Origin of the sequence: Paenibacillus oryziterrae (assembly GCF_042610485.1) — a bacterium.
Classification (GTDB): Bacteria; Bacillota; Bacilli; order Paenibacillales; family Paenibacillaceae; genus Paenibacillus_AQ.
In genome coordinates, this window is the sequence record NZ_JBGJZO010000027.1 from 1 (window position 1) to 55,864 (window position 55,864).

Below are 55,864 nucleotides of genomic sequence, written 5' to 3' on the forward strand. Positions count from 1 at the left end.
CTGGCATAAAAAATGCACCCCTTGGAATTACATCGGATTTACCCAGGGGTTTTTCCAATGTCTATTCTAAGGGGTGCACTTCAAACATCATATGATCGCTCTCTTTAATCGTATATAAGTTGCCGGACGATTTCAGGCTTTCAGTAAGACCCAGTACAGCTTGGAGCGATTTTTGATATACATCATCATATGCCGCCTTGCTTCCGTACATGGAGATCGCAATATCCTGATCGAATTGGTAACACTCGGGTGCCAAGCGGGGTGAATTAATCAGTGCCGGCCTCAACGAATTGTTCTTTAACCCATTCGGTGAACATCGTGTAGTCCTTCTCTACCTGATTGGCATACGCGGAGGCCCACTCGGACAGGTAACGGGCAAAAGCCTCCGGGTCGGTTCCCATGGCCTTGGTAATCTCCTGCTCACTATGGTAGGGAAGGAGTCCACGGTCCACGTCGGCATCCGCGCGGGCATGCATTTTCGCGGTTAAGCGGCCCATTACCTCAAGTACGCGGGTCATGTCTTCCATGGTATCGATGTCTGTTAACTTCAGTCTTTTCTTATAGGGAGAACGTTCCCGCACATAGAAGTTTCTGTCCTCTATAGTGAGGAAGCCCAGATAAGGGTCTGCTTGGTGGTGCATGGCCTGTTGTGTAGCTGCCACACGTTTGCCCTGATGCCCGAAAACTTGCCAAAAAGATTCGGAATAGGGAAGGAAATAAGCTGGAACCGGAACACGGACTTCTTTGGCCTCAAGTACCGTATCATCAGTATCTTCCTCCGCATGACCACCTTCAATGAGGATATAATAGCGGTCGAGCCCGATCGATGCGGTTCCTGATCCGTGTTTGATAGCCATATCCTTAATCCGGTAGTGATCCTCGTTAAAAGTGTGGGTAACCACGGTCTGAGTATAGAAGCTCCATGCCTTCTCCAAGAGGGCTTGTTCGGCTTCCCCGGGAACGGCCAGTTCTGAATTCTCCAGAAATACTCTGCCGGTCTGCATTTGAGACGTTACTTTTTCCAGAAAATGTGCCTGTTTGCGTTTCTCGAGCTTGCGCAGAAGCTTTCTCACCGGTCCTTTGGCTGAGTCTTCATCCACATGGAATGTTTCGGGGTTGTCCTTGCCGTCACTGAAACGGTGAATCTGCCTGGAGTAGGAATGGATATAGTTCTCAATTAAGCGCTGCTGCGCGGACGATTCATACCCCAGCTGTCTAGTCACAAGGGCGATGCTGCATGACATTCGCAGGAGATCGTATAGATAAGAGCCTACATATCCTTCATCAAAATCATTGACATCATAGACAATATCACCGTCACTGCTACGGATCGCGCCGAAATTCTCAAAGTGCAGATCTCCCTGAATCCAGGTGGGCCGGTCTCCCGGGGTGTGATAGGGAAAGTATTGTCTGGTGGCATCAAAGTAGAACAAATACGCACTACCCCGGAAGAAGGAGAAAGGGCTCTGCGACATTTTCGCGTATTTCTCCGCTCGCTTCTCAGCACTCAACCCCATAATGCCACTGTCGAATTCATCAAATATGGAGATCAGCAGATCCTTGCGGAGCTTGGTGCGTGTGCGAATAACACCTTCTGTAATGGACTTGTCGATCATGAGCGTAGCCCCTTTGCTAGAGATTACAATGCATAGCCGTTAAAAAGAGTATACATATACCTTCGTCCGCAGTGAATCCCCGCAGGTTATTGTACGGATCGGTGTTTTGCCGGGCAGGGCGAAGCACACGCTGATCACTGCAGCGCCGGGAGGTAACTCCTGCTTGAACTTATCCGTTAGCCGCGCCATTGCACCAGGGAACAAGTAGCAAAGGACGATGTCGGCATGTTCATAAGAGTTGCGGTAAATATCTCCCCGCTGAAAGTGAATTCTATTGCGTAGAATATCCCGGTGGTCGGCAGTGGAAGGGAAGCGGGCAGCTAAACGCACAAGCAGCCGGGATGACCATAAAGGAATGCTTGAATTCTCAATGCCCGTCAAACGTTTGCCGGGACAATGGCGGATTACAGCAAGCCCCAGTGTTCCCCAGCCTGAGCCTGCCTCCACGATATTGGCATACCCCGGAATACGGTTCACTTCTGCGGCCACAGCCTTTCGGACAGGCTCTGATGCAGGCATAGGGGATATTCCGTTCTTCCAGCTCTTCAGCACGATCGAAAGTACGGATATCAGGACGGCAAGAAAGAGAAGCCATGAGATGATTTCTACGATCGGCATTTGTTCCGGGAGCACCTCAATATAGAAGATATTTTGTAATAAATTATAGTATAGAAGCATCTTGAGAATAAAGGTATTACGTGGGACATGGCATGTGCTAACAGCAGGGCCGGGCAGGATAGCGCAACAAATGGTTTCATTCTTCGTATCTATCTGAAAGGTGAAAAATTGAAAAAATTGGTGGATGGAGTGATAGTGGTGGAGAAAGAGGGATCATTGTTGAAAATAGTGAAGCAGATCATTCGGGTTATTGGGCTTAGTGTTATTATAGTTGGCTTAATTCAGTCCAGTCCATCGGGTGTATCAGCCGCTTCTGGTACAGCGCAGTCCTCTACAACACCTGTTATTCGGATCTATCTTAACAACTCGCAGATTACCTCTTCATCCGGGGCTCCTTCCTTGCTGAATGGAACTGTCATGCTCCCGCTGGATGGCCTGTATATCCCTGGCGGAACCGTTGATTTCAATGAAACTACGAAAGTAATCTCCATAACCAATATGTTCACGAAGGGGAGGTTAAAGGTCGGGAGCCGGATAGGAGCAGTCAATGGCAAGACCGTCGTCTATTCCGCGGGCCCTCAGCAGATCCATAAGCATCTCTATGTACCTTTGCGTTTTGTGAATGATGCCATTGGAGGCTCATTGAAATGGAATGCTGAAAGCCGTGAGGCCGTAATTAGCTTTCCTGAATTTGTTGGTGACGGCAAGATAACGAATAATGCGTATTTTATAAACGGTGTGAACGGCACTTTATATAAGCGTGATACAGCAGGAATTGTTCACTCGTTGGGAATATCCCCGGCTAAACTCGAACCAGGGTATATAGGGAATACAAGGATTACTAACGTAGAGATTAGCGAAGATACGGACCTTGTGACGATTGAAAATTCCAGCGGAGAGCCTTCCATAAACCTGACTGTGATTAACCTGTTTGTGAAAAAGGGTGCCATACTGCGCCAATCCAATGCGCACTATTGGCAGTTCTCTCCTGAAAATCTGAAGACCTACAAAGGTAACGCAGTGATGAACGATGGCCATACTATTCGATTAATTGCACCTGATGCTTCCGTAATAGAATCTTGGAATATCTCTAAGTTAGCCGGAACACCAGAGGATAGCTACGCTGTTGAAGCCATAGGCGAGAATTACTTAATCGTTCGTTCCTCGAAAGAAGGACTACTGACGTTAATCGATACAGAAGCTAATCAAGCGGTTCTTCTCTATAAGGAGTTCGGTATTAATCCGCTTGAAATGCCAGGGTTCAAAGACGATGGTCTTCAATTTATTGCTGAAGGGGAGAGCAAGTCAGAGCTACAATTTGAATTCGTCAATAAATACAAAATGAGGACGGTCTTCACCTATCCAATGGATGCTCAATAATAGCGGGATGAAATGCTACACCTCCGGGCATGTTACGTGAAAGGACAACAAGGGAGGGTACATGATGGCAAGAAGAAGCAGAAAATATGCTGTGCCGGGGGTAGGAGAGGGCATGCAGATGTTCAAAGCAGAGGTTATGAAGCAAGAAGGATATAACGTTGATCTGAACCATCCGGATGACATCAAATACGAAGTAGCCAGGGAGCTGGGTGTATCCCTGAAGCCGGGCGGGAATGATGGCCTGACTACGGAATCGGTAGGGCAAGTCGGCGGCAAAATCGGCGGTTCGATGGTTCGCGAGATGGTCCGGCTGGCCCAGGAGCAATTAGCGAATAAAGAGCAATCCTAAAGTATATCAGTCAACTGTTTATACATGTTAATAGACACTTTGATTATCCGCGTGTACACGGGAATCAAAGTGTCTTATTTTTTGATGAAAGAACCTGCCTTATTCGGTCGATACGGCTAAATAGATATCCAAGCACCCTGACAGTTGGTGCATAAAATATAAAGAACGTACCTCAAAGACTTCCGGAGATTTCAGATTATAAGAGTAGGAGGTGTGGTTATGAAAGGATTAATCTTGTGCGCCGGCCGCGGAACAAGACTGCAGCCCTCGACTTATACCAAACCGAAGTGCATGTTACCCGTTAACGGTGAATATATTCTGGTCTCCATTATTAAGAAGCTGGTTGCTGCCGGAATTAGCGATATTGGAATCGTAGTGAACCCTTCACAAGGGGAGATCAAGGAGACCATTGGGGATGGGGAACGTTGGAATGCCTCTTTAACGTATCTGTTACAGAAAGAAGCGAAAGGACTGGCAGATGCGGTCAAGAGCGCGCGATCTTTTGTGGCTGCTTCCCCCTTTCTGTTGATGCTCGGTGATAACTTGTATGAGGGTGAGTTAGAACCATTGATTGCATCACTGAACGCGGATAAATACGCTGCGTCGATACTGCTTCAACGGGTCAAGGATCCGGGGCAATTTGGTGTTGCCGAAATTCAGGATGAGCAGATTGTCAGTCTCGAAGAGAAACCCCGTCATCCCAAATCGAATTTGGCTATTGTTGGCGTGTATGCGATAACCGCAGCCATCTGGCCGGCCATTGCGAAGCTTGCGCCTTCCCCGCGTGGTGAATATGAGTTAACGGATGCCATCCAAATGTTGATTTCAGAAGGCAGACCTGTTGCTTATAGCATAACAACGGCACCCTTTTTTGATATCGGGACCCATGACCGCTGGCTTGCGGCTAACCAGTATCAGATGGATCATGATCCTAAGAACCTCGTGTCTCCTCCCGGCAATCACGTCCTAGTTCAGTGGATCCCCCCGGTTAAGGTTGATCCCACCGCGCGCGTAATGAACAGTGTTATTGGACCTCACGTGTATATTGGTCCGGACAGCGTTGTGAAGGATAGCATTCTAACCAATAGCATTTTGACTGATCAGGTTACCCTGTCCCATATTCATGCGGAGGGAAGTGTGTTTGGATCACATGTTTCTTTGGCTGAACAAGAGACTTTGGCCCGGCCCGCCCGATATATCCTGGGAGACCGTGCAACGGTTACAAGAATCCATCCGGATCTGTAGAATGATTCACATTCGCCTTTAATTACTGGGGAATAGTCCAATCCATACCACAGGGTAGACACATACCTTAGAGTAGTCTAGTGCATCAGGCGACTGTGCATAACAACCTTTAGGGGCAGGTGATACTTGAAAATGATTGAGTTGGTGTTGTCGATTAACGATAAGGACGGGAGCTATACGGAACATGCGGGCGTTGTGCTTGCATCCGTCTTTGCCAATACCCAGCAGACGATCAATGTCCACATTGTGCATGACGATACCCTAAGTGAGGAGAATAAATTAAGGCTCACCCAGTTGGTGAATAATTTTCATCACAACATCTTTTTCTACCATGTAACAGTTCCGGGGGATATGTATGAAGCTTCGGCCGGAGTGAATCAAATCGACTATTGGACCATTGCCAGCATGTACCGTTTGCTGCTCCCGCTTTTTATTCAGGTAGAACGGGTGATCTACTTAGACTGCGATATTATGGTCAATATGGATATTAACGAATTGTGGAGTATCGATCTGGGGGACCGGTATTTGGGTGCTGTACAGGATCAGGGTGTAAATATGGAAGAGTATTTCACTTCATTGGGTCTTGGTGCGGAGCAGTACTTTAACTCAGGTGTGATACTGTTTCATCTGAATAACATCCGTAATAAAACAACATGGTATGAAGACATCCTCCATTTCCTGCGTAGTCATCCTGCGATGATCATGCCCGATCAGGATGTTCTGAATGCCGTGTATGGCTCGAATTATGTGCAAATGGATCTGCGCTTTAATACGTTCGCTCAAGCTGATCTCGATATTGCCAATAAAATAATTCACTTCGCCGGGGACAGTAAATGGTGGGATGTTAATTCACCCGCAGCACAGCTATACACTAATTATCTTGCCATGACCCCGTGGAACAGAGAACTTAATCAGGGGCCTGCTTCCGTGCCGCCAGCAATGCTGCCGCAGGGAAACCTTCCGTCAGCGCCCTCTGACCCGTCAACTCCAACTCCAGCTCCGGTGAATCATGCCGTGAAGCCGCGTAGACGGAGATATCGCAGATCGTTGCGTTACCGGCTGCGGTTAAGACTCAGATTGAGAAGGAAATTAAGACTAAGAAGAAAAAGAATGATCTCAGTCCAATATCGTTCCATAAAGCGGGTCAATCTTAAGAAAAGAAGCCAGCTTACTATAAACAAGGTCTTGCCGAAAGTAAGGAAGTCTCCTACAAATCGTCCGTGGAAACGGACTGTGTAGCTTATCACAAGGCCAAAAGGACATGGAACAAGGTGATTACCTTGTCCATGTCCTTTTTTGGGTAGACTAATGTTTTATTTTGGTGACCGGTGTTCTAACGCTTGCTGTTTATCCCGATAAACCCCCGGTATAATAATGCAACTCGGAGACGATTTCAAAGCCGGCGTCGAGATATAGATTTAAGGCCCGTTTATTCTCCGTAACGACTCCAAGACGAATCTGGGTATACTGTTTGTTTAACAAGAGTTCAACAGCAGACTTGAGAACTTTCGTTCCTAGCCCCTTCCCTTGGTTGGATGGCCAAATGCAGAAATCATGAATAAATACCGTAGACTCATTAATGGAATTGAACCGGATCAGCCCCACCCGTATATGATCCAGCCAGGCGATGTTGGTTGTGCGGCTGGGTTCGTTCGTGCGGGTGAAATATTCTCTGGTCCAAGCCTCTGAGTCGCCGAAGGCCTGTGACGAGCAAGCGACCATAAATTCAAAATCCTGAGGTTCGGCAGGGCAAAGACGCAGGTCCGAATCCCGGGGAGGTTTGAGTTCAGAATGGGCATAGGTCATCGAATATTCCGACCTGTTGAAGACAGCTCCCAGAGACTGAGCGGCTGTGAAACCGGCTTCTGATCCTTGGGGAATCCGGTAGCTAAGCCGCTGAATGCCCAGTGGCTGCATATCTGCTTTTGCACGCTGCAATAAACTGCGGAACACGCCTTGACGCCGAAAGTCCGGATGCACCATGGCATTGATTGTGGCTATCACACCGTCGACGGTATACCAGCTTAGAAGACCCGCCAGCTGATCATCGCGATAACAGAGCAGGGCGCGGTCCCCATTTTCTTTTGCTAGATGCTCAATGCCTGCATGAATAGTGATGGACTCCAGCTGGTTACATTGCTCTTCTAACCTGAGGATGGCTGCGATGTGTTCTTGAGAATGATAAATCATGGGAATTATAATAATGATCTCCTCCAAACCAGATCCATTGGGATATAACAGGATACTCACATTATATAACAATTCGGATCTCCTTTTTAGCTGCAAGGAGTCTGTGTACTGGAGAGTACCTGCTGGACAATGGTATAATTTCTATTTAGTAGAACAGTTATTGCACTGGGAGGCAAAAATGATGAGTGAGGATCTTTTGGCACAGCTGGATGAATGGCATGAAGAGGATGAATATCAGGAAATTGTAGATGCAATTATGGAGATTCCCGCAGAGGACAGAGACTATGTATTGACCGGCCATTTGGGCAGAGCGATGATTAATCTCGGTCAGTATGAAGAGGCCATAGAGCAGCTGATGACCATCAGCGAAGAGGGTAAGGAGGACGCGCTTTGGCACTACCGCATGGGGGTGTCCCATTACTATTTGGAGCAATATGATCTGGCCTTGAAGGATTTCAAAAAGGCGGATAAATTGGAGCCTGACGATGAGGATACGCTGGAGTTCCTGGACTGGGTTCGCACGAAACGGGCGGAACAACCCGCCAAGAAACCGGTTAAACAAGCGGCTAAGGCACCTGCAACTGATTTCGACTTCACAAACTTCTGGGACGACAGCGAATACGCTCTGGATCAATACGTGTCCGGACCACCAACTGACGAGCTGATTGAATCCGTGCAAGATGAGCTGGTCTTCAAGCTGCCTGCTTTCTATGTTGCGATGATGAAGCTACATAATGGGGGCATTCCCCGCAACACTTGTTATCCTACAGGGGAAGCAACCTCCTGGGCTAAAGATCATATTGCGATTTCTGGGATTTACGGCATTGGGCGGGACAAGAGCCATTCGCTGTGCGGGGATTCCGGCAGCCGGTTTATGATTGAAGAATGGGATTATCCTGAGATCGGTGTAGTCATTTGTGATTGCCCTTCCGCAGGCCACGATGTGGTGATGCTGGATTACCGGGCAGGCGGCAACGACGGCGAGCCGGAGGTTGTCCATGTGGATCAGGAGAATGGATACAAGATTACGTATTTGGCACCAAACTTTGAGACCTTTATCCGCGGACTGGTGAATGAGAAGGTTTTTGCCAGCGAGTAATATAAGCAATGTTGATGAGTAATTCACGGCGTATGATTGTGCCTCCTGGTGGAGAGGGCTTCATTCATTTGGCTTCAGAGGTTTATGGGTATAGTAATAGCGAGGAACCTGAATATCGGAGCATCTAAGCCATAGGAGGAAATCAAATATGCTAAGGACGAAAATCATCTGTACGATCGGACCCGCATCTGAGAATCTGCTTACGCTTAAGGAAATGATCCAAGCCGGAATGACGGTAGCACGGCTGAACATGGCGCATGGGGAGCTTGAGGAGCATTCGGCCCGTATCCGCAGTGTCCGTCAGGCAGCAAGTGAACTAGGCACCCGTATTCCCATTATGATGGATATTAAGGGACCCGAAGTGCGGATTGGGAAGCTGAAGGAAGAATTCTGCGTGTTGATCCCCGGCGAGCAGTTAACGCTGACTACGGAACAGATTCTCGGCGATGCGCAGCGAATTTCGGTTAACTATCCGGACATGCCTGCTGTTGTGAAGCCGGGTGACCGCATTCTGATAGACGATGGCCTAATTGACCTGACCGTGGAAAATGTAGCTGGCAGCGAGATGTTATGTCGCATTGTAAGCGGCGGAAACTTGAAACCCCGCAAAGGTGTCAACCTTCCCGGCATCGTTACCACACTTCCCGGGGTGACTGAACGCGATATCCGGCATATCCATTTCGGGCTGTCCGAGAACATCGAGATGATTGCTGTTTCTTTTGTGCGCAGCGGCGATGACATCCGGCAAATCCGCAGCATTCTGGAGAACAGCGGATCAGGACATGTGCAGATTATCTCCAAAATCGAGAACAGCCAGGGCATGGATAACTTAGCTGATATTATCCAAGCCTCAGATGGTATTATGGTCGCCAGAGGCGATTTGGGTGTCGAGGTGCCAATTGAAGATGTGCCGATGCTGCAGCGGCAGATGATTGAGGCGTGCAATCATGCCGGCAAGCCGGTCATCGTCGCCACACATATGCTGGAGTCGATGCAGGTCAATCCGCGCCCGACGCGCTCAGAGGTAAGTGATGTGGCAAATGCGGTGCTTCAGGGAGCGGATGTCGTAATGCTGTCAGGAGAGTCGGCGGCGGGCAAGTATCCGGTCCAGTCGGTGCGGATGATGGCAGCCGTAGCCCGCAAAGCAGAGCTGATGATTGATTACCAGAGTGCGTTCAACAGCAAAGCAGGCTGGCGGCGGGACTCGGTAACGGAAGTGGTCAGTCAGAGTGCAGTCAACGTCTCGCTAATCCTGGGAGCGGAAGCGATAATCGCCGCTACTGAGAGCGGTTTTACCGCTCGGATGATTTCCAAGCAGCGTCCGGCGGCGCCGATTATCGCCGTAACCCCGAAAGAGGTGGTGCTGGCCCGGATCTGTCTGCTCTCCGGCGTTATTCCGGTCCTTGGCGAACGGGTTCACAGCACGGATGAAATGTTCGAATCGGCTACCCGCCATGCGCTTAGTACCGGAATGATCCATGAAGGCCACACGGTTGTTCTCTGTGCAGGTATTCCAATCTGGCAGGCGGGAACCACCAATTTAATTAAAGTCGTACAAGTTTAGAATAAAGCATATAAGAAGACCGCTATAGCATGCTATAGCGGTCTTTGGCATACGTAATTATATTCATCTGGAACCGACTAATCCCGGCTGACAAACTTTCGTATACTCCCCGTCCATAGCACCTGTACCCCGCTTTTTAAGAGCTGTTTGTAGCTGACGATTCAGGTATGGCCCCTGGAGTTCTGTCTGCGGATCGCGAGGAAGTTGTAAGGACTGCCGGAGTAGATCTTGAAGCCTTTAGTCAGGCAGTCTGAACAAAATTTAACACATTCCCCCCGGTTCTGATCAGGAAACCAGACGCGGCTGAACACATATCTTTTAGCGAGGAGAGTTGCTCCTTGAACGATACTAACGTATTGATCCGCCTTGTTATAGTAACGGAGCAAGAGCAGTTTTTTGCCATTTAGGTACATGTAATGAGCGCGTTTGCCTACAATATCGGCGCCTGTCTGCGACATCACCCGCATGCTGTCCGTTAAATAACCCGTGGCGTAATAATCATCATCATCGAATTTGGCAATAAAGCTGTATTTGGTCTTCTTGACCGCGTAGTTTAAGCAAGCCCCGAGGGTGAGATGACCCGGAAGCCGCATGATTTGTATGTTGCTGTGCTTGTTCGCTAAGCGTTGATAAGGTGCAAGAGGTATTGCATCATTGTTCACAATGATCACGAGCTCTTTTTTAGCGTGGCGTTGTCTGGCGTAATTGCTGAACAGGTTCCTTAGATAGCTCTGGCGGTTTGTGCAGGTAATAATGGAAACTCCCTGCTTGAGATTAACCTTACTTGGGCCGGCTTCCATTACATCGCTCCCCTTATCCGTGATGATCCATTCTAGCTATTGATAAAATATGTGACCATACCGCAAGGGTAACGGCATTCAGGAGAAATGGAGAATACGCACATGATAATGAATGAAAATGGATTTCCTAATTGTAAATAGGAGCAGTTTCTTATGAGTGGTCTGGGAAGATAAATTAGGAAAGCAGAGTGGTACCTATTTCCTGATTATAAGAGTAAATTTTAGGAAGGATGGGATAAAGAGAACTTAATGGTTAAAAGCGGGGTGATGCTAATGAATGATATGAAGATAGTTAAGCGAATGGCGGCTGGCATTGTTCATGAAATAAGAAATCCAGTAACGGTGATTAAGGGCTATATTAATCTGTTAAAAGACTCCATTAGCCAGAAACATTTCGATACTATATACACACAGATCAATATGATCGAACAACTAATGGATGGCTTAGAACTTCTGGCGAAATATGATCACACTGAAACAATGGAATTAAATAATATAGAAGTCTCATCGTTTATTCGAACCTGTTTTGAAGAAATAAATCCTATTCTTGAGGCAGCTCAAATTTCAATTGAAATTAAATGTGAATATAATCACAAAATACAGTGTGAAGAGAAGTTAATCCACTTATTAATAGTAAATTTATTGTTAAATGCTGTGGATTCGATGACAGTAGGCGGTGTTGTTTCGATTAAGGTAGGTGAGTATGAGCAGGATTATGTACACATTCAAATTGAAGACACCGGCACTGGTATTTCACTGGAGCGTCTCCCTTATCTAGGACAACCCTTTTTTTCAACTCAGGAGAAGGGGTTTGGAATGGGGATTATGTTATGCCGGACGATCGTTCAGAAGCATTATGGTTCACTTAGCTTTTATACAACTATAGATAAAGGAACTAATGTGAACATCACTTTACCAAAGATACAGCCCCTCATCACTAAGACCCCGCGTATACTGCACTAATCAACTGGAGTAAAAAACACATGTAAGGTGGTTGCTGATGATGAATACTAAGAAGCTCTTAATTATTGAAGACTCCATAGAAACTTGTTCAATCTTAGGAATCATGCTTCGGAAAATGGGATTTTTGTACCTTACTGTGGCCCATTCTGCAAATGAAGGTGTGGGTATCCTTGAGGATTTGTACTCCAAAGGTATAAACATAGATTTGGTCCTGATGAATATCAATTTACCAGGTATAAACGGTGCAGATTTGTGCAGGCAGATTAAGTTCAACCCTTCATATGCTTCACTTCCGATTATCATGCTTACAGGAGAAGTAGAGCATGAGGGGATTGAAGAGGCTGTATTGTCTGGAGCGGATGACTTTGTAGAGAAACCACTTCGGTACACGGATCTCTTCATACGGATCAAAATTGCCTTAAGAATAAATATTTCAAGTGAATCCAATCAGTTTGAGCCAAAGGAACTTGTACTAGCACCTAGACAAAACAGCATTGATGTTGTAGTGAGTAAGTTGCAGAATTTGGTATATAGAGTAAAAAAGGATAGTCTTACAGATCAACTGACGCTCACAGTCACTGGTGGTAAATTGGCAGAGCGAATGAAAATTACCAATGATTTATTACTTAGTGAGGAATTAAGAACCTATTTCAAAGGCGAAGACCTACTTATTTTTAGAGAGCATCACAATCGGGCATTCCAAGGATCTCATACTTCGTTTGAAATTCAACATACAGGACATTGGTATCTTTTTACGCTATCGCCTGTTCTGGTGAAGGATCAACTGATTGAAGTACTAGGAAGCGCAATTGATATAACCCCACAAAAAAAGCGGGAACAATTAATGCGGATATCGGAAGAGCGGCTTAGAACTTTGTTTGATTATACTCCTGTAATGATCTGTGCTATGGATAAAGCAGGATTTATTAGTGATATAAATACATATTTTTTAGATAAAATTCAGTATACGCACCCCGAAATAGTAGGTAAGAATATAGCTGATCTGTTAACTTCATCTTCAAAAGTAACGTTTGTGCAAACCGTGTTGCCCAAATTGTTAAAGGAAATAAAGACTCGTGAGTCAGAAGTATCTATTGTTACCAGAAGCGGCGAGATTTTGGAGTGCTTATTGAATTCCAAAATTATAGTTAGTGAAGAGGGAGAATCACTCCGGATTTTCACAACACTCAGAGACCAGACAGAGAGAATACGGAATGAGCAGGAGATGCATTATTTGGCTTATCATGATCATCTGACCCGTCTGCCTAACCGTGCACTGTTCTATAAAAATTTCCATCATTCTTTGAATATTGCCAAGGTGGATAAGACAAAACTTGCTGTAATGTTAATCGATGTGGATCATTTCAAGTCAATTAATGACTCCATGGGCCATCGAAAAGGGGATGAGGTTCTATGTGCGATTTCCACAATTCTTTCCGGCCAAGTGGCAAGCAATGATACAGTAGCCCGTTTAGGCGGCGATGAATTTGTAATTCTAATACATAATTATTTAGAATACGAAGACATCAATTATAAGGCGGAGCGTATATTGCTTGCTTTGAGAAATTCAGTAGAATTTATCTCGATGAATTTGACTGCTACTGTAAGTATAGGAATAAGTATGTACCCAAGGGATGGCGATGATGTAGATACTTTAATTATGAAAGCAGATCGTGCTATGTACTACAGTAAACAAAATGGCCGCAATAGATTTCACTGGCATAAAGTAGAGAATGATAAAGAGAAGTACAACCTTAACCGGAAGCTCACTTATAAAACGAATCAATTGTGGAGTGAAAAAGTTAATGTGTAGTCTTTCCTAACAAAAGATTCAGGCCCGTAATACTAGGAGGTAACGTGATGAAGGACCCCTGTGCGCAGTATTGCCTACCCATGTCGGGAGGAGCCGATATCGAATTAGCTATGGATATGACGGGACAATATGCTGGAGAAACAGGGTTTACTCCCAAAGATACAATTTTTCTAAAGTTAGTGACGGAAGAAGCTTGTACAAATGTGATAGAGCACACGGATTCCTTCTTTAGATTCTGGATTAAATGGGAGTTGTATTATGATGGAATGAGGCTTAAGGTAATTCAACAAGGGTCTTTATTTAGTTTGGATAGAAATTCAGATACTCCCACAGAATCCTCCAGAGGCCGTGGTTTAAGGATCATTACGAGTTTATGCGATGCTGTAGAAATTGAGCAGCATGGTTCATTAGTTTCCCTGGTTATTTCAAAAAAAAGAATGGACTCTTAAAACAATATACTTATGAAAGAAGGTTTAAACCCTCCATATATATAAATGTGGTGGGTTTATTTAATTCAAGTTAACATGAGTTAAATCATCGTTAAAAAATGCAGAAAATGGTATTATAGATGTGACTAACAACCTAAGATGGGGCGGATGATAAATGAAATATAGTCCTGAAGGTCTATTTATGATGCAGGAAGGATTCTCTCTAAAAGTTCAATTATCAATTTTTCTGACTGATTCAGCAGGAAAATATGAAATTCCGCCTTCGATTATAGATGCTTGCATGGGGAATATTGTTAGAAAATTTTCTATAGAAAAACATATGAAAACAACAATAAAAAATTATGGGACTCCCAAGACCCCATTATTAATAGAGGGGCAGTTTAAGCCGGTTCTTGGAACTAGGTTTATTCTGTACCCGGTAGTGATTGCAGACAAAGCACAGTATTACATCTGGTCGGGTTTATTTCGAGAAGTTTCTAATAATGAAAGTCTGAAGGATACAATGTTCACGGAATATGGTGAAATTAAGACAATATTGACCGAAGAGGTCAAGCAATTATTTCAGTATTTTGAGTATTACGCCGGATTAATAAGTACTTTGTTTATGAGTAACATGGGTTCAGCAAAATACGATCAGCAGTTATATAATTTGCAGAAAGCTATCGGAAGATTGAATAGCCCAAACGTTATCAGTGATAATTTTTTGGAGAGCCTCAGTTCGATCATCCCACAGGTTGAATTTTTAGGATATGCGGTTAGAACTGAAGCTGATTCATTCCTAATTTCAAATGTATGGGGGAAGGAAAGAGAAGTTTTAAACCAGCAAAGTTTTGTTTTAGGTGAAGGATTTCTGGGAAGAGTTGCTGCAACTACAAAATTCGAAAAGTGGAATCATGTAGATCAAGACCCAAGAAGCGCTTTCTTCAAAAGACTTAATCTTCATGTTAAACAGTTGTTTTGTTTTCCTATATTTAATGGAACAGTACTAGATGGAGTATATTTCGGAGGAAATTACACCGAAAATTCGGAGTTTCAGAATTCGGACATTCTAAAGATAAGTGCTGGCTTGCTGCAGTTTCATCTAACAAATCAGCGATTAAGATCAGAACATTATGAAATGAACTCCTTGATGTCAATAGTTTTTGAGTTGTTCAAATCGATCAAACAAACCAATGAAGTTAAAGAACTGTTCTATCTGCTGCTCGATGCTGCGTTAAATATAACTGAAACAACAATGGTCTGTCTCCTCTATAAGGATAAGTTCAGAGCAGGCAAGCTGCACTTTCTTTCTCGTGGCATCGGTAAGTCTGAGTTGGAAGGTGTAACTACGGATTTGATGAGAAGATATTTTAGTGAGGAGTCCACATCTTCTGGTGAGGAGCAGCTGTCTCAATGGAACTCCGGACGCAATGTTCTTGAAGTTCCAATTCTGTTCAATGGATTCTTGGTATCGTTATTATGTGTGGAGGTAAAGAGTGAAAAGTCAGGATTAGCCAATTATTATGCGGATGCCTTCAGACTCTTATATACTGTTCTGATTCAGAAACTGATGCTGCATGAGTTGGAGGAACATGCCCGTGTACAATTGCTGAAAGACGCTCTGCAGCAATGGAATCCTGAACTACATTTGGAATTACAAGCAACGCACTCATACGTTGCCAGTGTCTTGCCATTTCTACCGATATCGCAACAGGAACAGCGTCAAGTGTTATTGATCTGTCCTATTTTATTTTATGATTTAGCGATACTCCGTTCACACTCGTTCTCAGAAGAACTGTTGAATGTGATCGAAGAATTCCAGATATGGCACTCAACCAGCCAGGCACCTGATTCCGTATCAGCTCAAATTTTGGCAATTGCTTATAATTATCAAAAAGGTTCAAATTCAAAAGTAATGAACGGCTTCTCTCATAATTTAATTTACTTGTTTGAAGAAAACACTCGAAAGAATTCATTCCTGGAAGCAGATCTATCAGAAGATGATAAACTCGGATTATTCTCTAGTATGAGTGTGGAGAGTAGGCTGGAGCAATTGTCAAAGAGAGAGAATGAGGTTCTTCAGCTTGTAGCAATAGGGTATGGAAATAGAGAAATAGCCAAGAGGTTATACATCAGTGAACATACAGTAAAAAACCACATGAGTAATATATTCCAGAAACTTGATGTTAAAGATAGAAGTAAAGCCATTGCAGTAGTGTACAAGAAAATTTACGAAAATTTGTAATTTTTATTATTTAATGAATAGTAATATTTTCTTATTCTAATTCACTTTAGTAAGTTTATAAGAAGGTGTGGGGGTTCCAGTTTCTATTAGCTTTGCTTTATACTCAAGTAGCTGTTATTTATAGCAAGGAAGGCGAAGAATATGAAGTATAAAATTAATATCTTGCTGCAAATAGAATGTACTCTTTTCTTTCAACAGAATCCCTATGCTTTTCACACTATTGAAGGATTAGCAATTCATATAGGCAGATCCAAAGAGCTCCTTGAAGAGGTTCTTATGGTATTGTGTGAGAAAGAGATCGTTGAAGCTGTGCGAGAAAGAGACGGTATCTTATATCGTTACAGAAGTCCCGAGCAAACAACAATTATTAAAGAATAATTTTATTAAAGTCTAGACCGCAGAGATGCGGTCTTTTTTAGTTTTTACATCGGCTGAAGACCGGGGAGCGGCAAATAATTCATCTGGTAGGAGCAGGCATATGTATCAGGAATGCAGCACAACGGGTAAGTAGAAGAGAATAGGGCTATCAAGTGGGAGGATAACCCGCTGACAAGCCGCGAACACTAAGGGTGCATTTGTCCGTTGCAAAGTCCGTAGCAATTCATTAACGACTCAAGAGGAGATACCATGAAGGAGAATAAGGAAGCTATAGAAGCTGGAATAGAACTAGGGATAGGACCCGAAACAGAAACGAATAGATTACCCGGATGGAACTTGGATAATAGCTATGCCCGCCTGCCGGAGGTTTTGTTCACCACAACCCTTCCGGGTTCTGTCCGCTCGCCGGAGCTGGTCATTCTTAATGATGCGCTTGCGGCATCGATGGGGTTAAACGCCGGAATGCTGCGCAGCGGAGAGGGCATTGCGGTATTTGCCGGTAATCGTATTCCTGAAGGGGCCCAGCCATTGGCCCAAGCGTATGCCGGTCATCAGTTCGGGTATTTCACCCTTCTGGGGGACGGCCGGGCGATACTGCTAGGCGAACAGATTACGCCTGAAGGCGGGCGGCTGGATGTTCAACTGAAAGGTTCCGGCAGAACACCGTATTCCCGCGGCGGCGATGGCCGGGCTACACTGGGGCCTATGCTGCGCGAATATATAATCAGTGAAGCCATGCATGCGCTAGGCATACCTACAACCCGAAGTCTGGCCGTTGTGACCACAGGTGAGACTGTTAACCGGGATACCAGCCTGTCGGGAGCCATTCTAACCCGCATTGCTTCGAGTCATCTTCGTGTGGGTACGTTTCAATATGCTGCAAGCTGGGGAACGCAAGAGGAGTTGCGGGTCTTGGCAGACTACGCCTTGGACAGACATTTCAAAGACATCGACGACACCAGCGGGAACCGATATCTGGATCTGCTCCGGGAAGTGGTTAAGCGGCAAGCTAGCCTCATAGCCAAGTGGCAGCTTGTCGGCTTCATTCACGGAGTTATGAACACCGATAATATGGCCATTAGCGGAGAAACCATTGATTACGGTCCTTGTGCGTTTATGGATAACTATGACCCGGCAACCGTATTCAGCTCCATTGACCGCCAAGGCCGCTATGCCTATGGCAATCAGCCCCAGATCGGGGCGTGGAATCTGGCGAGACTTGCCGAAGCTATGCTGCCGCTGCTGGACACTGATGAGGCGCAGGCTGTACAACTTGCTGAAGATGCGATCTCGGAGTTCGTGGATTTATTTAATGAGCAGTGGCTGGCTGGAATGAAGGGGAAGCTGGGGATTTTTGGAGCAGAGCAAGAGGACGAATCGATGATTAGAGATCTGCTCGATATCATGAAGAAACACCAGGCGGACTATACGAATACGTTCCGGGCCCTGACATTGGATAATCTTGAGGAGACGGCACTCTCAGGCATCCCGGAATTCACCCGATGGCATGAGCAGTGGCAGGCCCGGCTAAACCGGCAGGAGGAATCAAGGGCAGTTTCCCAGCAATTGATGCGCAGCAGCAATCCCGCCGTGATTCCCCGCAACCACCGGGTGGAAGAGGCGCTGGAAGCTGCGGTAGACCACGGGGATTTCTCTGTCATGGAGCGTCTGCTGGATGTCCTTGCAGCTCCGTATGCGTATACCGCTGAACAGGAAGAGTATGCTGCCCCGGCATCGAAGTCAGCCTGCCCGTACCGGACCTATTGCGGGACATGAGGCAGTGTGGAACCCAAAAAGCTGTGCAGCGCTCGATCCAGCAACACTCAGCGTGGATTTAATTTCACTTGAGAACCTTTGCCGCCTGTCTGGATTCCGGTATCCTTCACGCCGGCTTCCTTCAGGTCGGCCACCAACCGCTCAATCACTGTCTTAGCGGCAGCCGCTTCTTTCGCACCGGATGCCTTCACAACCAATTGTACCGGCTTGCCGGAACGGAGATGCTTGTCCGCTTGCCGGAGCTTTGTATCATAATCATGCTCTTCGATATGGGCAGTGAAGCGCAGCTCCTTGACCTTCTCCTTGCTGCTTCCCCCGGAAGCACGCCCGGAATCCGCTTTTCGCGCCGCATTGTCTTTCTGCACGGCAGCTTTCCCTTTCCCCTTCGCCATCAGGCTGCAAGGCGGCGGGCTGCTCATTAGCGAAGTGCATACCAGGTCCGCTCCTTGTGCGCGGGCCATCGCCAGTGCCTCTTCCCGGGAGACCACTCCCAGCTTCTCGCCTCTAAGTCCGGTCAGCACCACCTCGGATGCTCGGATCTGTTCATTGATTAATACTGCCACGTGAAATGAAGCCTCCCTTTATAACAATGATAAAGCTATCATATACGGAACCACCCTGTGATTCAATTATCTGCATAAAGGCGCTGTGCTCGGCACCATTTTGAGTATGCGGCTTGTTTTCAGCAATACTAAATATCTAATGAAACTCGCATTATCCCTTTACTATTGAGGTTATAACCACTATCAGAAGGGCCATCATGTTCAAATCGATCCACTAAGCTAAGTCAGAGAGTTGACGAATATGTATCCTTGATCTCGCTATCTCTATAGTGCCGTCTAAGAGGAGACCAGAGCCAAACGCCGGGAAGAGATGATCAAAGTGCTGGGTGCCGGATACAAAAGCATGGATCTCTACCGCAGAAGATAGAGGATTAACCCAAACGGCCCAACCCGGCTGCAGGTGGATCACTTGGGTTGAAATACAAGAAAGCATAAGCTTCACATTATACTTTATCCGAGAAACGGGTACCGCCCCTATAAGGACGGTACCCGTTTCTTCATAACTTTATTGTTGCTCCCGCGCATGTGCGGCTTCATCTTTTACTTCTTCCCGGAAGCCTTGGATACTTTGTTTCCGGCGGTCGTTCTTTTCTTCAATTTGGCTGCGTTCCTCGCTGCTGATCTCGGAGGAATACTTGGTTAAATAATCTTCAGCTTCATGAAGGTTCTCCTGGGTGTTCTGAATACTTTGCTGCAAATGTTCGACATTATCTGCCCGGTTATCCGGCTTTGCCATTTCGTTATCGCCTCCTGGTCATTGAAGCGCTCATGGGAGCACTAAACATTAGATTGAGCGTGACCGGAGGTTTTTATGCACAATCGCAGAGGTATTATCACCAGCGATTCGAATGGTCTTGTCCCCGGACATCCGGGTTATCGGCCATTCTGGCGTCTGCTGAATGACTCGGCATACGCAGCATGGCGGAAATGAAGGATGAGGTCCTCCGATAAAGCCATGCCGGCAGGAATTGCTGTCGGGTCCATGATCAGCCCTTCCGGCTCGTTGATGATTTCCGATACATGCAGGCGGCCCAAATCTATTCGTTCACGGTCATCCGGCCAGGCCCGGGTGGGATCATCGGTAGGATCTCCTTCCTGACCGAATACAGCAACCAGCTGAAAGATTGCAGGCTCATCCTTGAACCGCAGCTCCAGATCCTCTTCCAGATAGTTATCCGGCTGCTGCTGCGCTTCTTTGACGGTGAAGGTCCGTACACCTGATTCGGGTACCCATTCGAACTTTACAGGACGGTGGATGCCTTCCTGATCCACGAAGTAGTAAGCATGAATGCAAAAATAACGGCTTTCGGCGTAACTGGCAGGCGGCTGTAGTTGTTTGATAGCGAGAAAGCTTTCTTTGCTTTCTTTGAAGTGGATGGTGATCTCCTTGATGAGGTCAAGCACACCTAAACCGCTAACCTGCGCATGGTGGGCGGCGCGGGTGATTTCCAGAAACGATTGGGGTGTCCGGGCAAAAAAGACCGGAACCGTTACCCCGACCAGACTGGTTACGCTGCCGTCCGGAAGGCTGAATTGAACAGCCATTCCTTTGGCTGGAGACAGCAGATCTGCCAGGGCCGGATCGGTAGAGCTGCCGGAGAACCTTACAATGGCATTGATTTGATCTTCCTGCAGATGAGGTGCGGCAGTGAACGGAGAGGCAAGGCCGCTCGGGCGGAAGAACGCCCGGCAGCACGTGCCTTTGGCGTGTGCACGGCGGTATCCGGGGTGCACCCCGGATAGGTCTTCAATGGCATTCACGGCTTGTGTTGGCAGGTCAGGTTGTTCCTCAGGACGGGCAATAGGGACTTCGTGTGAATCCGGTTCATGCATATCGATCATCCTCCCGGTTAGTTTCTAATCGACGTAGCTTCCCCTTTATTATTATTACCACGGCCTTTTCCCCGTTAAACCACCATGAATTCAGAGCTGAACATAGAAGGTAGTAGATTCACCTACTACACTTTTAGCGTAAATTTTCCCTTTATGTTGTTCAATAATCGATTTGGCAATCGCCAGTCCGAGGCCGTGGCCACCCTGCGTGCGCGTTCTGGATGCATCCGTGCGGTAGAAGCGGTCAAAAATACGGGTTAGATGCTCAGGAGCTATACCATCCCCGGTATTGGTGACGGATAGCATAATGTCGTTATGCTGTTTTTTCAGGGAAATGATAACTTCGCCCTTAGGGTTCGTATATTTCACGGCATTGTCCACGAGGATCATCACCACTTGCTTAATCTGCTCACTGCTGCCATGCGCGGTCAGGTCAGGCTCAATATCGTATTCAAGTGAAAGCTGCTTCTCAAAGAACACCGCCTCCATCGTCAAAATGATATGTTCTACCGCATCGCTCATATTGAACGTCGTGAAGACCATATTCGTTTTGGAATCATCCATTTCCGTTAGATACAAAAGATCGCTGGTCAGGTTGGCCATCCGTTCCGTCTCAGATTTGATGTAGTGAAGCCACTTCGACTGATTGTGAATGGTATCTTCCTGATTGGCCAGCAGAACATCCGCATTGGTATTAATGATGGCGAGCGGCGTCTTTAATTCATGGGAAGCATCGGCGATGAACTGCTTTTGTTTATAGAAAGCTTCCTTCACGGGTTGAATCGAACGGTTAGCGAAGAAACGGCTGGCAAAATACAGGGTAATCAGCATCACTGATCCGACAGCTGTGAACGTGTATATCAGTTTCTTCAGAATTTCCTGCTGCGCGGTGATATCGAGAAATACAAGCATATGCCCGTCTGCCGTTGGCTGTTTGGTATAAATCCAGTGGCTCCCGTCGAGATTGAACTCCCCGGTGTCCTTATTGATAGATACCGCTTCTTTCAGGGCTTGCTCATAAAACTCACTATCCATCTGAAATTTGGAATCAGAGGAGGTCAGCTTCCACTCGGCATCCGTCCGCAGCATGAAAGAGACGGATCTTTCGGGCGGTGAATCGCCCTTGTTCATAGGGCCTTTGTCCATAAGTGACGGATCGGTAAATGCTCCACCAGATTGCTTGTGTCCGGCGGGTCCATCGCCATCTCTATGAAAATCGAGGATCCGGTTCAGCTCCATATTAATGTCGCTTCTTACATCCTGATAAGTAATGATGTATATGGAGCCGAACGCCACAAGCATGATCAGAGAGATCGTGACAAGGTTAACGATGAGGAACCGGTTTCTGAGCTTCGTGAACATTACGTTGTCACCTCAAGTACATATCCCACGCCACGGATCGTGCCGATGCGCACGGCCGAGTTCAGGAAGGTGAATTTTTTTCTCAAAAAAGAGATGTAAACCTCCACGTTGTTGTGCTCCACTTCGGAATCAAAGCCCCACAGCTTCTCGATGATCTGCTCCTTGGAAGTTACCGCCTGTTTTCTTACGATCAAGAGCTCCAGCAATTCACTTTCCTTTAAATTCAGCTTGATTTCTTTGCCCCCGGCAGAGAGCTTCAGCGTGGACGTATTCAGTTCGATATCCCCGAATCTTAAAGCATCGTCCGGCAGCACCTCGCCTTTACGCCGCAGTACCGCCCGAATTCTGGCCAGCAGCTCTTCCGAGGAAAAAGGTTTGGCGATGTAGTCATCCGCTCCAAAATCCAGCCCGGTCACCATATCGGTAATCTCTCCCTTTGCGGTAAGAAAAATAACAGGAGTAGCCACGCCTTCGTTCCGCAGCTTCTTCAATACTTGAATGCCATCCAGCTCCGGCATCATAATATCGAGCAGCAGCAAATCATATATCCCGCTTAATGCGAAATCCAGCCCCGATCGTCCGTCATGGACAGCGTCTACTGAATAATTATGTTTCTTCAATATTTGGGTCAGCGCCTCCGCCAGATGAAGCTCATCCTCTACAATCAATATTCTCATGGGCATGCCATCCTCTGTTTAAAATGTCTGCTTGTTTACTTGCTTCATTATAGCAAGATTACCTTTAACCAACCTTAACAACCGGGGCCGGAAGTCCAACATTCACCGTAGTTACACCCTCCAAATAAAGATCCGGAGGACGATTATCATCGCAATGTAAAAAAGATTCGGCGAATGTAAAACCATTTAAGATTCACTAAAGGTTAAGCCGCTAAGATACAGACATGAGCAGCACGGGTAAAGCTCGAAGCACACGATACAGAAAGGATCTGAACCCTATGGCGATTGAAGTATTCAACCGGTATGAGAACAAATATTTGTTCGATACGGAGGCTTACAACAAACTATACAATGAACTGCTGGAATATATGGAACTCGATGATTACAACAAGATGCATGACTTTTATTCCATCACCAATTTGTATTATGACACCGCGAACGATGCATTGATCCGCAATAGCCTGGCGAAGCCTAAATATAAGGAAAAGCTCCGCTTAAGAGCTTACGGTGTACCAGGCCAGGACGCCAAAGTATATCTGGAGATTAAGAAGAAGGTCTTCGGCTTGGTCAACAAGCGGAGAACGGGGCTTAAGCTGAATGAAGCCTACGAATTTGTCCGTACAGGCATCGCGCCAGAGTATAAGGATTACATGAACCAGCAGGTTATCAATGAAATCACCTACTTCTTAACGCGGTATGATTTACAGCCTAAGGTGTATCTGGCCTACGAGCGCAAAGCACTCTTTTGCAAAAACAACCGTGATCTCAGAATCACCTTCGATACGAATATCCGCAGCCGCCGTTATGATCTGAAGCTGGAGCATGGTACCCATGGCGAGCATCTGCTGGAACCGGGCCAATGGCTCATGGAAGTGAAGGCGGAGAAGACCATTCCGATGTGGCTGTCCAAAATGCTCTCGGAGCATCAGATGTACCGCACAAGCTTCTCGAAGTACGGCAACGAATACAAGAAAATGCTGAAGAACAGTAAAATCGAAACGGAGAGTGCCCTTTATGCTTGATTCCATCTTCAATACTACACTAACAACGACAGAACTTACGTTTACAAATGCACTTATAACCATTCTAGTATCCATCGCACTTGGCGGAATCATCAGCTTAACCTATATGAAGACCAATCCGAACGGATTCTCGCAAAATTTCACGTTGACCATGGTGCTGCTGCCCTCGATTGTGGCAATTATCATCCTCCTTATTGGCAGCAACGTTGCCAGAGCCTTCAGCCTTGCTGGAGCCTTCTCCATTATCCGCTTCCGAAGCGCGCCTGGCGATCCTAAAGATATCTCTTATGTACTGTTTACGATGGCCGCCGGCCTTGCCTGCGGAGTAGGTTCCTTCGGATATGCGGTACTATTCACAGTCATCCTGTGTACACTCATGTTTATCCTCAGCCGTATCAACTTTGGTGCCAATAAAACGACTCAGAAGTTGCTTAAGGTAACGATCCCAGAGAATTTGGGATATGAGGAAGCCTTTCAGGATGTATTTAAGAAATTTAATGTCGGCTACGAGCTTCGCAAGATCAGAACGACCGAGCTTGGCAGCTTATATGAGTTGGTATATGGCGTAAGAATCGATGAGTTCACCAATCAGAAGGAATTCCTCGATGCAATCCGCTGCCTGAATGGCAATTTGGATATCTCGCTGACGATGACGCCTTCTACCACAGACTATTAAAAAGACCGAGAGGAACGATGATAGATGAAAAAGATAAGCGCAATTAGCAGATTAGGGTTGGTGTTCCTGTGTGCAGCAGTAGTATCCGCATGCAGCGCCGCAAACGGCGCGCAGACGAATGACGGGACGGCCGCTGCAGTCACAGCGGCGCAGACCTCCACTTCAGCAGCGGCCCAGCTTGTCAGCGCAAAGGTGGGGGACGTTGTAACCTTTGACGATGATGATCATGTTACGGATTGGACTGCGGAGAACTCCACCGCTATTGAACTTAGCGGAACAAGTGCTACGGTTAACGGCTCCGGGGCAGCAGCTAAAGACGGGACAGTAACCATCACGGCTGCGGGAACTTACGTATTAAGCGGCAGCTTAAGCGACGGACAGATCGTGGTTGATGTTCAGGAAGAAGGAGCTGTACATCTGGTATTAAACGGTGTAGATATTCACGATAACGATAACGCTCCAATCTATATTAAAGCAGCGGACAAAACGATCATTACACTGCAGGAAGGTACAGAGAACGTAATCTCAGATGGAGCAACCTATGCCATCACGGATGCTTCCTCCGATGAGCCAAGCGCGGCGATCTTCAGCAAGGGCGACTTAACCATTAACGGAACCGGCAAGTTGTCAGTTAAAGCAACCTATAAAGACGGAATATCCAGCAAAGATGACCTGAAGATTATGGAAGGCACGATTGAAATTCAAGCAGCGGATGACGGTATCGTTGGACGCGACCTGGTTGCTGTTCAGGAAGGGAGTCTAACCGTTACTGCATCTGGAGACGGGATCAAGGCAACCAATGAGAAAGATACCTCCAAAGGATTTGTGGCTATAGCTGCGGGCACCTTTGATATCCAGGCCGGAGCCGATGGCATTCAAGCCGAGACGAACGTAATAATTGACGGCGGCACGTATAAGGTGGTAACCGGCGGCGGCAATGTGAATGCTGAAGTGAAGGTGGAAGAGGGCTTCGGTAACAGAGGCCAGCAGCCGGCAGCGGCAACTACGGAAACGGAGACAACAGAGGCTGAATCCACAAGTACAAAAGGGCTTAAAGCCGGAGCAGATATTCTGGTGAATGGCGGAAATATAACGATTGATTCTGCAGACGATGCCATCCATGGCAACGGCAATGTATCAGTAACCGGTGGAGAATTGCAGCTTGAAGCCGGCGACGATGGAATTCATGCAGATTCGCTGCTGTCCTTATCCAGTGGCACCGTCAACATCAAGAAGAGCTATGAAGGGATTGAAGGCGCGAATATCACTATTGCCGGCGGCAAAGTCTATATTACTGCCTCTGATGACGGTGTGAATGTGTCCGGCGGTAATGATACGGCTGCTGAAGCCCAGAACCAAGACCCATTCAGCGACACAGGCAACAATATGCTGACCATCAGCGGAGGAAATGTAGTAGTGAATTCATCCGGCGACGGACTCGATTCCAATGGATCTATGACCATGACTGGCGGCACCGTAGTGGTAAGCGGACCAACCGAGAATAACAATGCCCCCCTGGATTTCAATGGTACCTTCGTGGTGAGCGGTGGACTTCTCGCGGCGGCAGGAAGCTCAGGGATGGCTCAAGGACCATCCGAGGATTCCACACAATACTCGATAGCGATGACTTACCCGCAGACACAGAAGGGTGGAACGCTGGTTCATCTGGAGGACAGTGAGGGCAAGACAATTATAACCTTTGCCCCTGCCAAGGATTATCAATCGGTAGTAATCAGCTCGCCGGGCTTGAAAAAGGATGGCTCCTACACCCTGTACTCAGGCGGAAACTCGACAGGTACCGTAGTAGACGGGTACTATGCAGACGGAACATATGCAGATGGAACGAAGGCCGTGCAGTTTGATATCACAGACAGCATTACAACCTGGTTAAATGAATCAGGAGTAACGACTGGCGGGGGCACAGGCTTTGGACCTGGAGGCGGTGGAGGCGGCGGCCAACGACCTGAAGGCGGAAGACAGGGTGGCATGAAAGGAACACCACCCGAAGGATTCACACCGCCTGATGGCGCAGCACCACCCGAAGGATTCACACCGCCTGATGGCGCAGCACCACCCGAAGGATTCACGCCGCCTGATGGCGCAGTACCACCCGATGACGGCACAGCGAAATAATACGGTTGATGGCATTCCTTGCATATCAAATCTAGTGAACATAGAAAGAAGCTGGCGCATTAGCGTCAGCTTCTTTTTAGAATAGGCTCTGTTATGAGCTGAAGGAACTTAACAAAAAGGCAAAGGTAACGAAGGGGGATTTTTGGAACTGGAGGAGCGGTAGCGTCCGCCTTTGTCTCCGGATTTCAACTGCGAACAGCAGTTTTAATCAAGAAATCGGGAGACAACAGCGGCCGGAGGTCCAAACATTCACCGTAGTTATCGCCTCAGCCGTATAGTAATTGAATGACAACTCGTTATTTCTCCCAAAGCTCGATCAGCCGGCCTTCAGGATCTTCAATCCAAATAAACGTCCCGAATTCGCTACTCTCTTGTTCCTTGGCAAGGGGTACACCAATTTGTTCAAGATGCTTCATCATCTCATTTAGATCTTCTACTTGGAAATTTAACATCACTTGTTGTTCCGTCGGGAAGTAACTGTCATTCGCAGTAAAGAAAGAAAAGATCGTCTCATTTCCGGATTGGGGCTTAATCACAGTCCCGTTCCAATCGCCTATTTCAAGCTTCAACACTTCACTGTACCATTTCTTGATCACTTCAAGATTCTTCGTTCTCCAGAATATCCCGCCGAAACCTTTAATCATCGTATTCAGCTCCTGTCTGACATCAGATTCTTAAATGACATAAGGTGTTGCTTCTAGAGTCTCCGCTTTGGCTACAGCTTCCTCCAGCGTCATTCCGGTATAACTCTGCGCTTCAAAGAAACGTCCGCTCTTCTTGTCATTCACAAAGGCACCAACTGTAATGCCCGGAATGACACTTTCCACCGCATTGTGGGCTTGCGGCCCGCCTAAGTCGGTTCTGCACCAGCCCGGATCAGCCAGGTTCAGCATCACATCGGTACCTTCCAGTTTGGGTGCCAGATCCTTTGTGAACTTGTCGAGGGCTGCCTTGCTCGCTGCATATCCGGCTTGCTGCGGTTCATTTTTAATTCCGCTGGTTGTGTTGATCACCCGCCCGAAGCCCCGCTCAATCATCTGTGGAATCAAGCGGTTACATATCGTAACGATAGAAATAAAGTTAATGCGGAAGCTCATGTCGAAGTCTTCGACTGGAGTGTTCCAGTAATCCGTGCGATATGCGATTTGCACAGCAGCATTGTTAAAAACAATATCGACCACTGTACCCTTAGCTTCGATCTCATCCAGCATGGCTACAACCTCTTCGTGATTTGCAAGCTCGGCTTGTACACAGTATGCGTCCACACCAAGCGCTTTCACTTCTTGCTCGACCTTTTGGGTATGTTCGAGACTTCTGCTGTGCAAAATGAGATTGCACCCTTGCTTCGCCATAAATATGGCAGTCTGATAACCGACTCCTCTGCTGGCGCCGGTAATCAGAGCCCATCTTCCTTTAACGTTGACCATCAGATTAGCTCTCCTTCAGTTCTAATGAGAATACCATTCAACTTTAACAATGATCCACCAGCCAATCAATCATTTTCCGGGCGATGCTGACCCTCGGTGGAATGACAGGAAGTGCAGACAGACTGAACCAGTCGGCATGTTCAATTTCTTCACCGTCCACGGCAATTTCACCACTGTCATATTCGGCCAGAAACCCGACCATCAGCGAATGGGGGAAGGGCCACTGCTGGCTGCCGAAATAGCGGATGTTTGTGACCTTGAGGCCGACCTCTTCCATGATCTCGCGCTGCACGCAGTCCTCCAGCGTCTCACCCGGTTCAACGAAGCCGGCAATCAGCCCGTACATATGATTCTGAAAATGGCGGGCGTGGGCCAGCAGGATCTGATCACCCTTGAGAATAGCTGTAATAACTGCCGGGGCAAGCCGGGGATAACTGATAAGCCCGCATTGCGGGCAGCTGCGTGATCTTTCGCTCTGTGACAGTGTAGTTGCTGTTCCGCATTTGCCGCAGAACTGATGCGTATCGTCCCAGGCCAGGATTTGAATACCTTTTCCCGCCAGGTGAAACAGATCTTCATCCAGCACATCATATAACAGCCGAAGCGGATGAAAGGACATACCTTCAGGCTCCGTCGCGTCAGCTGGAACTTCTGAGGTGAAGCAGGGAATTCCATCGAATGTCCCGAGGTAAATGGTTCTGGCGGGGCAGACCATAATCTGATCTAGCGACTGCGCGATAGGAATTCCAGTCGATCCGCCGTCCTCAGTAATAAGAAGTCTGCCGGAGCTGAAAATGAGCCAGCAGGACGAACCTCTATACTCAGAGACGGGAACAATTGCCGGGATATACCGTTTATAAATACTCTCGATTGGTTTCATCATTAAGCAGTACCTTTCTGGACCTGCGCGGTCGAAATGGACGATTCTCGGCTCTGGTCATCGGCATATTTTCTATTAAGAATAGCAAATAGTGGGTGTTGGGACAAACTGGCGCTGACCAGGGATTGACATCTGCAAAACATGTAACTACAATGGTTACAGGATTACAATAAATATACGGAGGTTATTTGATATGAAAATCGCATTGACAGGCGCAACCGGACAGTTTGGCTCTATTGTGGCAGAGACTTTGCTTGAATCCGTAACCCCGGAGAATTTGATCGCCAGCGTAAGAAACCCTGAGAAAGCAGAGAACCTGCGTGCCCGGGGCGTAGACGTCCGGCATGGGGATTTTGATAAACCAGAGACACTGGATGCCGCCTTTGAAGGGGTCGAGCGGCTGCTGATCGTATCAACCGATGGCGATAATGATACCCGTATCCGCCAGCATAAAGCAGCAGTGGATGCCGCTGTCCGGGCAGGTGTGGGGTTCATCGTCTACACCAGCGTAGGGCACGCTGACAGCAGTCCGTTATTCCTTGCTCCTGTGCACAAGGCAACGGAAGCCTTTATCCGGGAGTCAGGCATACCTTACTCCTTCCTTCGCAACAACTGGTATCTGGAGAATGAAACAGCTTCTATTCAAGGTGTTTTGGCGGGAGCGCCATGGGTAACCTCGGCAGGATCAGGTAAGGTTGGCTGGGCCACCCGCCGTGATTATGCACAGGCAGCGGCTGCTGTTCTGACGGGTGAAGGTCATGAGAATTCCATTTATGAATTATCCGGCACACCGGCAACGCAGGAAGAACTGGTAGCGGTAGTGGGTGAGGTACTGGGTAAAGACGTTGTCGTGCAGCAGGTAGATGACCAAACATATTCGGACATTATGGCGAGTGTGGGGGTGCCGGCAGGGGCCTTGCCTTTCGTAGTAGCTATTCAAGAAGCCATTCGCGAGGGAACGCTGGATATCGAGAGTGACGATTTCGAGAAGCTACTGAAGCGTCCGCTTACCTCCCTGAGTGCAGGCGTAACAGAAATCATAAATCAGATTAAAGCCTAAACCAATGTGCAGATGCCCCTAGTGAATCTACTTCCTCCGTTGTAGATGAGTGTAGATTGGTACTCTTTCCCAGCCGACAGGAGGAGATTCATAGGGGCAATCCACTGAAAGTGTTTCATATAACAAGGAGTACCCAGAAGACAGGTAGTTTATGTATTTTGCCTGCTGACGGCTATCCATTGTCCTGCTATGTGATTTATAATGGCAGTATCTCAATGGAAAATTAGGTGAGCTTGTTGGAACAACGGAAGTATATCGGAGATTTGGCAGCTACAAGAATGAACAACTTTGATTTTTTACGGTTTGCGGCGGCTTCTGCCGTGATCTTCTCCCATGCCTATCCGCTTTCTTGGGGAAATGATAACAATGAACCTCTGTTTATGTTGTCAGGTGGACAAGTGACCATTGGACGGATTGCTGTGGCGATCTTTTTTATCATTAGCGGGTTCTTGATCACCCAAAGTTATGACAGGTCAAAGAGCTTTGTGTCTTTCGCCAAGGCGAGAATTTTACGGATTTTCCCGGGGCTTCTGTTTGTGCTCCTGCTGTCTGCTTTTGTATTAGGCCCTCTGGTTTCATCAAAGTCCGTGTCGGCCTATTTCGCTGACCCCGGTACCATGCATTATCTGAAGAATATATTCCTGCATCCGATGATCTATCCCTTGCCAGGTGTTTTTGATACCACAGTGTACCAGGGCGCAGTGAACGGGTCGTTATGGACACTGGAATTTGAATTCTTGTGTTATATCTTAGTGGCTGTGCTAGGCTTGCTGAGACTATTAAGAAAAGAAATTGTACTGATATTTGCGGTAGGCGTATTCTTAGCTCCCCATCTGCCTTTCCTTGTGAACCGTTATTATTTCACGACGAATACCAGCTTGGAATTAATTCGTTATTTCTCCATGGGCATGTTGTTCTATAGTTTCCGTAAATACATTCCTCTGCATAAGTACCTTGCCTGGTTATCTACGGCGATGATTCTCATTAGCCTTGCGTTTCCTTCACACTTTAAATTGGTTTTTACCGTGTTTGGCACTTATCTGATCATGTATCTTGCTTTTAAACCGACGGTAAGAATCCGGGACTTTGCTAAAAAGGGTGATTTCTCTTACGGGATCTACATCTATGCTTTTCCGGTACAGCAATTCATTTCTTACTGCTTTGGAACAGGAATAACACCCGCGAGAAGCATGCTGTTCAGCTTCCCCCTCGCACTTGCATTTGCCGTATTGTCCTGGCATCTAGTGGAGAGAAATGCACTGAAGCTGAAGAATACAACCTTTATTCCAAGACGCAAACAAAGTGGCGATGAGGATACACAGATCAAACAAGCCGTGTAAATTCTGCTGCATCACACCAAAAAGCCCGGTCCGCTTGATTCAAGCGGACCGGGCTTTTGTTGTACAAGGGCTAAACTTTAATCGTTGTCTGCTTCCACCAAGTCCTTCAGGGCAGAGAGCTTATCATCCCAATACGCTTCAAAGAAGGATAGCCACTCTCTGATCTCAGTCAGCGGTTCCGGCTGAAGTCTATACCTTGTCTCCCGTCCAACCTTCTGGCTGTGGACCAGACCGGCATCGGACAGCACAGTCAGGTGCTTGTTGACCGCTGTACGGGTAATCGGAAAACATTCGGTAATGGCCGCTACCGGCATTTCCTTATCGGCAAGCAGCCGCAGCAGCCTGCGGCGGGTAGGATCGGCAATCGCCTGAAACACATCATGCTTAAGCGCTGGAGCCCCCAACTTAGGCCTCTACATATTGTACAAGCTTCTCATTAACAATACTTTCCCAGCCGCCATTCATGACTTCACGGATGACTGCATGCGGTTTGCCAAACTCATTGACCTTCTCAGGGTCCCAGCCGGAGTGGATCAGGGTGAACTCGGTGCGTCCGTCTTCCAGAGCTTTTAATTCAAAGGCCAGCTGCCAATCCTTGCCCCAGTCGATAGCGACGCGGTTCGGAGGATCAATCGCTGTTACTTTACACGGAGAATCTCCGAAAGGCCCAGCATGAAGGGTGAATTCATATCCCAGAACAGGTTCGAAGTTATTCGCCATCCACCAGGCGGCAATGCCTTCCGAAGTGGCAACAGCATTCCATACTTTTTCAATTGAAGCCTTAAGTATAACGGTTTTACGAATTTCCGGTATTGTTCCTTGTGATTGCATGAAGTACCTCCTGAATATAATGTGACACCATTTAGTGTTACTAGTAATATAACACCAAAAGGTGTTATATTACTAGGCGGAAATCTACACCAATTTCAGCTATAGTGTATCCTGTTCGACCGGGACAATCCACAGCCTGCCATTGCCGGATGACGAAGACTATGGCAGAATATAAGCTTATAAAGAATTGAAGGAGATATGAACACATGAGTGCTTTACCTAATTGCCCTAAATGCAACTCCGAGTACACGTATGAGGACGGAAGCCTGCTCGTTTGCCCGGAATGTGCCCATGAATGGACACTGGAAGCGGAGGCTGCTACCAATGAATCAGGAAGAGTTATCAAAGACTCCAACGGAAATATTCTAAGCGATGGGGATTCTATCACGATTATCAAGGATCTCAAAGTTAAAGGAAGCTCCTCTGTCTTGAAGATCGGCACAAAAGTTAAAAACATCCGTCTGGTTGACGGAGATCATGATATTGATTGCAAAATCGACGGTTTTGGAGCGATGAAGCTGAAATCGGAGTTTGTGAAAAAGATATAGACTGTTATGAGACAGGTAAGGCCATCCTCTTGGATGGCCTTTTTTGATTTGCCTGCAGACGAAGGTATGCAGATCAGTAAAATACTTTCTTCTGCAGCAGATCAAGTGCCCGTTCGATTTCTTCGCGTTCTTCCTCCGTAACGGTCTCCATTCGCTGGGCGAACCGGACTTCAATAAGCTGAAACGATTCGTTCATCAAGGCTTCACCTGCTTTAGAGAGCCGGATGCCTTGTTTACGCCGATCGGTGGGGTCCACAATTTTCTCGCACAGCTGCTTCTCACTTAATTTCCGCAGCTCGCGGCTCGTATTTGGCATGGACATGTGCATGCAGTCGCTGATTTCGCTGAGGGTTACTGGCTGGCTGAAGACAATGTATTCCAGAATTTTATACTGAAGGGGCGTTAGTGTGTTGCTTTTCACCCCTTTAGACATTTCATTTGTTACTTGATGGACCGCAGCGGTAAACGCCACGAATTTATGAAATAGACCATTCTTGTCCATAGGATCACCTCAAGTAAAACCATAACAAAATAATTATCAAAAAACAATTATCATTTGACAACAAAAAACGTATTGTGATACGCTTTACTTATCAAATGATAAGTAAAGGGGTGCTGATATGAACACGCTGATCATTTATACACATCCGAATCATCAAAGCCTGAGTTATGCTTTTTTGCAGGAGATTATACGGGGAAGCAGGGAGAACGCCAACGTAGAGAACATTCAGGTGCTTGATTTGTATGAGGAAGGATTTAATCCGTTATTGGTCTTCGGAGAGCAAAAACGCAGACGTGATATGCATGCCGACCCGGAACTGGCCAAATACCGGGAGCAGCTGCTCTGGGCCGATCAGATCGTAATGGTCTATCCCATCTGGTGGGGGCGTCCGCCGGCGATGCTCCTGGGTTATATTGACCAGATGTTCGCTTCCGGATTTGCGTATCGGGATAAGGGTGGCTTGATGCCGGAGGGGCTCTTGAAGGGAAAATCAGTGGTCTGCGTATCCTCCATGAAAGGCCCTGCGGGCTATCCTCTCCTCTTGCTCCATAATGCACACAAGGTACTGATGCGGAAGGCTCTGTTTAATTTTGTGGGAATCCGGAAGGTGAAATTCTTCGAATTCGGCAGTATGGAGAGCCCGCGCGGCAGGCACCAGAAGAAACTTCAGCGGATATACCGGTATTTCCGGACGGTTAAGGCCTAAAATAGGAAATAACACATATAATCTTTCACTTTAACAACCATAAATTACACCTTATCATTAGCGGTGAGTTCAGTAGTGTCCGTAAGGGAGATGTTTTTACAATGATCCGGGCGGACACTATATGATAAGGTTGGAGACTGCGGGCACGCTATCTAAGATACATAACCCAACCTTGTGATTAGCGCTACGAAGCTTGTGAGGTGAGCGTAACAAAGGAGCGGCGACACCATGAACAGTACGGTTTCGATATTAGGCATTCCTTTCTCTAAATTGACACTTGATGAGACTGTGCAGCATTTGACCGGATGCATCGAAGACCACCATCCCCGGCCCTATCACTTAATCACGGCTAACCCTGAAATTGCGGTTGCCAGCCAATCCGACGAGCTGCTGAGAACCATTATTCAAGAGGCTGATCTTATTGTACCGGATGGAATCGGCATTGTGCTGGCATCGAGAAGAAGAAGGGACCCGATCCCTGAACGGGTTACAGGGTATGACCTGCTGCTGCGGCTGCTGCAGGAAGGCAATGAAAGAGGCTGGAGCTTCTATTTCCTGGGGACAGATGAAGGGACCAGCGCTCAAGCAGCTCAAAGGATATCCACAATGTATCCGAATCTGAAAATCGCCGGCAGACATCATGGATTTTTTACCGAAGCAGAGGAGTCTGATATCCTTTGGGATATTCAGCAGTCCAGACCGGATGTTCTGATCCTCGCTATGGGTGCGCCGTATTCAGACAAATGGTTCTATAAACATAAGGCAAGGTTTGTGGGGATTAAGCTGGTGTTTGGTGTTGGGGGAAGTCTTGATGTGATATCGGGAAAAGTAAAGCCGGTGCCGGGTATCTGGAGAAGGCTTAATCTCGAGTGGGCGCACCGGCTGTTATTTTCCCCTGTAGCCAAAGGACAGAAATCGAGATGGCGCAGGCAGTCGGCGTTACCCAAATTCTTGTACCGTGCTATCCTTAAAAGATAAACGTCATCATTGTTGTTAGTATATAAGGCTCAGTCTGCGGGGACCCCGTTTGGCTGGGTCTTTTTGAATACCCAAATGGACAGAAGGGCGTAGCAGAGAATACCCACAATGCCGGTATCGCCTGCAAGATATTCCGTTGCAGGTGTAGCGGCCGAGCTGATTGCGGCAAATACGGCCCAGGCCAGATTATGGCTTGTATGCAGGACGGACGAGGGCCATACGCTGCCGCTTACCATCCGTACATAACCTATAACGGGTGCCAGTGCGACCGTTGATAACACCATTAGAGTGAGAATAATAGCCTTGTTGCCAAGATTGTGATATTGCGTTGTGAAGAGGATCATGGGGAAATGCCAAATGCCGTGCACAAGCCCGGTAATCAGCGAAGCTTGCTTAAATCCCAGGGAGGCAGATAATTTCGGGAATAAATAGCCACGCCAGCCCAGCTCTTCGCCGAGAGAGTTTGTGAGCACATTAGAGATAAAGATGATCAAGATTGCAACGGGGAAGGCCTTCAGGCTGAATCCGAGGATGGTGTCAGGTGTAATGAGATCAGCGAATCCACCGGTCCAGACAATACTATAACTCAGGGCAATGGGAATAATAGGCACGATTAAGGAGAATAGCCACAGCTTAATGCCTGTTTTATGCAGTCCAAGCTTCTTCCAGCCTGCTTTGTGATATCCTTCTCCGGTCACCAGGAACATCATAATGAAAGTGGCAACCGCGGGTATCATCATGTAAGCGAAAGAGTTGATGTCCGGCACTTGGCTAAGAGCAAGACCGAGAACCAGCACCAGAATAATGAATACGACGGACTGCTTGAGTGCGTCCAATGGTTTAAACATAACGACTCCCCTTTTTCGGTGGTTTAGCGAAGCTTGGTAACCTGGCGATGTGTAAGCGGGATGTATGTTCTGTGCTTTATGTTATTCTATGCCCCATCATAAATGGTTATGGAGATCAAATTACATGAACGTTGTCACAATTTTAAATATTCCTTGACCGGAATATTCCTTATGCGGTATATTAAAGGTGTAGAACATTTCGCTAAAAGGAACATCAGAATCATGAAAACTGTCATATTCAGCGCATTATCGGAACCGAACCGCCTGCACATCGTCGAGCTTTTGAGAAGCGGACCCTTGACTGTAGGGGAGATTGCCGCACAGTTGGAGCTGCGTCAGCCTCAGGCCTCCAAGCATCTCCGGGTACTCCTCGAAGCAGGACTGGTCGAAGTCGAGGCGGTTGCCAACCGCCGGAATTACCGGCTTCGCCCGGAACCGTTTCAAGTGCTGGATTCCTGGCTTGAGGGCTACCTCAAGGTATGGAATGAAAGGTATGACCAACTGGAGCTTTACCTGCAGAAGCTGCAAGCCGGAGGGAATCAGGCGCAAGACGAGAAGAGTGAACGGATAAACCCAACCCCTAAGGAGGAAAAGCAATGACTAACAAAATGATAACCCGGGTAGAAGGTCTGGAATTGGTGCTGGAGCGTGTATTTAATGCACCCCGTGAGCTCGTATTTAAGGCATTTTCGGAAGCTGAGCATTTGAAGCATTGGTGGGGGCCGCGGGGCTGGAGTGTTCCTTATTGCACCGTTGATTTTCGTCCGGGCGGTGTGTGGCATTACTGCATGAAGTGTGAGGATGAGAAGCAGGGTGATTTCTACGGAATGGAATCCTGGGGTAAGGCGGTTTATGGGGAAATCTCAGAACCGGAGCAATTCCTGTACACTGATTACTTCTCGGATGCAGAAGGAAATGTGAACACAGAGCTTCCCTCCTCGGGAATTACGATGATTTTTGAAGAACATGGAGGCGTCACTAAGCTCATCAGCAAATCCAGTTACGAATCACCTGAAGCCCTGCAAACTGTTCTGGATATGGGCATGGAGCAGGGAATTAGCGAAACCTGGGACAGACTGGATGAATACCTGCCGACTATGCAATAAGCGCATCACCAATCGTATATCAAGAAGCGGCTGAGTCCGCTTATTACTCAAGATCACGCAGATATGCGTGATCTTTGTTGTTATCCGGGACATCTTCCCGCAGACAGACAGGCTAATTTGCCGCCTGGCATTCTCTATATTAAAATGAGCTGGAAAGAGCACTTAGGTTGTATACCGGGAGGTTATGAATAATGAAATTCCGTGCAGAGGTTCAGCTTGCCGGCAAGACGGCAACAGGTATTCAGGTCCCTGATGACATTGTTGAAGGGCTTGGTGCAGGTAAGAAGCCCGCAGTTAAAGTGACAATCGGTGGACATTCCTACCGCAGCACGATCGCGACGATGGGGGGCAAGTATATGCTGCCTCTTAGTGCGGAGAACCGGAATGCTGCCGGTGTAAGTGCCGGAGAAGAGGTGGAGGTTGAAGTGGAACTTGACTCTGCACCCCGTGAGCTGGAGATTCCCGCTGATTTCGCGGCTGCTTTACAAGGGGAAGCGGCGGCGCAGGCATTTTTTGAGGGGTTATCCTACAGCAACAAACGGCGGATTGTCCTCTCCATTGAAGGGGCCAAGACGGAGGAAACTAGACAGCGGCGCATAAGTAAATCTGTGGATATGCTTAAAGAGAACCGTATCCAGTAGGTATCAGAGAGGGTGAAGTTATGGTTCATGCCAAAGACGTACTGGCCAATCAACTGCTCTCCGGAGCGAATGATCCAAGCTGGCATATTCCATTTATGCAGGCGGTAGAGGGTATTACGGAAGAGGAAGCCTTCTGGAAACCGGACTCCGGCAGCAACAGCATCGCAGAGCTCACCTGGCATCTGCAGTATTGGAACGAGACATGGCAGACCCGGTACCGCAAGATGAGAATGGATGCCGTACCTCCGATTGGCGACAATAACAACAGCTTTATCATTCCGGAGAACAAAGCATTCAGTGACCTGAGCCAGGAACTACTAAGGGTTCTGCTGGACTGGCAGGTGCTGCTTGAAGAGAGCAGTCTGGAGACCCTGGTCGAAGAATTTCCCGTCCCCGCCAAGTGGTGGGAGCTGATCAGCAACGCCGCTACACACAATGCTTATCATATCGGACAGATCATGTACATCCGCAAGCTGTGGAAAGGGCGGCTATAATTCGTGAATCGGAGTCTTTCAGTCTGTAACCTTTGGAAGCCATCATGGCACTTCTATTATGTAAGAAAGAAAGGAGTGGTCATAGGGATGCTTCAGCAGATTGAAGAGGCAAGGGCAGGAGACCGGCAGGCTTTTGAGGAGATCGTCAGGCATTATACCGGCATGGCGAAATCCATTGCTTACGATAAGCTGCAGGATATTCAGCTGGCAGAGGATGCTGTACAGGAAGCCTTTACGGAGGCGTTCCTCCATCTGTCTCAATTGAGTACGGCAGAAGCCTTTCCGGGGTGGTTCAGGTCGATCGTGGTCCGTCAGTGTTATCGTATTCTCCGCAGGAAAAGACACGCTACCGATTCTTTCGATGAAGCCATGCAAATGCCTGATCCGGCGTACAATATAGCGGATATCATTGAGCGTAATGAAGTACGGCGGATCGTTCAGAATACGGTTGCCGGCTTAAGCTCCAAGCTTCGTGTAGCGGTCGAATTGTTCTATTGGCAGGGATATTCCCTGAAGGAAATTTCTGATTTCCTCGGTGTCTCTATTCCAGTGCTGAAAAAACGGCTGTTCGACGCCAGGCATAAACTGAAGGGTTCTCTGCCTGTAGCAGATGTAATCTCTGTATTCACCCACTTGTACGAAGGAGGAACAAGATTGCTTCATATCGTGAACGGCGACTCGGTAGGTGATATGCTGCGTCAGGGCATTGTGCACGGGGATATTCTGGTGTGGAGAGAGGTATACCCGCATGGGCCCGTATTCCCTCAGCCTGCAGCGGAAGATAACCGCACTTTTCGTGCGGGGTATCTCGAGAAGACACTTGGAGTCCCCAAAGCAGAATATCTTGCTGCAAGCATAGCTCAGGAACAGGCACTGGACCAATGTGGTAAATATGACGAGGTCGTGTTGTGGTTTGAGCATGATTTGTTTGACCAGACTATGCTCAGCTATCTGCTCCATCGCTTCTCCGACATGTCCTCACCTCCGGCGAAGCTGAGCCTGCTATGCATCGGTGAGTTCCCGGGCATCGAGTTGTTCCATGGACTCGGTCAGTTAACCCGCGAGCAGATAGCTACGCTGCACGGAACATGGACACCGATCGGAGCAGTGGAGCTGCAGCTCGGAAGTGCCCTCTGGCAGGCATATGCTTCTGCGGATCCGCAGATCCTGCAGAGCCTGCTGAACCAGGACACATCGGCGCTTCCGTTCGCGCATGATGCATTCAAGGCCCATCTGTCGCGGTTTCCGTCCACATCAAATGGACTTGGCATCGTGGAGCAGACAACCCTGGAGCGGGTAAACGCCGGAACCAATAAAGCATATTCACTGTTTGGAGAAGTGACGGATTCACTCCATCGGTTAGGAATGGGAGACTTAGAATACAAGTATGTGCTGAGCAGAATGGCACAGGCTCCTCATCCCCTGCTGGAGATCGGCGGGAAGAAGGCCGTGCCAGGCGTTAATCCAATCTCCACACCGTTTCGCAACGATACGGTTGAACTGACGGAGCTGGGCAAGGAAGTGCTGGAGGGAAAGATTGACTGGACGTTCTTAAGCGGCATCGATGAATGGTACGGCGGGGTGCATCTGCAAGGCAATCAGCCGGACTGGCGTTGGAATGCTGCCATGCAGAGGATAGAAACTACAGGTCCCCGTTAACACGGAGACCCGTAGTTTTGGTGCAGGAGAATACATTGCATTCGGTAGCTGTGCAAGGCTAACACAGGCTTCACGGAAGGAAATCTGTGCTGGCTGCTAGCAGCTGTTCCACTGCTTCTTCGAGCCCGTCCTCGGGCTCAGGCCGGGTCCACTCTGCAGGAACTTCCAAATGGCTGCAGGAACTGCTTTTTAAATAGCTGTAGATAATCTGCGCTTCGTCAATCTCATGACGGCTGATCTCAAGGGAGGTCTGCAACGGCAGGGTGCCAAAGACTTCCCGAATGAATGAGCATAGGATACTTCGCAGCGCATCATTCCCTAAATTCTCAGTTTCGATTCTTTGCTGCCCGACCAGGCGGCATCCCTGGATCAACAGCAGCTTCAGCAAGTTGTCATCCATTCCTTCAAGCACGGCGAACCTGCGGTTCTCTCCGGCAAAACGGGTAACCTTCTCCTTCTGCTGAAGAAAGCGGACCGCCCCGATATAATCACGCATTTTGGCTGCAGCCTCGAAATCAAAGTTCTCCGCCGCCTGCAGCATCCGCTGCTCCATCTCGTCCAGCACACCGGAATCGCTCCCATCCAGTAAGGCAATAATCCTGCTCCGGATGTTTGTATATTGAATCAACGCCTCACCGCCGGCACACACGCCGATACATAATCCAAGTGAATGATTCCAGCAGAGTGAATGTTTGCCCGATGATCCGCTGCAGAGAATCTTCATGCTCTCCTCTAAGCCCCGCACCGCCCGCTCCACTGTACTCCGGCTGGTATAAGGTCCAAATAACAAGGTACCTTCCTGCACATCCATATCGCTGGTCACTTCAATTCGGGAATAGGCATGATTTGTCCGAATTGCAATATAAGTATAATTGAGCGGATTTTTCATTTTACGGTTGTACATCGGTTTGATCTCATGGATTAACTGGCATTCCAGCATAAAAGCTTCAAACTCGGTGTCTGTCAGCCTGTACTCCAGATCGCGGATATGTGCGACAAGCTGCTTCACTTTGGGGGAGTGTCCCTTGGAGTTGTAGAAATAGGACTGCACCCGTTTCTTCAGCTGTTTGGCTTTGCCGACATAGATGATATGTCCCAGACTATCCTTCATCAGGTAGACTCCTGGGGATAGCGGAAGGTTTTTGACCTTCTCGGTTAAATTCATGGTGTACCTCCACTTGTAACTAAGATCATTGACGGGCTGAATAGAGAATGACATTCTTTCAAATGGCAATAAAGGGAAAATGTGGAATTTAAACTACAGGGCAGGTGAGTCCAATATGTTATTATCCAAAGCAAAGATCGGTCAGACCTTTAATATCAAAAGTGTAGAAGGAAAAGAGAAGGTGAAGAAGTTTCTCTTTACTTTGGGCTGTTTTGAAGGGGCAGAGATTACGCTTATTTCTATTCTCGCAGGTAATTATGTGGTTAACATCAAGGATAGCCGTTATGCAATAGATGAGAACATGGCTAAATCGATTGTGCTGGAGCCGTAGGTCCTGTTACTGATTATTTTAATATTAACTTCGCATATATGCTATAAATCATATTAAAGCTGACCTTCTATATTGATAATAATAATCATTATCATTAATGCGCTTATCGTGACGAGAGGAGATTCGCATGAGAATAGCCTTAACGGGTAATCCCAATTCGGGAAAAACCACACTGTTTAATGCCATCACCGGAGAATCAGGGAATGTCGGGAACTGGTCGGGAGTTACGGTAGCCAAGAAGGAAGCGCCGCTGAAAAAGAAATACAATCCGCAGAAGCGGGACGTCACCATCATTGATCTTCCGGGTACCTATTCAATCTCGCCGTTTACCGGTGAGGAGGTTATCACAAGGGACTATATTACAGGGGAAGCGCCGGACGTGATTATTAATATCGTCGACGGTGCCAATGTCAGCCGCAGCCTGTTCTTTACGTCCCAACTGCTGGAGCTCGGAATTCCTGTAGTGGTGGCTCTGAATAAAATGGATATTCTTTCCAAAAGAGGAGACCGTATCAATCTGGAAGCGCTGAGTGCGGAACTCCATTGCCCTGTGATAGCCACTACGGCTACCTCCGATGAAGGCCTTGCTCTGCTGATCGATGAGGTCATTAAGCGGGGCGAAGATAAGCGGCCGCAGGTTGCTCCATCGATTACGGCAGGGGACCGGGAGTCGGATGTGGCAAGGCAACGGTTCGTGGAAGGCATTGCAGATAAATGCCAGACAAAGAAACGGGATGCCAGCAAAGTTACCTTCTCCGATAAAGTCGACCGGATTGTGGCCCATAAGTGGCTGGGTCTACCTATCTTTTTTGTGATCATGTGGGCGGTATTCTCTTTCTCTATCGAAGGGCTGGGCGGATTTCTCTCCGGGTATCTCAATGATGTGGTGTTCGGTGAAATAGTTCCGGATGCAGCGAACGGGCTGCTGGAGAGCATGGGCGTCAACTCAGTCCTGCAATCACTAATTGTAGACGGGGCCATAGGCGGAATCGGTGCAGTCATAGGCTTTCTGCCGCTGATTATGTTGTTGTTCTTCTGCCTGTCACTGCTGGAGGACAGCGGGTATATGGCGCGTCTTGCGGTAGTCATGGACCGTTTTTTCAAAAAAATCGGACTTTCCGGCAAATCCATCATCCCGATGATCGTGGGTTCCGGTTGTGCGATTCCGGGCGTTATGGCTACCCGCACCATCGAAGATGTGAATGAGAAGAGAATGACTACGATTCTGACCCCGTTCGTACCGTGTGGAGCCAAGCTCCCGATTATCGCGTTATTCGCAGCTGTATTTTTTCCGGATAAAACCTGGGTCGGTCCCAGTATGTACATTATAGCCGTCGTGATGATCGTCATCGGGGGGCTGCTGCTGAAGAGAATTTTCGTCTGGGAGAATACCACGCAATTTGTCATGGAGCTTCCCGACTACAAACTGCCAAGCTTGAAGTATGCCAGTCTGCAGATGCTGGATAAGGCTAAAGGTTTTGTGTACAAGGCCACTACCATTATCCTCGTGTGCAACACGCTGATCTGGTTCGCCCAGGCTTATAGCTGGAACCTTAGTCCGGTGGAGGATCAAAGTGCGAGTATTCTTGCCACGCTGGGGACGATTGTTGCGCCATTGCTCATTCCTCTGGGATTTGTGGGCTGGCAGCTGGCTGCGGCGGCGATTACCGGATTTATTGCTAAAGAAAATGTGGTGGCCACCTTCGCCGTTCTGCTTGCAGTTGCGTCGGAAGATGCCCTGTATGCGCCTGGTGGTGCATTGACCACATTGTTCACCCCGGTCACCGCATTTGCGTACCTGCTGTTTAACCTGTTCACCCCGCCGTGTTTTGCTGCTATTGGAGCGATGAATTCGGAGCTGGGTTCGAGAAAATGGCTCTTCCGCGCGCTAGGCTTCCAGTTAGGCGTAGGATATCTGCTGGCCATGCTTGTCACGCAGATGGGTTCGCTGATCGTGTACGGAACGCCTGCAACCGGCTTTATCCCGGCAATCATCATTGCGGCCCTCGCCGCCGCGTTCCTTGTGGTTACCATTAGAAAAGTCGAATCCAAACAGGCAGGAATAGGAGTTGGTGCGTAATGGCAGGAACAATTATCGTGGGGCTTGTATTTGCCGCAATCGTTGGCTTCGCAGCGCGGAAAGTAGTTCTGGACTCCAGGAACAACAAGTGCAGCTGCGGCAGCACCTGTTCGGATAAGAATCGAAGCAGCTGCGGTAAAGCCTGAATAAGCTATGCCCCTCATAGAGAAGCAGCAGGCTTTCCGTTACCCGGAGATGCCTGCTGCTTTTATTAGTGATGCTCATATAGATTCTTCCTGCAATATTGTCGGATTACTTTCCCATTCGGTGAGTAAGTGTTCGGTATTTGCAGCTGACTGCGGCTTACTGAATAAGTAGCCCTGAATTTTATCACAGCCTTGCTCTTGCAAATACTTCAGCTGCACCCGCTGCTCCACACCCTCCGCAACGACACACATATTCATACGTTTGCCAATCATGATGATCTGCTCAACTAGAGCGGCTTGGCTGGTCCCGGTATGTACAGAGTCAATAAAGGATTTGTCTATTTTCAGAGTAGTAATAGGCAGGTGGGTCAGATAACTAAGTGATGAATAACCTGTTCCGAAGTCGTCCAAGGCAATCTTAATTTGATGCTCGCGCAGCTCATTCAGCTTAGTGCTTACATAGTCATAAGATTCAACCAGTACAGTCTCCGTGATCTCAAGCTCCAGAAAACTCGGCTCCAGCTTGTTGTCCCGCAGGGTATCCAGCACCAGCTCGTTAAAGTCGGTCTGCAGCAGCTGCAGCATGGAAATATTGACGGACATGGTCAGATGCCCGAAGCCTTGTTCATGGAGATTCTTCAGGAAAGCGCAAGCGGTGTTCAGCACCCAGGTTCCTAAAGGGATAATGAAGTGAGAATCTTCGGCAATTTTAATGAATTTGAAAGGAGAGATGATCCCCAGCTCTGGGCTGTTCCAACGTAATAATGCTTCCAGGCCGGTCACCTTGTTCAAGGCCAAATCGACTTGAGGCTGGTAAAACAGCTCGAATTCATTCCGCTCCATTGCCGAATACAACTGCTTCTCAATATTCATCCGCTCGGTAAAGGTATCCTTCAGAGGATTGTCAAAGATAACGATCTTGTCCTTACCGGCTTCCTTCGCCTTGTACATCGCAATGTCGGCTCGTTTCACGAGTTCCATAATGTCGTTGCCGTGGGCCGGGTAAATGCTGATCCCGATGCTGAGGCTGATGTGCAGCTGGCTGTTGTCCATCTCTATCGCTTCTTTAAATCCGGCAACAAGGCGGCCGGCGATTTTGTGAATATCGTCCGCATCGTTCATAGGATTGGGATGGATCAGAATGATGAATTCGTCTCCGCCAAACCGGTAGACCTCGCCCTCACTGCTTACAATGTCGACGATCCGCTCACTGGCCTTAACGATCAGACGGTCGCCAAAGCCATGCCCCATCGTATCGTTGATATATTTAAAGTTATCGATATCCACGAACATCAGGGCGGCCATGGTGTTGGCATCCGCTGCAATTTTGACGGCTCCGTGCTCATATAAAGCCAGCTTGTTAGGGAGGTCAGTAAGTAGATCGTGATAAGCCAAATGATGCATCTTTTCTTCGTTTTCTGTAAGCTTGCGCTGATTGTCGATTAATTGATCGTACTGCTGCCGCAGCTCCTCTTCGGTAGCGGTGATCTCCTCATAAGCGGATTCCAGCTCCTCGTGGGCACCCACCCGGTCCCTATAGGCCATCTCCAGCTTTTTCTCAATCTTTTTAATCCGGTTTAGTGTTCCGAGTATGAGAATAAAGATCAGCAAGGCGGTCACTAATACAAAAAGCCATCCCTTGATCATATTTATCAGGGCTATTAAGTCTGTGTTCCGGGTAAAGGCTGTAACCGCTCTATCGGAGAAAAATATCCATAAGGCTCCAACGATAAAATAAATACCGGCAATTCGTGTCGAACCCCAAAGAGGGCTGAATGATCGCTTATTCATATGGTCCAGCGGAGGCTTTTCGTGTGAACGTGTTCCCGTCTTACGCCAGGTGCCCCTGTCGTTATCTCTTCGCAGCATAATGCGCCTCCCAATCCATACCTGTACAACCTCGTGCTATTAGATTGTTCAACAGCATTCTCCAAAATCCTCTATTTACTCCCTTTTCTTTACGAATATTCATACATAAGAACACTTGCCCATGCCCCGGCATAGCATATAGCACATTTATGCTGTAAGACAAAGGGAGGTTTCGGGTTAGATGGACATTCAGCTGACAGCGATACATTACGTATATTTGGTGTTTATAGTGTTCATTCTGGCTCTGTTGATCAAGCGGAGGGACACTACGGTTATCTGCGTTGCAGGTATCTTTGTTCTTGGGCTGCTGGCTGTCGGAACGCTTGGCGGATCGATATCCGGCGTGTTCAATTCCTTCATTTATGCGACCAAAGAGCTGATGGGTACGATCATGATCATATCGATTATCGTGGCCATGAGCAGAGTGCTGATCCTAACGGGTATCAATGAGACAATGGTAGCCCCGCTGACCCGTTTTATCCGTACCCCCGGCATAGCCTTCTGGGGAATAGGAATGATTATGATGGTGACCTCGTTTTTCTTCTGGCCATCGCCCGCGGTAGCTTTGATCGGAGCTGTATTGCTGCCGGTGGCAATCCGTGTCGGCTTGCCGGCTCTTGGAGCAGCGATGGCTATGAATTTATTCGGTCACGGGATCGCGCTTTCAGGTGACTATATTATTCAGGGAGCGCCCAAATTAACGGCTGACGCCGCCGGAATCCCCGTAACCAGCGTGATGGAGGCAAGCATTCCCTTAGTTATCATAATGGGCTTGGTAACAACGGTGGCAGCTTTCTGGATGATGCGCAGAGACCAGCATAAAGGAACCTGGAGAGACGGGCTTGTGTCTGACAACATGGGCGCTGGAGCGCTTTCCGCTGGAGGCGGAGAGGAGAGGGCGTTTCTTGATCCGGTGGTTAAAAAGAGCTTGGCGATTATCATTCCGCTGCTATTCCTTGCCGATGTAGCTGCTATGCTTCTCTTAGGGCTGCAGGGCGGAGACGCAACGGCACTAGTAGGCGGCACAGCCGTCCTCATTCTCATCGGGGTAACGATGCTGACCCACCGGAATCAGGGACTTGAGAGGGTGACTTCGTATCTGATAGAGGGTTTTGTCTTTGGCTTTAAGGTATTCGGTCCGGTCATTCCCATTGCTGCATTCTTCTATCTGGGTGATTCTGCTTTCACAGAGCTGTTCGGGGAGACGCTGCCTGCAGCTTCGCAGGGGATTGTGAATGATCTGGGGGTTGCCTTGGCCGGCCATGTTCCTCTAAATGGTGCGGTAGGTGCTGTGACCTCAACCATCACAGGAGCCATTACGGGTCTGGATGGCTCAGGTTTCTCGGGAATATCTTTAGCTGGATCGATTGCACAGCTGTTTGCCGTTGCCACCCACTCCAGTGCAGCAGTATTAACAGCCTTGGGGCAGATTGCTGCCATCTGGGTTGGGGGAGGAACACTGATTCCGTGGGCACTCATTCCGGCAGCAGCAATTTGCGGAGTCAGTCCGTTTGAGCTTGCCAGACGAAATCTCATCCCTGTACTGATCGGCTTAATGGTAACGACGATTGTCGCTATATTTTTATTATAAGACCTGTCAGGTCCAATTCCGGCTACTTCTTACGAGGAGGGGATCGCAGAAACCATACGTTCCATCAAGAGCCGGGCATCCGAAACTGCATAAGCAGAAGGAATGGTGTTGAACTTCATTCTGTGATACGATTTATCTCTATACAGAATGAGGAAGTGAATTTTAGTGATAAACATAACCATTCCGGCAGCGGATGTGTCGATTACAAAGCAGGAGAATCCGGTGCTCAGCCATATTTATGGCTTCACGGATTTTCATCTGATTACCCGGGAACAGGGCGGCATCTTTATGTTCTACAACGATAAGGATGAGCTGCTGTTCGTCGGCAAGGCAAGAAAGCTGAGACCGAGAATTAAGAAGCATTTTGAAGATACTGTATCGGTCATGAAGGATCACCGGAATGAAGTTACCCGGATTGATGTTTGCCTGGTCGAAGATCCTGTCGATCGTGAGATTTATGAGACCTACATCATCAATACATTGAAAGCGAAATACAACGTGGATAAAGTGTTGTACAAGTAATAAACAACGAGTACACGCACCGGCTTCCCTAGAGCGCAGACCAACTGGTCTGCGTTCTTTGTCGTGGACGGGACGTTTCTAAGATTGGCGTGCATGGATACTGCTATACAAAGTGCGGAGCAGCTCCTCGTCTATAGCTGAAGAGCCGATAAGCCGATGAATTGCATACAACACCGAACCGGTCACAGGGGAGAAGCGGGGCTGAACCAGCTCATATTGCTTATGGCTGCCGCTGGATGACAGGAGATCGGTAAGCTTATTTTTGAAATAGGGACTGTTAATAACACTGCCCGTGAAGGCTACTGAAACCGTAGGTTCACTAAAGGAAGGAGCAAGCAGCTCAATGCCGATTTTAAGCTGGTGGATGGCACGGTCCGAGACCCGGCAGGCAATGGAGCTACCTGCCAATGCGGCTTCTGTAATCCGGGGGGTGAATTTCTCGAAATCACGTTCGCGCAGCCGCCGGTCTTCAAGAAAGCCATTCCGGCCAAGCGTATAAAACGCCTCGATGGTGCCTACGTTCCAGTGGCTTAGCATTGAATTTACCAGATCTATATCTGTAGCGTCGCTATTTCCTGCGAGCACTTCAAACACCGCATCGTACGCGATATATCTTGAGGAGCTTCTCGTATAATGATGGAAATCATAGTTTCTCAGATATCGGCCGTCCTCTGTTATTGCCAATATAATGGAGCCGGTGCCGGATAGCGCGGCAATACCGGGTCTCGCAAGCAGCGCTCCGTAATGTGCAGAGACCGCGTCGTTGAAGTGCCACATGGGGCAATGCAGTCCGTCAATATCGGTCAGGGCCTTTACCCATGCCAGATCCTCTTCTGAATCATATCCGGCGATTCCGGCAGCAAGCCCGCGGACGTCGTGAACCCCTTTATGTGCAAGCGATAAAGCCTCTGTAATGGCCTGGCTTACATTGTGCTGCGCCTGCAGATCCTTATAAACTGAAGCCGCCCCTTTTTCCAGATAAGATAACACGTTGCCCTTAAGATCACTGACCATAACGCGCGTGTGGGTGCCACCGCCGTCAATTCCGATTATTACATCCTGTAAGCCTTGCATGTAAGCCCTCCTGTCTGCTGACCGCAAAACTAATTATACGGCTGACCAGGTGAGAAAAAGAAGAGCGCTCCGGTATTTTTCCGGGATGGGGGAGTTCATGGGTTCGTGGTAGTATAGATTTATCATAAAGTGAGGTGAGCGAGGTTGTTATTGGTAAGCTCCTGTTTGGCAGGTCTGGAAGTAAGGTATAACGGAACACACAGCTTAAACGACAAGATTCAGCAGCTGGTGTCGGAAGGCAAGGCGAAGATGGTATGCCCCGAGCTGCTTGGAGGGCTGTCCACACCGAGAGAACCGGCCGAAATTTCAGGGGGTAACGGGGAGGATGTGCTGGATGGACGAGCGCGTGTGCTTACTCAGGCAGGCGGTGATGTGACCGAACCGTTCATACAAGGCGCTTACGAAACACTCCGTGAAGCCAGAGAGGCGGGAGCGACCATGGTGGTCCTTAAACAAAACAGCCCCTCCTGCGGAAGTTCCCATATCTACAACGGTGAATTTTCGGGCACCAAAATCTCCGGACAGGGCGTTACTGCGGCGTTGCTTCAAAGAAACGGCATCCAGGTCATTTCGGAAGTTGAGCTTCCGGAGCTGCTGAGAACATTCCGCTAAGCGCGCGCATCGGATTAAACGTATACATTTCGTAACCTCAGGGCACCTGTCAGCAGGTGTCTTTTTTTGCAATATGCTGGTGGTCTTTCTGTCCATGCTGTTCATTCCGCCATCCGGCACAACCCTGCTTTGGGGGACTCCCGGCATGGTTCATACTTATCAGTTCGGTTAACTTGGGTCTTTCGATATATTTAATAAAGATAGATATAATGGCTCACTAACAAGGAACGTAATTAAACTATAATAGACTCGTATAAGCTCGACATTATTTGACATTTTTAATGAGGTGATAGCATAGATGATCTCTCCCTTTTTTAAAAAGAAAGATGCAGCGGAGAAACAAGAAAAACCGGAAGTGGTTCAAAAGATACAATTCGGCGAAGAGAGTGATGAGGTAATGGAAGCCCCGCAAGCAAGCGAGACTGTGGCCGGTCTGATCTCCACGGGTAAAGGCCAGCTGGATAAGAAATCGCTCGATCTGATCTTTGCCGTAGAACAGACGATTCAGGCGAGGCAGCACGCAGAGAATAATGTGAATGAGCTTCAGGATCGCCTTACTCATGCGAACGGGCATGTGGAGCGCTTAAACCGGGATGTCAAGAACCTGAATAAGGTCATCGAAGAAAGAGAAAAGAATATTCTTGAACTGGAACATAAAATGCTCGAGAAGAATCTGAAGGTAGACCAGGTGATGGAGGATTACCGGGAGCTGCAGTCCACCAAGGCCAACGAGATTGACGAACTGAAGAGCAGTATTGATCTGGAGCAGCAGAAATATCGTAATGTCGTGCAGAAGCATAACGAGGCCCATGCCGAGAAGCTCAAAAAGCAGAATGAGCTGGAGGAGAAGATCGGCCGCCTGGAAGCTGAGAATGCACATTTGAAGCAGAAATACGAAGCAGTACGGCAAGAAAAAACTTACCTCTCCAACATGATCAGCGAATTCACCAACCGTATGACAGCACCATTCAGTACTACGCTTATGGATCGCAAAGAAGGTAATGAGGATACCTAAGGATGTATGCCGCCTATGGAAACAACTAACAGTTTAATGATAGAACTGCTGTCTCTTGGACACGAACTGAACGGTTACCGCATGGAGATAGGTTTGTTCTGTAATTCTGGAACTATTCAAAAAGAAATTAACATAGATGAATATACATATAGTCAGTTGAACCTCTTGGGCCCTTTTACATCACATAGAATAAGGCTGTCACTATATCCCAAATGGGACCCCTTCCGTCAAACCTATTACAGCACCCTTGTGAAAATAAATCATTCGTTCAACGAAACACTCTACTATGATTGCTCTGAGGACTATGCTCAGCAGCTTCTTCAACTGAAGAAGCAGGTTGATGACGGCTTTGTTGTTGAGCCTGACAAGCCTTCAGAGGCGACGGTGCTGCCCTTGATTCCGGAACGGGAACCTTCGTCCAGAATACGTAGCGGAGTTTACCAATTCGGCCGCATTGCGCTGCGATGTGTAATATCAACGGTAATACTGCTGTTTATGTCCCTGCGCCTGGAAGGGGATTTATTCGGAGACAGTATGTCTATGCATGAAGAGTCTGCAGCAGGACCCGGGATCATTAAGTCTTCCAGCCTTACCACAACTTATGCTCAGTCAGCCTCAATCCTAGCGGAAGCCGCCACTCCTTCACAGCATCCGGACCCTTCACCCAAACCTGCTGTTATGCAGAACCTTTCCTATACTGAGATCGAAATGGATGACGATAAATATGAGTTTACATTGCCGGAAGGTTATGTAGCCTTAACTTTTGACGATGGTCCATCCCGGTATACCAATGAAATCGTCGATATCCTGGTGAAGCATGGCATGGCGGCAACCTTTCTATTTGTCGGCAAAAATGTACAGAATCATCCCGGTGAGGTACAGTACGCGGCCGGACATGAGATGGCGGTTGGGAACCACTCCTGGGACCATGGTGAACTCACCAAAAATACTGTTACAGAGAACCGGGTGAATCTGACCAAGGCTAACCAGGCTCTGGAGAAGATTACCGGGAAGCCGGTGACTGTATTCCGTCCGCCTTATGGTGCGATCAATGATGGACTCGGTGAAATTGTATTGGAGCAGCATATGAAGGTTCTTTTGTGGAACCGTGACCCTGAGGACTGGAATGTCGGAAGCCCGGAGGAAATCGTGCAATATTTCCACCATACCGATCCGTCCGGAGGGATTTATCTTCTGCATGAGAAGAAAGTCACCCTGGAGGCACTTCCTGAAATTATCGATTACCTGAAGAGTAAGAAGCTGAAATTCGCGGTATTTAAATAACGATAGAACGGATGCTCCCTTAAGGAATGAGGGGCATCCGTTTTTTGTGTGTTAGGGGTAAGTGGCTACAATAGAAGCTAAAATGCCCTTGTTTAAATAAACAAAATTTGAGACAATACTCAGGAACAAAGCGCTTTTGAAAAGAGGATAAAGAAATGAATAAGCAATCCATCTATGGATTAACATTGGATCAATTAACGGCATGGTTGTTGCCGTATGGGCATAAGAAATTCCGGGCGCAGCAGGTGTGGGAGTATCTCTACCGTAAACGGGTGGCTGATTTCTCCGAAATGACTGAGGTCAATAAAGATTGTCTTCAGCTGCTAAGCGAACATTATGATATCCGTACTCTGGAGGAGCATGTGAAACAGGAGTCATCGGATGGAACGGTGAAGTTTCTGTTCCGGCTTCAGGATGGTAATTTGATCGAAACGGTGCTGATGCGGCAGAAATACGGCTTGTCCGTATGTGTGACTACCCAGGTTGGCTGTAATATCGGTTGCAGCTTCTGCGCCAGCGGTCTGCTCGCCAAGAGCCGTGATCTGTCCAGCGGTGAAATTGTGGAGCAGATTATGAAGGTTCAGCAGCATCTGGATGCGGCAGAGGGCGGAGAGAAGGTCAGTCATATTGTTGTCATGGGTATCGGCGAACCGTTTGATAATTTCACGAACCTGATGAATGTCCTCGATATTATCAAGCACCAGAAGGGACTTGCCATCGCCGGAAGAGGGATCACTGTCTCTACAAGCGGACTGGCAGGAAAAATAAGAGAGTTTGCGGATGCTAATCCGGGTGTGAACCTGGCGATTTCACTTCATGCACCGAATAATGAGCTGCGGACGCGGATCATGAAGATCAATAAGGCGATTCCCATCGAGCAGTTGATGCAGGCCATCGATTATTATCTGGCGAAGACGAAGCGGAGAATTACACTGGAGTACATCCTGATGAAGGATGTGAATGACCGTACCGAGCACGCTCTGGAGCTGGCCGAGCTTATTGGAGAGCGGAGACAGCTGGTCAACGTGAATCTTATCCCGTATAACCCGGTGGATGAACATAGCCAATACCAAAGAAGCGAGCGGGAATCCGTGCGTGCGTTCTTCGATACCTTGAAGAAGCAGGGGGTCAGCGTAAGCACCCGCCTGGAGCATGGGGTGGATATTGATGCGGCCTGCGGACAACTGAGAAGCAAGCAGATTAAGAAAGACGGTACACCAGGCAACAAAGTAGTCACCGGATAATTGCACGTTATGCTTAACACTAATAAGAAGCGCATCCATGGAAGAAGGCAATCAGTCCTTTTTTTATGTTACAATATCGTTGGCAGTTATGATGGAAAAGAGGATGGGGTTAAGTAATGTTGATGTTCACGGCTTACACGGTGGATCTGGTCAAGGATCCTTTTGGCATATTGTCAGGCAAACGGTATGAGTTCGTTATTGAACTTGATGTTCCGGAGGATGACGAGCTGTACGAAGAGAACGGGATATCGGCCCGGGTAGTTGTTAAGCTGGAGGATGGTCAAACGACCATGATCACTTACGATCTGCTGGAGCGAACAACAAACCGGATTTTGGATTTCGATCTCGAAGAGGACGAAGAGGAAGCGCTGCTTCTGTTCTGTAAAGAGCATTTGACGGAAGAATAAAGAGACATGAAGAAGAGGATGTTCCGTGGGCCGAATCCGGCTGCTGGAGCATCCTCTTTCTGCGATTATAGACAACTGCTGATATAGTAATGGATCTGCTTATTCCACCAGGGCCAGTCATGATTGACATCGGTGCCCCAATAATCGATCCGTGCCGGAATATTCTTATGGTGCAGAAGCTCCTGCAGTAGCCGGGTTTCATGGAGCATTTCATCTTCGTAAGCGCCTTGTCCGACACATAGAATAATGTTGCTCTGCCGGTATTGGTTCAGATAGTGTTCGTCATGAAGTCCTGGAAGATAACGCAGTGGAGAATTCAGGTATACCGCCTCGCTCACATAATCCCCAAAGAAATACGCGGTGGAATACACGCCGCTCAGTGCGATTAATGTATCAAAATACTGCGGGTGCCGGAAGAAGAAGTTGGCACTGTAATAAGCGCCCATGGAGCAGCCGGAGACAAGGATCTTCTGGTCATGACCGCCGTTGTTCTCCTTGCTCTGCCTTAGAATGCCGGGAATCAGTTCCTTCGTTATATATTGATCATACTGCTCATGGCGGTTAATCTTGTCCTGATGATTCCAGTGCTCCGAGAAAAAAGTCTCTTCATCGATGCTGTCGCAGGTCCAGATCTGCAGCTTCCCTTGATCGATGAAATCATGGAGTGTATGAATCATCCCGGAATCCTCAAATTGATAAAATCTGCCGAGCGAAGTGGGGAAGACAAGCATGGGTTTGCCGGCATGGCCGTAGATTTTATATTCCATATCTCTGTTCAGATAGTGGCTGTACTCCTTGTGGTAGCTTACCTTCATCCTTCCACCCTACCCTTCTTCTAGTTGAATGAACTTCACGATGTCTCTCACATCGTCCAATTGGGCAGAACGGAATTGATATGCACGGTTACCCGAAGCCCTGCTGAAAATATCCTCGATCTCGTTATAATTGACGATTTGTCCGCCAAAAGTGCGCAGTATATCCTCGTGGCTGTGCACATAGTGTTTATGATTCTTCCGGCTGGCGTAGCCGCTGTAATACTGTCCCGGATAAGGGCCGCCGACTTCATTATGGACAACCATACGTGCCCATTCCTTATAAACATCCACATCATAGGCGAAATTAATGGCATCCGTCATCCACGCGCCCGGCGGTCTCATATTGACTTCAAGCGCAATGATGCGACCATCCTTGTTCGACTTGAACAGTTCGATATGGAAGAAGCGTTCCCGGATATCAAATGCCTTAAGGATGCTGCGTCCGGCCTCCTCCACTTCAGGGGAGACATCCTTCAGGCAGAAGTAATAGAGATGATCATCCGTATTTACAACCTCCATCACACTCTGCTCGAAGCGGTGGCTTACCGCAAAACGTACTTCACCATCGATATCGACAAGTCCATCATAGGTAAGGATGATCCCGTCAATAAATTCTTCGATAATGAAATGGACATCAGCGGGCTTGTGATCGAAGAAATGCTGCAGCTCGTCCTCATTGTTGATCTTATAGGTCATGCTGGCGCCTGAGCCGAGGTCGGGCTTCACCACGAGTGGAAATCCGGCGCTGCGGATGAACTCATCCACACTGGCCCGGTCACTTCCGGTGGTGAACTGAACGGTACTGACTCCGCTTTTGTAGAAAAAGTCTTTCATTTTCGACTTCTGCTTCAGGTTATGAATGAAGTCTGTTTTGGTGCCGTAAATGTTGAAATCGGTACGGATCATGGCATCCTGCTCCAGCCAGTATTCATTCAGCGACTCGAAGCGGTCAATCTTTCCGTACCGGTGTGTGAAATAGCCCACAGCCCGTACCAGCTCATCGTAATTCTCCAGATCGCTGATTCTGTAGTATTCGGTGAGCGAAGCCTTAAGACGCTGACCCAAACCGTCATATTCCGCATCACCGATGCCCAGTACGGTTGCTCCCTGCTCATGCAGCCGTTCGCAGAATTCAGTGCTGTTCTTAGGGAAATGAGGGGAAAAGAAAATGAAATTAATGTTAGCCAGCCCCTTTGTCAATTTAATTCCGAGTTAAAGTGTGTGATTTATTTCATTTAATTTAACAGCTTCCCTATATTACGTCAATCTTGCATCGAGATTAAGTTGTTCCTAACAGCCTTTCGCATGTTTTTGATTTTTAGGTTAAAATAAGCAATATGCTTTAACTAGGAGTTGTAAACATGTCAAATGATGAAGTGTTCTTAACGAAGGAAGGATTAGCCAAGCTGGAGGAAGAACTTAGGGAACTTAAGGGAGTAGGGCGCAAAGAGCTTGCAGCCCGTCTTAAGCTCGCCATTAGCTATGGAGACTTGAAGGAGAATAGCGAATACCATTCGGCCAAGGAAGATCAGTCGTTTATGGAGACGCGGATCATGATACTCGAGAAAATGCTGATTAAAGCACGTATTGTGGATGAGAGCAGCATAGACCTAAGCAGCGTGAGTGTGGGATCTATTGTTATTCTGAATGATATTGAGTACTCCGAAAGAATCGAATACCGGGTAGTTGGTCCGGCGGAGGCTGACGTGATGGACAACAAGATCTCCTATGAAAGTCCGCTTGGTAAAGAGCTTTTGGGTAAAAAAGTAGGCGACGTAATCAGCGTAAATGCGCCAATGGGCATCATAAAGTATGAACTGCTGGAAATCAAAATGCTGTAATGAATAGGGGTGTCCTGTAAGCCGAGCATCGGCAGTGAACTGCACCCCGTCAAGTAGACAGTACAAAAAATAAAAGATAGCTAAGCGGTCTTGGTCCTGAATTCAATGGGACTGAGGC

General features: G+C 47.8%; 58 protein-coding genes. 36 read left to right on the forward strand and 22 right to left on the reverse strand.

The genetic code is table 11. The features are described 5' to 3' along the window. Positions 1 to 61 precede the first annotated feature (61 nt). From ACAN55_RS20690 to ACAN55_RS20700, 3 genes are read right to left on the reverse strand one after another with little or no spacing between them, the layout of a single operon-like run. The gene (locus ACAN55_RS20690; protein WP_379137325.1) at positions 62 to 256 is read right to left on the reverse strand and encodes a hypothetical protein; all 195 of its coding nucleotides are present in this window, start codon (positions 254 to 256) and stop codon (positions 62 to 64) included. A gap of 10 nt (positions 257 to 266) precedes the next feature. Then, positions 267 to 1,616: a DUF2252 domain-containing protein gene (locus ACAN55_RS20695; protein ID WP_379137327.1), complete on the reverse strand. Its 1,350-nt coding sequence runs from the start codon at positions 1,614 to 1,616 to the stop codon at positions 267 to 269. A gap of 39 nt (positions 1,617 to 1,655) precedes the next feature. Next, positions 1,656 to 2,234: a class I SAM-dependent methyltransferase gene (locus tag ACAN55_RS20700; RefSeq protein ID WP_379137329.1), complete on the reverse strand. Its 579-nt coding sequence runs from the start codon at positions 2,232 to 2,234 to the stop codon at positions 1,656 to 1,658. A 216-nt stretch (positions 2,235 to 2,450) separates the two neighbouring features. Here ACAN55_RS20700 and ACAN55_RS20705 point away from each other — a divergent pair, with 216 nt between their 5' ends. The 4 genes from ACAN55_RS20705 (at position 2,451) to ACAN55_RS20720 (ending at position 6,447) form a co-directional block, all read left to right on the forward strand. Further along, positions 2,451 to 3,614 carry a copper amine oxidase N-terminal domain-containing protein gene (locus tag ACAN55_RS20705; RefSeq protein ID WP_379137332.1) on the forward strand — a complete coding sequence of 388 codons (1,164 nt, stop codon included), beginning with the start codon at positions 2,451 to 2,453 and terminating at the stop codon, positions 3,612 to 3,614. A gap of 64 nt (positions 3,615 to 3,678) precedes the next feature. Further along, entirely contained in the window at positions 3,679 to 3,963 is a 285-nt protein-coding gene (locus tag ACAN55_RS20710; protein ID WP_379137334.1) for an alpha/beta-type small acid-soluble spore protein, read from the forward strand. A gap of 219 nt (positions 3,964 to 4,182) precedes the next feature. Next, positions 4,183 to 5,208, forward strand: a complete 1,026-nt coding sequence (locus ACAN55_RS20715) for a sugar phosphate nucleotidyltransferase (protein ID WP_379137337.1) — start codon at positions 4,183 to 4,185, stop codon at positions 5,206 to 5,208. 132 nt (positions 5,209 to 5,340) lie between these two features. Next, positions 5,341 to 6,447 (forward strand): glycosyltransferase family 8 protein, encoded by a 1,107-nt coding sequence (locus ACAN55_RS20720; RefSeq protein WP_379137340.1) that lies wholly within the window; start codon positions 5,341 to 5,343, stop codon positions 6,445 to 6,447. Positions 6,448 to 6,555: 108 nt separating this feature from the next. On the opposite strand, the gene ACAN55_RS20725 is transcribed toward ACAN55_RS20720, so the two are convergent. Further along, the gene (locus tag ACAN55_RS20725; RefSeq protein ID WP_379137343.1) at positions 6,556 to 7,398 is read right to left on the reverse strand and encodes a GNAT family N-acetyltransferase; all 843 of its coding nucleotides are present in this window, start codon (positions 7,396 to 7,398) and stop codon (positions 6,556 to 6,558) included. Positions 7,399 to 7,579: 181 nt separating this feature from the next. Here ACAN55_RS20725 and ACAN55_RS20730 point away from each other — a divergent pair, with 181 nt between their 5' ends. Next, a complete protein-coding gene (locus ACAN55_RS20730; RefSeq protein WP_379137346.1) occupies positions 7,580 to 8,497 on the forward strand; it encodes an SMI1/KNR4 family protein in 918 nt (305 codons plus the stop codon). 148 nt (positions 8,498 to 8,645) lie between these two features. Next, positions 8,646 to 10,061: a pyruvate kinase gene (pyk, locus tag ACAN55_RS20735; protein WP_379137349.1), complete on the forward strand. Its 1,416-nt coding sequence runs from the start codon at positions 8,646 to 8,648 to the stop codon at positions 10,059 to 10,061. A 161-nt stretch (positions 10,062 to 10,222) separates the two neighbouring features. On the opposite strand, the gene ACAN55_RS20740 is transcribed toward pyk, so the two are convergent. Continuing rightward, entirely contained in the window at positions 10,223 to 10,861 is a 639-nt protein-coding gene (locus tag ACAN55_RS20740; protein WP_379137351.1) for a glycosyltransferase family 2 protein, read from the reverse strand. Positions 10,862 to 11,143: 282 nt separating this feature from the next. Between ACAN55_RS20740 and ACAN55_RS20745 the strand changes: the two genes are divergently transcribed. The 6 genes from ACAN55_RS20745 to ACAN55_RS20770 all read left to right on the forward strand — a co-directional run bounded on the left by ACAN55_RS20745 (position 11,144) and on the right by ACAN55_RS20770 (position 18,464). Next, positions 11,144 to 11,824 (forward strand): ATP-binding protein, encoded by a 681-nt coding sequence (locus ACAN55_RS20745; protein ID WP_379137354.1) that lies wholly within the window; start codon positions 11,144 to 11,146, stop codon positions 11,822 to 11,824. 40 nt (positions 11,825 to 11,864) lie between these two features. Then, entirely contained in the window at positions 11,865 to 13,637 is a 1,773-nt protein-coding gene (locus ACAN55_RS20750; RefSeq protein ID WP_379137356.1) for a two-component system response regulator, read from the forward strand. A 47-nt stretch (positions 13,638 to 13,684) separates the two neighbouring features. After that, positions 13,685 to 14,086 (forward strand): ATP-binding protein, encoded by a 402-nt coding sequence (locus ACAN55_RS20755; protein ID WP_379137360.1) that lies wholly within the window; start codon positions 13,685 to 13,687, stop codon positions 14,084 to 14,086. 154 nt (positions 14,087 to 14,240) lie between these two features. Beyond that, positions 14,241 to 16,310 carry a helix-turn-helix domain-containing protein gene (locus tag ACAN55_RS20760; RefSeq protein WP_379137362.1) on the forward strand — a complete coding sequence of 690 codons (2,070 nt, stop codon included), beginning with the start codon at positions 14,241 to 14,243 and terminating at the stop codon, positions 16,308 to 16,310. Between the two features lie 141 nt (positions 16,311 to 16,451). After that, positions 16,452 to 16,688, forward strand: a complete 237-nt coding sequence (locus ACAN55_RS20765; protein ID WP_379137363.1) for a hypothetical protein — start codon at positions 16,452 to 16,454, stop codon at positions 16,686 to 16,688. Between the two features lie 249 nt (positions 16,689 to 16,937). Further along, positions 16,938 to 18,464: a protein adenylyltransferase SelO gene (locus tag ACAN55_RS20770; RefSeq protein ID WP_379137366.1), complete on the forward strand. Its 1,527-nt coding sequence runs from the start codon at positions 16,938 to 16,940 to the stop codon at positions 18,462 to 18,464. A gap of 47 nt (positions 18,465 to 18,511) precedes the next feature. Here ACAN55_RS20770 and infC read toward each other — a convergent pair whose 3' ends face one another. The 5 genes from infC to ACAN55_RS20795 form a co-directional block, all read right to left on the reverse strand. After that, entirely contained in the window at positions 18,512 to 19,027 is a 516-nt protein-coding gene (gene infC / locus ACAN55_RS20775; RefSeq protein WP_379137369.1) for a translation initiation factor IF-3, read from the reverse strand. A gap of 505 nt (positions 19,028 to 19,532) precedes the next feature. Beyond that, a complete protein-coding gene (gene tlp / locus ACAN55_RS20780; RefSeq protein WP_379137371.1) occupies positions 19,533 to 19,763 on the reverse strand; it encodes a small acid-soluble spore protein Tlp in 231 nt (76 codons plus the stop codon). Positions 19,764 to 19,900: 137 nt separating this feature from the next. Further along, the gene (locus ACAN55_RS20785; RefSeq protein WP_379137374.1) at positions 19,901 to 20,860 is read right to left on the reverse strand and encodes a catalase; all 960 of its coding nucleotides are present in this window, start codon (positions 20,858 to 20,860) and stop codon (positions 19,901 to 19,903) included. Positions 20,861 to 20,950: 90 nt separating this feature from the next. After that, the gene (locus ACAN55_RS20790; protein WP_379137377.1) at positions 20,951 to 22,222 is read right to left on the reverse strand and encodes a sensor histidine kinase; all 1,272 of its coding nucleotides are present in this window, start codon (positions 22,220 to 22,222) and stop codon (positions 20,951 to 20,953) included. Next, positions 22,222 to 22,899, reverse strand: a complete 678-nt coding sequence (locus tag ACAN55_RS20795) for a response regulator transcription factor (RefSeq protein ID WP_379137380.1) — start codon at positions 22,897 to 22,899, stop codon at positions 22,222 to 22,224. Before ACAN55_RS20795 ends, ACAN55_RS20790 begins: the two co-directional genes overlap by 1 nt. Positions 22,900 to 23,177: 278 nt before the next feature. On the opposite strand from ACAN55_RS20795, the gene ACAN55_RS20800 reads away from it, so the two are divergent. From ACAN55_RS20800 to ACAN55_RS20810, 3 genes are read left to right on the forward strand one after another with little or no spacing between them, the layout of a single operon-like run. Next, positions 23,178 to 23,921, forward strand: coding sequence for a polyphosphate polymerase domain-containing protein (locus ACAN55_RS20800; RefSeq protein WP_379137383.1), 744 nt, complete (start codon positions 23,178 to 23,180; stop codon positions 23,919 to 23,921). Further along, positions 23,914 to 24,597 carry a DUF4956 domain-containing protein gene (locus ACAN55_RS20805; RefSeq protein WP_379137387.1) on the forward strand — a complete coding sequence of 228 codons (684 nt, stop codon included), beginning with the start codon at positions 23,914 to 23,916 and terminating at the stop codon, positions 24,595 to 24,597. The genes ACAN55_RS20800 and ACAN55_RS20805 overlap by 8 nt, the downstream gene beginning before the upstream one ends. 24 nt (positions 24,598 to 24,621) lie before the next feature. Then, positions 24,622 to 26,730, forward strand: a complete 2,109-nt coding sequence (locus ACAN55_RS20810; RefSeq protein ID WP_379137389.1) for a carbohydrate-binding domain-containing protein — start codon at positions 24,622 to 24,624, stop codon at positions 26,728 to 26,730. 296 nt (positions 26,731 to 27,026) lie between these two features. On the opposite strand, the gene ACAN55_RS20815 is transcribed toward ACAN55_RS20810, so the two are convergent. Genes ACAN55_RS20815 through nudC form a run of 3 tightly spaced genes read right to left on the reverse strand, consistent with a single transcriptional unit; the run spans position 27,027 to position 29,040 of the window. Continuing rightward, a complete protein-coding gene (locus ACAN55_RS20815) occupies positions 27,027 to 27,374 on the reverse strand; it encodes a VOC family protein (protein WP_379137392.1) in 348 nt (115 codons plus the stop codon). Positions 27,375 to 27,404: 30 nt separating this feature from the next. Next, positions 27,405 to 28,157, reverse strand: a complete 753-nt coding sequence (locus tag ACAN55_RS20820; protein ID WP_379137394.1) for an SDR family NAD(P)-dependent oxidoreductase — start codon at positions 28,155 to 28,157, stop codon at positions 27,405 to 27,407. A 43-nt stretch (positions 28,158 to 28,200) separates the two neighbouring features. After that, positions 28,201 to 29,040, reverse strand: a complete 840-nt coding sequence (gene nudC, locus ACAN55_RS20825; protein WP_379137396.1) for an NAD(+) diphosphatase — start codon at positions 29,038 to 29,040, stop codon at positions 28,201 to 28,203. A gap of 190 nt (positions 29,041 to 29,230) precedes the next feature. Here nudC and ACAN55_RS20830 point away from each other — a divergent pair, with 190 nt between their 5' ends. Continuing rightward, on the forward strand, positions 29,231 to 30,097 hold the full coding sequence (locus tag ACAN55_RS20830) for an SDR family oxidoreductase (RefSeq protein WP_379137399.1): 867 nt from the start codon (positions 29,231 to 29,233) through the stop codon (positions 30,095 to 30,097). 236 nt (positions 30,098 to 30,333) lie between these two features. Next, a complete protein-coding gene (locus tag ACAN55_RS20835) occupies positions 30,334 to 31,437 on the forward strand; it encodes an acyltransferase family protein (protein ID WP_379137401.1) in 1,104 nt (367 codons plus the stop codon). A 77-nt stretch (positions 31,438 to 31,514) separates the two neighbouring features. On the opposite strand, the gene ACAN55_RS20840 is transcribed toward ACAN55_RS20835, so the two are convergent. Further along, positions 31,515 to 31,841 carry an ArsR/SmtB family transcription factor gene (locus ACAN55_RS20840; protein ID WP_379137403.1) on the reverse strand — a complete coding sequence of 109 codons (327 nt, stop codon included), beginning with the start codon at positions 31,839 to 31,841 and terminating at the stop codon, positions 31,515 to 31,517. Between the two features lies 1 nt (position 31,842). After that, positions 31,843 to 32,268, reverse strand: coding sequence for an SRPBCC family protein (locus ACAN55_RS20845; RefSeq protein WP_379137406.1), 426 nt, complete (start codon positions 32,266 to 32,268; stop codon positions 31,843 to 31,845). A 206-nt stretch (positions 32,269 to 32,474) separates the two neighbouring features. On the opposite strand from ACAN55_RS20845, the gene ACAN55_RS20850 reads away from it, so the two are divergent. Then, positions 32,475 to 32,816, forward strand: a complete 342-nt coding sequence (locus ACAN55_RS20850) for a zinc ribbon domain-containing protein YjdM (RefSeq protein ID WP_379137409.1) — start codon at positions 32,475 to 32,477, stop codon at positions 32,814 to 32,816. A gap of 73 nt (positions 32,817 to 32,889) precedes the next feature. Here ACAN55_RS20850 and ACAN55_RS20855 read toward each other — a convergent pair whose 3' ends face one another. After that, positions 32,890 to 33,318: a MarR family winged helix-turn-helix transcriptional regulator gene (locus ACAN55_RS20855; RefSeq protein ID WP_379137412.1), complete on the reverse strand. Its 429-nt coding sequence runs from the start codon at positions 33,316 to 33,318 to the stop codon at positions 32,890 to 32,892. A 118-nt stretch (positions 33,319 to 33,436) separates the two neighbouring features. Between ACAN55_RS20855 and ACAN55_RS20860 the strand changes: the two genes are divergently transcribed. After that, positions 33,437 to 34,024, forward strand: coding sequence for an NAD(P)H-dependent oxidoreductase (locus ACAN55_RS20860; RefSeq protein WP_379137414.1), 588 nt, complete (start codon positions 33,437 to 33,439; stop codon positions 34,022 to 34,024). Between the two features lie 228 nt (positions 34,025 to 34,252). Beyond that, the gene (locus ACAN55_RS20865) at positions 34,253 to 35,002 is read left to right on the forward strand and encodes a WecB/TagA/CpsF family glycosyltransferase (RefSeq protein WP_379137418.1); all 750 of its coding nucleotides are present in this window, start codon (positions 34,253 to 34,255) and stop codon (positions 35,000 to 35,002) included. Positions 35,003 to 35,031: 29 nt separating this feature from the next. Here ACAN55_RS20865 and ACAN55_RS20870 read toward each other — a convergent pair whose 3' ends face one another. Beyond that, positions 35,032 to 35,850: a CPBP family glutamic-type intramembrane protease gene (locus ACAN55_RS20870; RefSeq protein ID WP_379137420.1), complete on the reverse strand. Its 819-nt coding sequence runs from the start codon at positions 35,848 to 35,850 to the stop codon at positions 35,032 to 35,034. Positions 35,851 to 36,072: 222 nt separating this feature from the next. On the opposite strand from ACAN55_RS20870, the gene ACAN55_RS20875 reads away from it, so the two are divergent. From ACAN55_RS20875 to ACAN55_RS20895, 5 genes are all read left to right on the forward strand, one after another. Then, positions 36,073 to 36,450 (forward strand): ArsR/SmtB family transcription factor, encoded by a 378-nt coding sequence (locus ACAN55_RS20875; protein ID WP_379137424.1) that lies wholly within the window; start codon positions 36,073 to 36,075, stop codon positions 36,448 to 36,450. Beyond that, positions 36,447 to 36,956 (forward strand): SRPBCC domain-containing protein, encoded by a 510-nt coding sequence (locus ACAN55_RS20880; RefSeq protein WP_379137427.1) that lies wholly within the window; start codon positions 36,447 to 36,449, stop codon positions 36,954 to 36,956. The genes ACAN55_RS20875 and ACAN55_RS20880 overlap by 4 nt, the downstream gene beginning before the upstream one ends. Before the next feature lie 191 nt (positions 36,957 to 37,147). Continuing rightward, positions 37,148 to 37,597, forward strand: a complete 450-nt coding sequence (locus ACAN55_RS20885) for a YdeI/OmpD-associated family protein (RefSeq protein WP_379137430.1) — start codon at positions 37,148 to 37,150, stop codon at positions 37,595 to 37,597. 20 nt (positions 37,598 to 37,617) lie between these two features. Then, a complete protein-coding gene (locus tag ACAN55_RS20890) occupies positions 37,618 to 38,091 on the forward strand; it encodes a DinB family protein (RefSeq protein WP_379137433.1) in 474 nt (157 codons plus the stop codon). Between the two features lie 87 nt (positions 38,092 to 38,178). Next, on the forward strand, positions 38,179 to 39,750 hold the full coding sequence (locus ACAN55_RS20895) for a sigma-70 family RNA polymerase sigma factor (RefSeq protein WP_379137436.1): 1,572 nt from the start codon (positions 38,179 to 38,181) through the stop codon (positions 39,748 to 39,750). 70 nt (positions 39,751 to 39,820) lie between these two features. Here the strand turns inward: ACAN55_RS20895 and ACAN55_RS20900 are convergent, their stop codons facing one another. Then, positions 39,821 to 40,915, reverse strand: a complete 1,095-nt coding sequence (locus tag ACAN55_RS20900; protein ID WP_379137439.1) for a UvrB/UvrC motif-containing protein — start codon at positions 40,913 to 40,915, stop codon at positions 39,821 to 39,823. Between the two features lie 115 nt (positions 40,916 to 41,030). On the opposite strand from ACAN55_RS20900, the gene ACAN55_RS20905 reads away from it, so the two are divergent. From ACAN55_RS20905 to ACAN55_RS20915, 3 genes are all read left to right on the forward strand, one after another. Next, on the forward strand, positions 41,031 to 41,246 hold the full coding sequence (locus tag ACAN55_RS20905; protein ID WP_379137441.1) for a FeoA family protein: 216 nt from the start codon (positions 41,031 to 41,033) through the stop codon (positions 41,244 to 41,246). A gap of 127 nt (positions 41,247 to 41,373) precedes the next feature. Beyond that, positions 41,374 to 43,326, forward strand: coding sequence for a ferrous iron transport protein B (feoB, locus tag ACAN55_RS20910; RefSeq protein WP_379137444.1), 1,953 nt, complete (start codon positions 41,374 to 41,376; stop codon positions 43,324 to 43,326). After that, positions 43,326 to 43,472 carry a FeoB-associated Cys-rich membrane protein gene (locus ACAN55_RS20915; RefSeq protein WP_379137448.1) on the forward strand — a complete coding sequence of 49 codons (147 nt, stop codon included), beginning with the start codon at positions 43,326 to 43,328 and terminating at the stop codon, positions 43,470 to 43,472. Before feoB ends, ACAN55_RS20915 begins: the two co-directional genes overlap by 1 nt. Positions 43,473 to 43,547: 75 nt before the next feature. On the opposite strand, the gene ACAN55_RS20920 is transcribed toward ACAN55_RS20915, so the two are convergent. Beyond that, positions 43,548 to 45,341 (reverse strand): putative bifunctional diguanylate cyclase/phosphodiesterase, encoded by a 1,794-nt coding sequence (locus ACAN55_RS20920; RefSeq protein ID WP_379137451.1) that lies wholly within the window; start codon positions 45,339 to 45,341, stop codon positions 43,548 to 43,550. A 181-nt stretch (positions 45,342 to 45,522) separates the two neighbouring features. On the opposite strand from ACAN55_RS20920, the gene ACAN55_RS20925 reads away from it, so the two are divergent. Further along, positions 45,523 to 46,932 carry a hypothetical protein gene (locus ACAN55_RS20925; protein ID WP_379137453.1) on the forward strand — a complete coding sequence of 470 codons (1,410 nt, stop codon included), beginning with the start codon at positions 45,523 to 45,525 and terminating at the stop codon, positions 46,930 to 46,932. A gap of 165 nt (positions 46,933 to 47,097) precedes the next feature. Continuing rightward, positions 47,098 to 47,454 carry a nucleotide excision repair endonuclease gene (locus ACAN55_RS20930; protein WP_379137456.1) on the forward strand — a complete coding sequence of 119 codons (357 nt, stop codon included), beginning with the start codon at positions 47,098 to 47,100 and terminating at the stop codon, positions 47,452 to 47,454. A 78-nt stretch (positions 47,455 to 47,532) separates the two neighbouring features. Here the strand turns inward: ACAN55_RS20930 and ACAN55_RS20935 are convergent, their stop codons facing one another. Then, complete coding sequence (locus ACAN55_RS20935) at positions 47,533 to 48,528, reverse strand: BadF/BadG/BcrA/BcrD ATPase family protein (protein ID WP_379137459.1); 996 nt, start codon at positions 48,526 to 48,528, stop codon at positions 47,533 to 47,535. A gap of 144 nt (positions 48,529 to 48,672) precedes the next feature. On the opposite strand from ACAN55_RS20935, the gene ACAN55_RS20940 reads away from it, so the two are divergent. The 5 genes from ACAN55_RS20940 to ACAN55_RS20960 all read left to right on the forward strand — a co-directional run bounded on the left by ACAN55_RS20940 (position 48,673) and on the right by ACAN55_RS20960 (position 53,090). Further along, positions 48,673 to 49,140, forward strand: a complete 468-nt coding sequence (locus ACAN55_RS20940; protein ID WP_379137462.1) for a 2-thiouracil desulfurase family protein — start codon at positions 48,673 to 48,675, stop codon at positions 49,138 to 49,140. Between the two features lie 298 nt (positions 49,141 to 49,438). Next, entirely contained in the window at positions 49,439 to 50,155 is a 717-nt protein-coding gene (locus ACAN55_RS20945; RefSeq protein WP_379137464.1) for a hypothetical protein, read from the forward strand. Positions 50,156 to 50,170: 15 nt separating this feature from the next. Next, entirely contained in the window at positions 50,171 to 51,439 is a 1,269-nt protein-coding gene (locus ACAN55_RS20950; RefSeq protein ID WP_379137467.1) for a polysaccharide deacetylase family protein, read from the forward strand. A 155-nt stretch (positions 51,440 to 51,594) separates the two neighbouring features. Next, positions 51,595 to 52,683 (forward strand): dual-specificity RNA methyltransferase RlmN, encoded by a 1,089-nt coding sequence (gene rlmN, locus ACAN55_RS20955; protein ID WP_379137470.1) that lies wholly within the window; start codon positions 51,595 to 51,597, stop codon positions 52,681 to 52,683. A 116-nt stretch (positions 52,684 to 52,799) separates the two neighbouring features. After that, positions 52,800 to 53,090 carry a DUF6509 family protein gene (locus tag ACAN55_RS20960; RefSeq protein WP_379137473.1) on the forward strand — a complete coding sequence of 97 codons (291 nt, stop codon included), beginning with the start codon at positions 52,800 to 52,802 and terminating at the stop codon, positions 53,088 to 53,090. Positions 53,091 to 53,155: 65 nt separating this feature from the next. On the opposite strand, the gene ACAN55_RS20965 is transcribed toward ACAN55_RS20960, so the two are convergent. Both ACAN55_RS20965 and ACAN55_RS20970 read right to left on the reverse strand, forming a co-directional pair. Next, the gene (locus ACAN55_RS20965) at positions 53,156 to 53,905 is read right to left on the reverse strand and encodes an esterase family protein (protein WP_379137476.1); all 750 of its coding nucleotides are present in this window, start codon (positions 53,903 to 53,905) and stop codon (positions 53,156 to 53,158) included. Positions 53,906 to 53,914: 9 nt separating this feature from the next. Further along, positions 53,915 to 55,105, reverse strand: a complete 1,191-nt coding sequence (locus ACAN55_RS20970; protein WP_379137479.1) for an ATP-grasp domain-containing protein — start codon at positions 55,103 to 55,105, stop codon at positions 53,915 to 53,917. A 161-nt stretch (positions 55,106 to 55,266) separates the two neighbouring features. On the opposite strand from ACAN55_RS20970, the gene greA reads away from it, so the two are divergent. Continuing rightward, entirely contained in the window at positions 55,267 to 55,746 is a 480-nt protein-coding gene (gene greA / locus ACAN55_RS20975; protein WP_379137482.1) for a transcription elongation factor GreA, read from the forward strand. Positions 55,747 to 55,864 lie beyond the last annotated feature (118 nt).

Bases quoted from the DNA above. Each gene is read 5' to 3' on its own strand.
- ACAN55_RS20950 (WP_379137467.1), top strand. From the start codon at position 50,171: ATGGAAACAACTAACAGTTTAATGATAGAACTGCTGTCTCTTGGACAC.
- ACAN55_RS20760 (WP_379137362.1), top strand. From the start codon at position 14,241: ATGAAATATAGTCCTGAAGGTCTATTTATGATGCAGGAAGGATTCTCT.
- ACAN55_RS20700 (WP_379137329.1), bottom strand. From the start codon at position 2,234: ATGCCGATCGTAGAAATCATCTCATGGCTTCTCTTTCTTGCCGTCCTG.
- ACAN55_RS20815 (WP_379137392.1), bottom strand. From the start codon at position 27,374: ATGATTAAAGGTTTCGGCGGGATATTCTGGAGAACGAAGAATCTTGAA.
- ACAN55_RS20790 (WP_379137377.1), bottom strand. From the start codon at position 22,222: ATGTTCACGAAGCTCAGAAACCGGTTCCTCATCGTTAACCTTGTCACG.
- ACAN55_RS20880 (WP_379137427.1), top strand. From the start codon at position 36,447: ATGACTAACAAAATGATAACCCGGGTAGAAGGTCTGGAATTGGTGCTG.
- feoB (WP_379137444.1), top strand. From the start codon at position 41,374: ATGAGAATAGCCTTAACGGGTAATCCCAATTCGGGAAAAACCACACTG.
- ACAN55_RS20765 (WP_379137363.1), top strand. From the start codon at position 16,452: ATGAAGTATAAAATTAATATCTTGCTGCAAATAGAATGTACTCTTTTC.
- pyk (WP_379137349.1), top strand. From the start codon at position 8,646: ATGCTAAGGACGAAAATCATCTGTACGATCGGACCCGCATCTGAGAAT.
- ACAN55_RS20730 (WP_379137346.1), top strand. From the start codon at position 7,580: ATGAGTGAGGATCTTTTGGCACAGCTGGATGAATGGCATGAAGAGGAT.
- ACAN55_RS20800 (WP_379137383.1), top strand. From the start codon at position 23,178: ATGGCGATTGAAGTATTCAACCGGTATGAGAACAAATATTTGTTCGAT.
- ACAN55_RS20870 (WP_379137420.1), bottom strand. From the start codon at position 35,850: ATGTTTAAACCATTGGACGCACTCAAGCAGTCCGTCGTATTCATTATT.
- ACAN55_RS20770 (WP_379137366.1), top strand. From the start codon at position 16,938: ATGAAGGAGAATAAGGAAGCTATAGAAGCTGGAATAGAACTAGGGATA.
- ACAN55_RS20740 (WP_379137351.1), bottom strand. From the start codon at position 10,861: ATGGAAGCCGGCCCAAGTAAGGTTAATCTCAAGCAGGGAGTTTCCATT.
- ACAN55_RS20935 (WP_379137459.1), bottom strand. From the start codon at position 48,528: ATGCAAGGCTTACAGGATGTAATAATCGGAATTGACGGCGGTGGCACC.
- ACAN55_RS20890 (WP_379137433.1), top strand. From the start codon at position 37,618: ATGGTTCATGCCAAAGACGTACTGGCCAATCAACTGCTCTCCGGAGCG.
- ACAN55_RS20795 (WP_379137380.1), bottom strand. From the start codon at position 22,899: ATGAGAATATTGATTGTAGAGGATGAGCTTCATCTGGCGGAGGCGCTG.
- ACAN55_RS20810 (WP_379137389.1), top strand. From the start codon at position 24,622: ATGAAAAAGATAAGCGCAATTAGCAGATTAGGGTTGGTGTTCCTGTGT.
- ACAN55_RS20750 (WP_379137356.1), top strand. From the start codon at position 11,865: ATGAATACTAAGAAGCTCTTAATTATTGAAGACTCCATAGAAACTTGT.
- nudC (WP_379137396.1), bottom strand. From the start codon at position 29,040: ATGATGAAACCAATCGAGAGTATTTATAAACGGTATATCCCGGCAATT.
- ACAN55_RS20820 (WP_379137394.1), bottom strand. From the start codon at position 28,157: ATGGTCAACGTTAAAGGAAGATGGGCTCTGATTACCGGCGCCAGCAGA.
- ACAN55_RS20895 (WP_379137436.1), top strand. From the start codon at position 38,179: ATGCTTCAGCAGATTGAAGAGGCAAGGGCAGGAGACCGGCAGGCTTTT.
- ACAN55_RS20845 (WP_379137406.1), bottom strand. From the start codon at position 32,268: ATGCAATCACAAGGAACAATACCGGAAATTCGTAAAACCGTTATACTT.
- ACAN55_RS20865 (WP_379137418.1), top strand. From the start codon at position 34,253: ATGAACAGTACGGTTTCGATATTAGGCATTCCTTTCTCTAAATTGACA.
- greA (WP_379137482.1), top strand. From the start codon at position 55,267: ATGTCAAATGATGAAGTGTTCTTAACGAAGGAAGGATTAGCCAAGCTG.
- ACAN55_RS20900 (WP_379137439.1), bottom strand. From the start codon at position 40,915: ATGAATTTAACCGAGAAGGTCAAAAACCTTCCGCTATCCCCAGGAGTC.
- ACAN55_RS20875 (WP_379137424.1), top strand. From the start codon at position 36,073: ATGAAAACTGTCATATTCAGCGCATTATCGGAACCGAACCGCCTGCAC.
- ACAN55_RS20945 (WP_379137464.1), top strand. From the start codon at position 49,439: ATGATCTCTCCCTTTTTTAAAAAGAAAGATGCAGCGGAGAAACAAGAA.
- ACAN55_RS20830 (WP_379137399.1), top strand. From the start codon at position 29,231: ATGAAAATCGCATTGACAGGCGCAACCGGACAGTTTGGCTCTATTGTG.
- ACAN55_RS20860 (WP_379137414.1), top strand. From the start codon at position 33,437: ATGAACACGCTGATCATTTATACACATCCGAATCATCAAAGCCTGAGT.
- ACAN55_RS20785 (WP_379137374.1), bottom strand. From the start codon at position 20,860: ATGCATGAACCGGATTCACACGAAGTCCCTATTGCCCGTCCTGAGGAA.
- ACAN55_RS20905 (WP_379137441.1), top strand. From the start codon at position 41,031: ATGTTATTATCCAAAGCAAAGATCGGTCAGACCTTTAATATCAAAAGT.
- ACAN55_RS20745 (WP_379137354.1), top strand. From the start codon at position 11,144: ATGAAGATAGTTAAGCGAATGGCGGCTGGCATTGTTCATGAAATAAGA.
- ACAN55_RS20715 (WP_379137337.1), top strand. From the start codon at position 4,183: ATGAAAGGATTAATCTTGTGCGCCGGCCGCGGAACAAGACTGCAGCCC.
- ACAN55_RS20855 (WP_379137412.1), bottom strand. From the start codon at position 33,318: ATGGACAAGAATGGTCTATTTCATAAATTCGTGGCGTTTACCGCTGCG.
- ACAN55_RS20720 (WP_379137340.1), top strand. From the start codon at position 5,341: ATGATTGAGTTGGTGTTGTCGATTAACGATAAGGACGGGAGCTATACG.
- ACAN55_RS20925 (WP_379137453.1), top strand. From the start codon at position 45,523: ATGGACATTCAGCTGACAGCGATACATTACGTATATTTGGTGTTTATA.
- ACAN55_RS20915 (WP_379137448.1), top strand. From the start codon at position 43,326: ATGGCAGGAACAATTATCGTGGGGCTTGTATTTGCCGCAATCGTTGGC.
- ACAN55_RS20710 (WP_379137334.1), top strand. From the start codon at position 3,679: ATGGCAAGAAGAAGCAGAAAATATGCTGTGCCGGGGGTAGGAGAGGGC.
- ACAN55_RS20885 (WP_379137430.1), top strand. From the start codon at position 37,148: ATGAAATTCCGTGCAGAGGTTCAGCTTGCCGGCAAGACGGCAACAGGT.
- ACAN55_RS20960 (WP_379137473.1), top strand. From the start codon at position 52,800: ATGTTGATGTTCACGGCTTACACGGTGGATCTGGTCAAGGATCCTTTT.
- ACAN55_RS20725 (WP_379137343.1), bottom strand. From the start codon at position 7,398: ATGATTTATCATTCTCAAGAACACATCGCAGCCATCCTCAGGTTAGAA.
- tlp (WP_379137371.1), bottom strand. From the start codon at position 19,763: ATGGCAAAGCCGGATAACCGGGCAGATAATGTCGAACATTTGCAGCAA.
- rlmN (WP_379137470.1), top strand. From the start codon at position 51,595: ATGAATAAGCAATCCATCTATGGATTAACATTGGATCAATTAACGGCA.
- ACAN55_RS20965 (WP_379137476.1), bottom strand. From the start codon at position 53,905: ATGAAGGTAAGCTACCACAAGGAGTACAGCCACTATCTGAACAGAGAT.
- ACAN55_RS20755 (WP_379137360.1), top strand. From the start codon at position 13,685: ATGAAGGACCCCTGTGCGCAGTATTGCCTACCCATGTCGGGAGGAGCC.
- ACAN55_RS20805 (WP_379137387.1), top strand. From the start codon at position 23,914: ATGCTTGATTCCATCTTCAATACTACACTAACAACGACAGAACTTACG.
- ACAN55_RS20850 (WP_379137409.1), top strand. From the start codon at position 32,475: ATGAGTGCTTTACCTAATTGCCCTAAATGCAACTCCGAGTACACGTAT.
- ACAN55_RS20920 (WP_379137451.1), bottom strand. From the start codon at position 45,341: ATGCTGCGAAGAGATAACGACAGGGGCACCTGGCGTAAGACGGGAACA.
- ACAN55_RS20695 (WP_379137327.1), bottom strand. From the start codon at position 1,616: ATGATCGACAAGTCCATTACAGAAGGTGTTATTCGCACACGCACCAAG.